Below are 57,671 nucleotides of genomic sequence, written 5' to 3'. Positions count from 1 at the left end.
AGCGGGCGTTGGCGGCATTGATGGCGAACCGCGCGTTGCTCACCGGGACCACCAGCTGCGGGCCGGCGGTGCTGCTGATCTCGTCGTCGACGCCGGTGGTGCCGATGCTGAAATCGGCGGGCTCGGGCTGCAGGTAGCCGATTTCGACCAGGAACTGCTTATAGGCCGACTTGTCGTAGTTGGCGCCCGGGTGTTCGCTGTGCCAGGCGTCCAGCTTGCCCTGGATCTCGTCGCGTTCGGCGAGCAGGGCCCGGTTGCGCGGAGCGAACTCGGTGATGATCCGCTCGGCGCCGGCCCAGAACGCGGCGGAATCGACGCCGGTACCGGGGAGCGCCTCGTTCTCTACGAAGTCGTGGAGAACGGTGGCAACCTCGAGCCCGCCGACCTTTTTCCGCTCTGTCATCTACGTGCCTCACTTCCGCGAAATACCGGGTGGAAAGTCGACGTTTATGTTACCGACCGGTAGCAGCGCTCCGATCGCCGGGTGATCACGTGGGCGGGGGAGCAGAGGTCCCGATCCCGGACTCTACTCCGGGCCGGTACGACCGCCCCGGCTCCGCCGCGCGACGTTCGCCGCAGGCGCGCCGGGCGATGTTCCGGCTCCGGCGCGCCGGGCGGTGACCTCGATCCGGTAGCGGAAAAATGGGCCGACAACCGCTACCACCCTGTGCCACCATGTATTCCATCCGGTCCGCCACCCCGGCAGGGCTACGACACAGAGAAGGGAGGAGTGGTCTTGTATCCAGTCGCACCGGCCGGTGACCCCCGGTCGAACGCCGATTCCGCAGCGCGCACCAGCGTGCCGAACCGGCCGATGGGCGTCCGCGGCGAACCGTCGCGACAGCCGGGATCCGCCGTCGGCGATCTCGCGATCGACCGTCTCCTCCCGCAGCGGCGCTGACCGCCCGCCCTCTCCCGCATCCGTTGTAGTCCCGGCTGTCCCGGGCCGTCGAAACCTGGTGATTCCCATGCCGACAACCGCTGTCGCCGAACCGGCGACCCTCACTCCGGACAACTGGATACGCACCCGGGTCCTGGTGCTCAATGCCAGCTACGAGGCACTGGCCCGGATTCCGGCCGACCGCGCGGTGGTACTGCTGACCAGCGGAATCGCCGAATCCATTGTGATCAGGCAGCCGCATTTCCCGATCCGGTCGCAGCACACCGAGATCATGCTGCCGGAGACGATCCGCCTGGTGCGCTACCGGTACCTGGCCCATCTCGCGGTCCGCCGACCCGATGGTCGCGCCACCCATGCCGCCATCCTGCGGCGGGACGGCAACCGGTGCGGATACTGCGGCGCCGGAGCGCACACCGTCGACCACATCCGGCCGCGCAGCCGGGGCGGGCCCAATACCTGGGAGAACCTCATCGCGTGCTGCGTGACCTGCAATACCGGCAAGGCCGACCGCACTCCGGAAGAAGCCGGGATGCGACTGCTCTGGCAGCCCCGGCCGCCCGACCCGCTCGCCCGGGCCCAGCGTCGGGTCTGGCGGCAACTCGCGACGACAGCCACCACCGAGGCGATCCACGAAAGGAGGGGATCGAGATGACCGTCGAGATTCTGGCAGACCTGCTGCCCGTCTCCGACAGCCGCGAATGGCATCGGGCCGCCTGCCGCGGCGACCCGAACCACGAGGCGTGGTTTCCCTACCCGTCCCAGGATTTCGCCTATGCGCGGGAAGTGTGCGGGCGCTGCCCGATCCGGCGGGAATGCCGGAGGTTCGCCGAGCGCACCGGACAATCCGGCGTGTGGGGCGGGCAGGAGTTCGACCGTGGCACGATGATCCGGGAATAGCCGGATCGAAGCCGGTCGGAAGCACTGTGGGGCCGTGCGGCGAGCACGGCCCCACAGTCGTGACCGTGATGCGTCACGAGGCGGTTCAGGACCATAGACTGACTGCCCGTGGGTACCCATCGCAGCACCGGTTCTTCCCGGAGATCGAGCAAGGGACCGGTGATCGCGGCGGTTATCGTGGTGGTCCTGGTCGCCGTCGTTTTCGGATGTTCTCGACTGGGCACGGATTCCGCGGACCGATCGGCGGCCGCGGGCACGTGCGTGGAAGGCGAGGCCGTCCTCGACGTGACGGCCGATCCCGAGGTCGCCGACCCGGTCCGCGCCATCGCGGCACGATACAACGAAACCCGGCCGGTGGTCCGCGACCACTGCGCGAAGGTCGTCGTCACCGAGCGGCCGTCCGCCGATATGGTGGCCGCCTTCACCTCCAACGCCACCTGGAATCCCGTGCTCGGGCCCCGGCCGGGGCTGTGGATACCCGTGTCCGGCCGCGATATCGAGTCCATGCGGGTACCCGGGCTCATCGAGGGCACCCCGCAATCGATCGCCTCCAGCCCCATCGTGCTCGCCGTACCGGAGATCCTGCGACACGCGCTGGCCGCCACCCAGACCTCGTGGGCGGATCTGCCCCGGCTGCAACAGGGTTCGCTCGATCAGATCGGTCTGCCCGGATGGGCGGGTCTGGAGCTCGCGCTCCCTCCGGGTGACAGCACCCTGGCCGTCGCCGCCGCCGTGGCGGGCGCGATCTCCGGCACCGAACCGCTCACCGAGGAGGCCGCGAAATCCGGCCAGGCGATCTCCGCAGTATCCGGTCTGGCGGCCGCCGCACCAGAGGCCACCGATGTCGCCGCCGCGCTGACCACCCTGTCGGCCGCCGCTCCGGCCGAGGCCGCGGTGCACGCCGTACCCGTGACCCAGCGGCAACTGACGGCCAATGGCAGCGCCACCGCCTATGTCCCGGTCGGGGCGGCACCGGTGGCCGATTACCCCGCCGCCATCATGTCCGGCCCCTGGGTGGACGAAACACAGAATCTCATCGCCGGTCTGTTCGCCGATTACCTGCGCCGGCCCGAACAGCAGCGCGATCTCATCGCCGCCGGCTTCGCCGCGCCGCCGGCCCAGCAGGTCACCGCCCCGCCGCGCGCCGCGCTGGACCGGCTCCGGAAGGCGATCAGCAACCCGGTACTCGGGGTGCATGCCACCGCGCTGCTGGACGTGTCGTCCTCCATGAGCACCACCGAGGGCGACCTGACCCGCCTGGCCAATACTGTCGGCGCGCTGGCCTCCACCCTGAATGTGATGCCGCCCGATTTCGGTCTGGGCATCTGGACCTTCGGCAAGAACGTCGACGGCGACAATCCGTACCGGGTCATCGCCGGTACCGCCCGCCTCGACGACGAGCACCGCGGCGCCCTGATGGGATCGCTCGGGAAGATCGAGGCGAGCGCCGACAGCGCCGACGAGTGCTATCCGGCCCTGCTGGCGGCCTACCGCGGCGCCGTCGAGACCTACGCCGCCGACCGCACCAACTCGATCCTGCTCGTCACCGACGGACCCGAGGACGAGTCCACGCTCAGCGGGGAAGACCTCCTGTCGGCCATCCAGGACGCGGGCGATCCCGCGACTCCGGTCCGGGTGGACGTCATCGTCGTCGGCGGCGGCCAGGGCACCGATACATTGCGCACGCTCACCCAGCGCACCGGCGGCAGCTACACCGTCCTGCCGAGCAGTAACGACCTCGAGTTCGGTACCGCGGTGGTCGGGGCGCTCACCACGCCCTGACCGGAAATCATCCGGACCGCCCGGCCCGGGATTCCCGCCAGCGATAGCGGGTCCGGGGCCGGCCGGTCCGGCCGTAGTCGGAGCGCCGGTCCAGCACCCCGTCCTCGGCCAGCCGCTCCAGATAACGCCAGGCGGTGATCCGGGAGACCCCGACCGAGGTCGCGGCATCGGCGGCGGTGAGCCCGTCCGGCGCCGCGCGGACCGCGCGGCTGATCTCCGCCAGCGTATTCGGCGCGACCCCCTTCGGGGTGTCGGCCTGGCGCGCGGGCGTGCGCAACACCGCCAAGGCCTGATCGATATCGTCCTGGGTCGCGGCGGCCGCACCGGTGGGCAACGCGCCGTGGAACTCGCGGTACCGTTCGAGTTTGTCCCGGAACGCCGCGAAGGTGAATGGTTTCAGCAGATAGAGCACCACGCCGTGGGAGACGGCGGCCCGGACCATGGCGAGATCCCGCGCCGAGGTGATCGCGATGACATCCGGTCGCGGCCGCTGCCCGACGAGCGTCGCCGCCACCTCCAGGCCGCTCATATCGGGCAGACCGATATCGAGCAGCACCAGATCGACGGGCGTGCCGGCGGCCGCCGCGGCCGCGACGGACCGCAGCGCGTCGCGGCCGGTGCGGGCGTGCCCCACCGCGCGGAACCCGGAGATCCGGCCCAGGTAGGCCGTGTGGGCGTCGGCGATCAACGGTTCGTCCTCGACGATGAGCACCCGGATCATGCGCGCACCTCCCGTGGAATACGGACCGTGACCGCGCTCTCCGGAGTGGTCTCGGTGCCGATGGTGCCCCCGTGACGGGTGACCAGCCCGAGCACCAGCGCCAGGCCCAGCCCGTGATGGCGGGCCTTGGTGGAGTACCCGCGTTCCGTGGCCCGGGTGAAACTCTCCGGTGGGATACCGGGGCCGCTGTCGGCCACCCGGACCGTCAGTGCCGTCGCTTCGGCGCGGGCGGTGACCTCGACCCAGGCGTCCGGGCTGCCGGCCGCGGCGTCGATCGCGTTGTCGATCAGATTCCCCATGAGAGTGACTGCCTCCCGGGTGGACAGCGGCGCCGCCGAATCCATGGCGGTCTCGGCGGTCACGGTCAATTCGACATCGCGTTCGGCCGCCTGGTTCACCTTGCCCAGCAGCAGAGCCGCCAGCACCGGGTCGCCTACTTCGGCCAGCAGTCGATCGATGAGCACCTGGGACAGCTCCAGTTCCGCGGTCGCGAACTGCACCGCCTCGGCGTAGCGGCCCAGCTCCACCATGGTGACGACGGTGTGCAGCCGATTGGCCGATTCGTGCGCCTGGGCCCGCAGGGATTCGGCGAAACCGCGGACGGTGTCGAGTTCGCCCATGACCGTCCGCAATTCGGTGTGGTCACGAATGGTGGTCACGGTGCCCTGGGCACGGCGGCCCAGATCGACGACGTCCTGGTTGACCAGCAGCACCCGATCGGCGGTCACATGTGTTTCGTCGCGTACGGTCCGCCCGTCCAGGTCACGCAGTGAAGCGGGCAGATCCGCGCGGGTCACCGGCCCCTCCGGCAGTTCGAGCAACCGGCGGGCCTCGTCGTTGACCACCTCCGCCCGATCACCGGTGGGCCCGAACACCAGCAGCCCCTCGTGGACCGCGTGCAGGACCGCGTCGTGGTGTTCGTACATCGCCCACAATTGCGCCGGTGCCAGCCCCCTGGTCTGCCTGCGCAAGCGGCGGTTCAGCAGCAGCGATCCGGCGGCGGCGACGAGCAGACCCGCAGCCGTCACACCCAGGATGACCGGCAGCTGCGCGGTGAAGCGTGCCCCGATCGCCGCCCGGGTCACCCCCGCGGAGACCAGCGCGATCACCCGCCCATCGGCGTAGACCGGGGTCACCGCGCGGATGGAGGGACCCAGGCTGCCGGTGTAGGTCTCGGTGAAGGTGGCACCGGCCAGTGCCCGGTCGATATTCCCGCTGAAGGGTTGACCGATCCGCGTCGTGTCCGTGTGGGTGAACCGGGTGCGGTCGGGAGCCATCACCACGATGAAATCCACCCCGGTCGCCTGCCGGATCTGTTCGGTCACCGGTTGCAGCAGCGCGGTGGGGTCCGGGGAACGCACCGCCGCCGCGGTGGACGGCGCCGCCGCGACACTCACCGCGACATCGGTGACCTCGCGGGTGACGGTCCGGTCGCCCTCGCGCCGGGCATCCAGTATCGCGTATCCCACCCAGAGGGCCGTGACCAGCGCCAACAGCACCAATTGCAGGACGAAGACCTGTCCCGCCAGGGACCATCGACCGCTTCGCACGAGTTCCTCCGCTGAACGAAATGCACAAAAGCGTGACCGTCGTCACGTACCAGTCCACCATTACACAGGGGCGTGGTGGCCGGGTTCACCCCGCCCGCGCACTACGACTCGGGAGGAGACCTGGTCATGGAGGACCGGACTCGAACACGGCGGGATCGCACCCACTGGCTGTATCTGGCGGTCATCGTCGCCGTCCTGGCGGGCATACTGGTCGGCTGGCTCGCCCCGGAGGCCGGCCGGGCGCTGGCGCCACTGGGCACGATGTTCGTCGACCTGATCAAGATGATGATCGCGCCGGTGATCTTCTGCACCATCGTCCTCGGTATCGGGTCGGTGCGCGCGGCGGCCACCGTCGGCAAGGTCGGTGGTCTGGCGATCGGTTACTTCCTGGTCATGTCCACCGTGGCACTGGGTATCGGGCTGGTGGTCGGCAATCTGCTCGACCCGGGCACCGGGCTGAACATCACCGAGTCGGCGGGCCAGGGCGCCAAGTACGCCGAGGAGGCGCACGGCGCCGGCGGCACCGTGGAATTCCTGCACAGCATCATTCCCACGACCCTGGTTTCCGCGCTGACCGCGGGCAGTGTGCTGCAGGCGCTGTTCGTGGCGCTGCTGGTCGGGTTCGCGGTACAGGCCATGGGTTCGGCCGGCGAGCCGGTCCTGCGCGGTGTCGCGCTGATCCAGAAGCTCGTCTTCCGGATCCTGTCGATGATCCTGTGGCTGGCTCCGATCGGCGCCTTCGGCGCGATCGCCAATGTCGTCGGCCGCACCGGGCTCGACGCCGTGGTCCAGCTGGCCACCCTGATGATCGCCTTCTACCTGACCTGCCTGCTCTTCGTCTTCGGGGTCCTCGGTGTGCTGCTGCGGCTCGTGGCGCGGGTGTCGATCTTCAAGCTGTGCCGCTATCTGGCGCGCGAGTACCTGCTCATCGTGGCCACCTCCTCCTCCGAATCGGCGCTGCCGCGACTGATCGCGAAGATGGAGCATATGGGGGTCCAGCGCACCACGGTGGGCGTGGTCGTGCCGACCGGTTATTCGTTCAACCTGGACGGCACCGCCATCTACCTGACCATGGCCTCCATCTTCATCGCCGACGCGATGGGACAACCGCTGAACCTCGGCGAACAGTTCGGCCTGCTGGTGTTCATGATCGTGGCCTCCAAGGGCGCGGCCGGTGTCACCGGTGCCGGCCTGGCCACGCTGGCCGGCGGGCTGCAGAGTCACCGGCCCGAACTGCTCGACGGTGTGGGGCTGATCGTCGGGATCGACCGCTTCATGTCGGAGGCCCGCGCACTCACCAATTTCTCCGGTAACGCGGTCGCCACACTGCTGGTCGGCACCTGGACCAGGACCGTGGACGCCGGGCAGGTGCGCGATGTCCTGGACCGGAAGCTGCCGTTCGACGAGGAGACGATGGTGGACGATCACGACTCGCTGCCCGCCGAGGCGGATACCGCGAAGGTGCCCGTCCCGGCCTGACGCCGGTCGCCCGGCGCGGCGCGCCCCGGTCGAGGTGCCGTTCTCCGGAACGGGACCCGGCCGGGGCGCGGCCCGTTCTCCGGCGAGAAGACCGCGCCATATCGCTGACCGTGCCGGGTCGGTCTACACCGGTCGGCGTGATTCTCGATACGCGACCGCTGTACGCCCGTCAGTCCGTGTAGGCCTCGAGCGGCGGGCAGGTGCAGACCAGATTGCGGTCGCCGAACGCCCCGTCGATCCGGCGCACGGCGGGCCACACCTTGGGCCGGTCGTGGCCGAGACCCAGCGGATACACCGCGACCTCCCGGCTGTAGGGATGATCCCAGTCGCGGACCAGGCTCGCCGCGGTGTGCGGGGCATTGCGCAGCGGGTTGTCCTCGACCGGCCACTCCCCCGCACCCACCCGATCGATCTCACCCCGGATGGCGATCATGGCCTCGGCGAACGCGTCGAGTTCGGCCAGATTCTCGCTCTCGGTCGGCTCCACCATCAGGGTGCCGGCCACCGGGAAGCTCATGGTCGGCGCATGGAACCCGTAGTCGGCGAGCCGTTTGGCCACATCGTCGACGGTGACCCCGGTGCGCTTGGTGATCTCGCGCAGATCCAGGATGCATTCGTGGGCGACCATCGCGTTGTCGCCGGTGTAGAGGACTGGGTAGTACTCGCCGAGGCGGCGCGCCAGATAGTTCGCCGACGCGATCGCGGTGAGGGTGGCCCGGCGCAACCCTTCGGCTCCCATCATCCGGATGTAGGCCCAGGTGATGGGCAGGATCGAAGCCGACCCGTACTCCGCCGCCGACACCGCGTGCGACCCGGCCACCAGGGGATCGCCGGGCAGGTAGGGCGTCAGATGGGAGCGGACCGCGACCGGGCCGACGCCCGGGCCGCCGCCACCGTGCGGGATACAGAATGTCTTGTGCAGGTTCAGGTGGCTGACGTCACCGCCGAACCGGCCCGGCCGGGCCAGGCCGACCAGTGCGTTCAGGTTGGCGCCGTCGACATAGACCTGGCCGCCGGCATCGTGCACCAGCGCGCACAGTTCCGCGACCTCGTTCTCGTACACGCCGTGCGTGGACGGGTAGGTGATCATGATGCAGGCCAGGCGTTCGGCATGGTCGGCGATCTTGGCCCGCAGATCGTCGAGGTCCACATCGCCGTTGGCCCGGCACTTCACCACCTCGACCCGCAGGCCCGCCATCGCGGCGGACGCGGCATTGGTGCCGTGCGCACTGGACGGGATGAGACAGGTGTCCCGCCGGGTATCGCCCCGGTCCAGGTGATAGCGGCGAATGGCCAGCAGCCCCGCGTATTCGCCCTGGCTCCCGGCGTTCGGCTGCAGGCTCACCGCGTCGTAGCCGGTGATCTCGGCCAGCCAGCGCTCCAGATCGTGGATCACCCGCCGCAGACCCGGCGTATCGGCGGCCGGCGCATAGGGATGCAGCCGGGCGAACCCGGGCCAGGTGATCGGCTCCATCTCCGCGGTGGCGTTGAGCTTCATGGTGCACGAACCGAGCGGGATCATGCTGCGGTCCAACGCGATGTCCTTGTCCGACAGCACGCGCAGATACCGCAGCATCGCCGTTTCGGTGTGGTACCGGGTGAAGGCGGGATGGGTCAGGAACTCCGAGGCCCGGTCCTCGAGCGTGGTGGCGGCCGGGTCGGCGGGAGCGATACCGAAGGCGTCGAGCACGATGGCGAGGTGGTCGGCGGTGGTGGCTTCGTCGCAGGCCACGGCCACATGGTCGTCGTCGACCCAGCGCAGGTTCACGCCGCGCGCGGCGGCCTTGGCGACCACTGTCTCGGCCTGGCCCGGCACCCGGGCCAGCACGGTGTCGAAATAGCGGTCGTGCACCAGGGCCGTACCGAGCGCCCCGGCCAGCCGCGCGGCGTGCCCGTGGACCCGCCGGGCGATGGCCCGCAACCCGTCCGCGCCGTGGTAGCAGGCGTACATCCCGGCCACGATGGCCAGCAGCACTTGGGCCGTACAGATATTGGAGGTGGCCTTCTCCCGGCGAATGTGCTGTTCGCGGGTCTGGAGGGCGAGCCGGTAGGCAAGGGCGCCGTCCGCGTCCTTGGACACCCCGACCAGCCGGCCCGGCAGCTGGCGCGCGTAGTCGGCGCGTACCGCCAGGTACCCGGCGTGCGGGCCGCCGAATCCCATCGGCACTCCGAAGCGCTGCGTCGTCCCGAAGCAGACATCCGCGCCTTGATCACCCGGTGGAGTGATCAGGGTGAGCGCGAGCAGATCCGCTCCGGCAGCCACCAGCGCGCCGCGCTCGTGGGCAGCGACGATGGTCGCCGACCAGTCCACGATCCGGCCCGAGGCGCCCGGTACCTGCACGATCACGCCGAAGAACTCCCCGTCGGGCAGGCCGTCGCCGGCGAGGTCGGCCTCCACGATCTCGATTCCCAGCGGTTCGGCCCGCGTGGCCAGCACGGTGCGGGTCTGCGGGAACAGGTCGCGGTCGACCACCAGCCGGGCGGGGGCCCGGCGATTGACCCGGCGCAACAACGTCATCGCCTCCGCGGCCGCGGTGGCCTCGTCGAGCATGGACGCATTGGCCACATCCGTACCGGTCAGATCGGTCACCATGGTCTGAAAGTTCAGCAGCGCCTCGAGCCGGCCCTGGCTGATCTCCGGCTGATAGGGCGTGTACGCGGTGTACCAGGCCGGATTCTCCAGCAGGTTACGCACCAGCACCGGCGGAGTCAGGGTGTCGTAGTAGCCCAGACCGATCATGGAGGTGGCGACATGATCGGATTCGGCGAGCGCCGCGAGCTCGGCGAGCACTTCGTGTTCGGTGCCCGGCGCGGGCAGGCCGGCCAGCGGATCATCATCGCGAATTCCGGCGGGCAGGGCGGCGGCCGCCAGCTCGTCGGCCGAACCGACGCCGATCGCGGCGAGAATCCGCGCGAACTCGTGGTCATCCGGTCCGATATGACGATCTGCGAAGGTCTGGGTCACCGCGGCTCCCTGGGTGGGACGGCCGACCGGCACGGTCGGCGGGGCCCTCCCCCTCTGTCGCGGCGCCTGAGAGCTTCGGCTGCCGGATATCGCACCGGCCACCTTTCACCTTGGGCGGGCGGCCCGCAGCCACCACTTTCCAGAGGCGCCGGTTCCCGCACGGTCCTGGTGCCTGAGAGATTGACGGGGAGGTGCTGCTCCTTCGGCGCCCGGATCCGGCGAGGATCCGGGACTCTCCCGCACGGCTACGGCGCCTGGCAATTCTAGCCCGGTGCGCGCCAACGGCCGGGACTCACCCGCCGGTATGTGTCGTTGCCCTCACTCCGGCCGGCCGTTCGCACCGGCGCGGACGATCAGCCGGTTTTACGGGTCAGCCGCGCCTTACGGCGGTAGGACAATTCGTCCTCGGGGCGTTCGCTGGTCGCCGAGGCGCGTTCGGCGGGGAATGCGGCGATGGCGCCGGTGAGTTCCCGCATCGCACTGTTCACCGCGATCCCGAATACCCCCTGGCCGCCCTGCAGTAAATCGACGACTTCTTCCGGCGAGGTGCACTCGTATACCGAGGTTCCGTCGGAGAACAGGGTGATATTCGCCAGATCCTCTACTCCGCGACTCCGGAGATGATCGACGGCGATACGGATGTTCTGCAGCGAGATACCGGCATCCAGGAGCCGCTTGACGATTTTCAGGACCAGGATGTCCTTGAAGGAATACAGCCGCTGGCTGCCCGATCCCGCCGCCCCGCGAATGGAGGGCACCACCAGGCCGGTCCGCGCCCAGTAATCCAGTTGCCGGTAACTGATACCGGCGACCTGACAGGCTGTCGGCACCCGGTATCCCACCAGGTCGTCGGGCACCGAATCGTCGGGGAACAATCCGGGTTGTATTTCGTAGCGCCGAGGCGGGCCCTCTTCCGATCGCATATCCCGCATATTCTCTGCCACTGAACTACTCCCTTGCTCCGCCGATCAGTGCCCACAGCCGACGGCCCGGCGTCGACTACGAGGCTACTCTTCCCATTCTCTCGGCCACAGCGGTGCCGAACCAAACGCGACGCGCGGTAACAGTCTCGACCTGTAGTTGAGGTCTAGAAAAAAATGCGAGTTCTCAACTATCGGTCGCTTTGAAATCGTCGGGCGATACCGACTCGAGGAACTCCTTGAATTTTTCGACCTCGTCCTCGCGCTCGTCGGGCATCACCAGACCGGCTTCCTCGAGCACCGATTCCGCCGCGTAGATCGGGCAGCCGACGCGCAGGGCGATCGCCACCGAATCCGACGGCCGCGCCGAGATCCGCACTTCGTTGTCGAAGACGAGATCGGCGTAGAACGTGCCTTCCTTCAGGTCCACGATATGAACCTCCTCGAGGGTGTGCCCGAGATCCGTGATCAAGATCTTGATCAGATCATGGGTGAGCGGCCGGATCGGTGTGACGCCCTCCTGTTCGAGCACAATGGCCGTGGCCTCCGCCTGTCCTATCCAGATCGGCAGATACCGCTCCCCCTCCGCCTCCCGCAGCAGCAGGACGGGCTGGTTCTGTGGCTGCTCGACCCGGATGCCGATCACGCGCATTTCGCTCATCGCACTGCCTCCCATACTCCCCGGCTGCCCGCCCTCGCCGATGCAGGGCTCGCCGTACCACGAGTCTAGGCGAATTCGGCGCGGCGCCGCGATCGCTGACGGGCACCGGAATCGGTGTGTTGCCACCGGTGTACCCACCGGCCGCTCGGCCCCAGGTCAGACCGGATTCCGCCGCTGACGGCGGGAATCGGACGCTCGGCTCATCCGCCGAGCGAGTTACGCACCGATGCCTTCACCAGGCTCGCGTGCAGCGTCAGCGACAGCGCGGCAAGCTCGCGGACCGTCTCCTCGGCCCGCGCCCGGGCACCGGCGTCGCGGCTCTTGGCGATCGGTGCCGCGATCTGCGCTACCAGTGCCGCCTCCCGGTCCGCGGCGAGTTTGAACGCGCGCAGATGCCGGGCTTCCAAACCGAATTCGGCCATCGCCTTGGCGGTCGCCGCCAGTGTGACCGCATCGGCGTCGAAGAACCCGGCCGGGCCGGGGGTGATCAGGTTCGCCCGGATCAGATCGTTGAGAAATGTCTCATCGATCCCGGCCCGGTCCAGCAGGTCCGCCCGGGTCACCCGGATCTGGTGATCGAATTCGAAATCGTCGGGCGTCACACGACCCGGTGGCACACCCAACCGACGCGGCGGACGCGGCGGCACATCGGTCCTGTCGTCCGGCTCGGGCTGCCCCGCCTCCGGACGGGCGGTGCGCGCTCGGGCGCGGGCTTCCCGCACCCCGAGCGTCGCGGCGCCGCTGTCGATCGCCTCGAGTTGTTCCTTGATCACCTTCAACGGCAGGTACTGATCGCGCTGCGCCGTCAGGACGAAACGCAACCGCTCACAGTCCGCGACCGAGAACCGGCGGTAGCCCGACGGCGTCCGCTCCGGCCGGATCAGGCCCTCCGCCTCCAGGAAGCGGATCTTGGAAATGGTGATATCCGGAAAATCCGGCCGCAGCAGTTCGAGCACGGAGCCGATCGACATCCCTCCGTGCGCCCACTGCTGCGCCGCGCCTGTCATGATCTCGAGTCTTTCATGCCGAGGCGCCGATCACCCGGACCGGCGCACCGATCGTCAGCTGCTCACAGACTTCCCGCACCGGCCGCCGAACCGGCCTCCTGGGTCCGCGGACCCGTGAGGAACACCAGCCGGAACTTGCCGATCTGTACCTCGTCACCGTTCTGCAGCTCCGACGAATCCACCGGCTCGCGATTGACGTAGGTGCCGTTCAGGCTGCCCACATCGACGACCTGGAAGGAATCCTCGTCCTGCCGGAACTCGGCATGGCGACGGCTGACGGTGACATCGTCGAGAAAGATATCGCTGTCGGGATGCCGGCCGGCCGAGGTGGTGGGCTGGTCCAGCAGAAAACGCGAACCCGCGTTCGGGCCGCGTTTGACGACGAGCAGCGCCGCCCCGACCGGAAGACCCTCGACACCCTGCACCGGCTGTTCACCGGTCGGCTCGCCGGAGCGCGACGCGTCGACCTCGTTCAGGAAATCCGCGCGGAAGACCGACGTCGTCTCGGCCGCGGTCTCCCCGTAACCCGGGTCTTTGTTCTCGCTCACCGTTTCTCTCCTCCTCGAACCTCATAAACCATGCAGGCAGATGCCGCGATAAGACGTGGCTGGGCGGCCCCGACTCCGGGCGGCACATCCGTTGGCATTGACCGTACCCTGCCGGGCCGTACCCGTGCAGGTAGAACCGGGAAGGCTGGATCAGCCCCCGATAACTCCTTGATAACCCGCGGCATCGAGTAGTTCGGCGACACTCGAGTCCAGTGCGGACGCATCGCCCACCTCGAGTTCGAACAACCACCCGGCACCGTAGGGATCGGTATTCAGCGTTTCCGGCTGGGCCTCCAATTCCTGGTTCACCGCAACGACTTTCGCGCTCAGTGGAGCGTAGATATCGGAAACGCTCTTGGTCGATTCGACCTCGGCGATGCTGTCGCCGGCGGCGACATCGGCGCCGGCCTCCGGCAACTGCACGAACACGACGTCACCGAGTTGCGACTGGGCGTAATCGGTGATCCCGACCCGGACCCGGGTGGGTTCGATCCGACGCACCCATTCATGTTCCGCGGTGTAACGCAGATCCTCCGGAGCCCGGTTCACGTGATGTCCTCTCCTCGTGTCGTCGTGCACGATGCCCGCAACTCTATGCGAGCCCGCCGCCCTCCGCCGCGCCGGTATCCCCGCCGTGTGTGGCACGGCCCCCGGCGGGCGCCGGCGGAATCCGGCGCGCCACGACGACGGCGCGGCCCAGGTAGAGCAGACCGGTCCACACGTAGACGGCCGTACCCCAGATCAGTAGTGCCCCACCGAAGGCGGCACCGAAACCGGCCCCGGCCCAGTCCATCTGCCCGGCCAGCAGCCACGGCAGCGCCGACATGAGCGCGAAGGTGGCCGCCTTGCCCAGATAGATGACCTCGGGCGGGTCCAGGTCACGGCGGCGGTAGATCGTGAGGGTCAGGGCCAGCACCGCGTCGCGTCCGATCAGCAGGACGGCCACCCACCAGGGGACCAGCCCGCGCACGACGAAGGCGACCAGCGTGGTCACCAGGTAGAGCCGGTCCACGAAGGGGTCGAGCAGGGCCCCCAGCCGCGAGGACTGGTCCAGTAGCCGGGCGAGCTTCCCGTCTAGGAAATCGGTGAGCCCGCTCAGGACGAGCAGGGCGAACGCCCAGCCGTCGGCGTGCTCCACCAGGAGCAACCACAGGAACAGCGGTACCCCGATCAACCGCAGCACACTGAGGACGTTGGGGACGGTGAGCAGCCGGTCGGACAGGATCGCCGCGAGCGCACCGCCGGGATCCCGGTCCGCGGTCTCTGATCCGCCGGTTCCCGAATCGCTCATCACATGGGTGTGCATACCGCATGGGGCCCACCCGCGCCAGCACACCCCGCCGCGTCATTCCATGAATGAATGAGTATGAAACCATCTCATCATCGATTCGGGTGAGAGGAAGATCATGCCAGAATTCGACTACGACGTCGTGGTCATCGGATCGGGGTTCGGCGGGAGCGTGAGCGCTCTGCGACTCACCGAGAAAGGCTATCGGGTCGGAGTCCTCGAGGCCGGGCGGCGCTGGGACGCCGAGACGCTGCCGCGCAGCAACTGGAACCTCCGCAAATCGCTCTGGGCGCCGAAAATCGGCTGGACCGGACCACAGCGGATCAGCCTGCTCGGCAAATGCGCGGTGTTCTCCGGGGTCGGCGTGGGCGGCGGTTCGCTCATCTACGGCAACACACTCTACGAACCGCTCACCGACTTCTTCACCGACCGGCAGTGGGCGCACATCACCGACTGGCAGGCCGAACTCGCCCCCTACTACGACCAGGCGCGCCGCATGCTCGGCGTGACCACCAATCCGCGGACGACCCCGGCCGACGAGGTGATCCGCGAGGTCGCGACGGATATGGGTGTGGGCGACACCTTCCACCCCACCGATGTCGGGGTGTTCTTCAACGAGGACGACCCCGGCACCGAGGTCGACGATCCCTATTTCGGCGGTGCGGGCCCGAGCCGCAGCGGCTGTGTGCACTGTGCCCGCTGCCTGACCGGCTGCCCGCACAACGCCAAGAACACGACCACCACCAACTACCTGTTCCTGGCCGAGCAGGCCGGCGCCGCGGTGCACCCGCTCACCGCCGCCACCGCGGTGCGGCCGCTGCCCGACGGCGGTTACGCCGTGGACACCGCCCGCCCCGACCGGTGGATCCGCAAGCGCAAGCGCACCTTCACCGCCGAGCAGGTGGTGTTCGCGGGCGCGGCGCTGGGCACCCAGCAACTACTGCACCGGATGCGGGATCGGGGCGTGCTACCGCGGCTGTCCCCGCGGCTCGGTGAGCTCACCCGGAGCAATTCCGAGGCCATCCTGGCGGTGGTGAGCCGGTCGCGCCGGGACTTCGCGGCCGGCGTCGCCATCACCTCCTCGATACATCCCGAGGCCGACACCCATATCGAGGTGTGCCACTACGGCAAAGGGCAGAACGCGCTGTTCCCGCTCTCGGCGCCGGTGGTCGACGGCGGGGCCTTCCGTTTCCTGCGCTTCCTGCTGGCCGCGGTCCGGCATCCGCTGGTGTTCCTGCGCAGTTTCAACGCCCGGCATGCCTCGGAGCGGTCGGTGATCCTGCTGGTCATGCAGTCACTGGACAATTCGCTGACCTCGTTCCTGCGGCGTGGCAAGCTGACGACCGAACAGGGCACGGGCGAGCCGAACCCGACCTGGATACCATTGGCGCACGAGGTCGGGCGGCGGTTCGCGACCAAGATCGACGGAGACACCCACGGGCTCTACACCGACGTCCTCGATGTTCCGGCCACCGCCCACTACATCGGCGGCTGCGTGATCGGTGACCGGCCCGAGACCGGCGTGGTGGATCCCTATCAGCGGGTCTACGGGCATCCGGGCCTGCACATCGCCGACGGGTCCGCGGTCACCGCCAACCTCGGGGTCAATCCGTCGCTGACCATCACCGCGCAGGCCGAACGCGCGATGGCGTTCTGGCCGAACAAGGACCAGGAGGACACCAGGCCGGGACTGGGCACCCCGTATCAGCGGATCGCTCCCGTCGCGCCGATGCGGCCGGTGGTTCCCGCCGCCGCGCCCGGGGCGCTGCGCCTGCCGCTCACGCCGCTGCGAGCGAGCTGAACGGCCCCCGGTCGCGCATCCGCGCGCACCTGGCACCCGGGTGAATCGCCCGGTCGGTACCGTTACCGCGTGTCGACCGGTCGTATCCCGCTGCGCTCCTACACTCCCGCCGAGGATGTACTCGCCCACGGCCGGGCCGTCCGCGACCGGGTGCCGCGCACGGCCCGCGACCGTGCCGTGCGCACCGATGGGCGGCCGTCGGCGGTGGAGTTCCTCGAGGCCTCCAACACCGGCCGGATCGAGGAGCTGATACCGCTGCGCATCGGCCGGATGACCGCCTCCCCGTTCGCGTTCTACCGGGGCGCCGCCGGGCTGATGGCCGCCGATCTGGCGGGCAGCCCCGACACCGGCTTCACCGCCCAGCTCTGCGGGGACGCCCATGCCGGCAACTTCGGCCTCTACGGCACCTCGCGGGGCGAAATCGTGATGGATATCAATGATTTCGACGACACCGTGCCGGGCCCGTGGGAATGGGACCTCGAGCGGCTGGCGGCCAGTCTGGTCCTGGCGGGACGGGTCGGCGGCGCCGGCGAGGAGGAATGCCGGACCGCCGCCGCGGACGCCGCGCGCAGCTATCGCCGCGTCGCGGCCGTCCTCGCCGAACGGCCGTTCCTCACCACCTGGTCCGCGCTCGCCGACGAATCCGTCCTCGACCGGGTCGAGGCCGAGGATCTGCTGGACAACTTCAAGAAGGCGGCCAAGAAGGCCCGGAAGAACAACAGCGACAAGGTCGTGCGGAAGTGGACCCATATCGACGATCACGAAACCGGCATCGACAGTCACCGTTTCGTCGCCGATCCCCCGCTCCTCACCACGGTCACCCAGGAGGTCGAGGACGCGGCCGTCGACGCCCTGGAGCGTTATGGGACAACGCTGCGGGAATCACGGCAGGAACTGCTGGCCCGGTTCGCGGTGGCCGATATCGCGTTCCGCATCGTCGGTACGGGCAGCGTCGGCCTGCACAGCTATGTCGCACTGCTGCACGGCAATTCGGGTGAGGTGCTGGTGCTGCAGCTCAAACAGGCGGCGCCCTCGTCGCTGGCGCCCGTACTCGGCATCGCCGCGCCGAAACACGAGGGCAAGCGAATCGTGCAGGGCGCCAGGCTGGTTCAGACCGAGACCGATATCCTCCTCGGCTGGACCACCATGTCGGTGCCCACCGCCGACGGAACCCGCGAGCTGCCGTTCATCGTCCGTCAATTCCGCAATCTCAAGGGCGGGATCGCCCCCGAGGAACTCGAACCGCACGACCTCGACGACTACGGCCGGCTGGCCGGAGCACTACTCGCCCGCGCCCACGCCCGCTCCCTGGATCCCCGCCTGATCAGCGGTTATCTCGGCGACGACGAGGATTTCGACGAGGCGGTCGCCGCCTTCGCGGTGCGCTACGCCGACCGCGCCGAGGCCGATCACGCCGAACTCGTCGCGGCGGTTCGCGCCGGTAAACTTCCCGCGCAGGAGCCGGACCGGTAGTTTCGAAGGGGTGCGCCGGGCAGTCGGCGCCGCCACAGCCTCGGCTCGGACACCATTGCCTCGGCTCGGACGCGAAGGGCGGTCACCATGCTCGTGCAGGTACAGAACAGCACCGACAGCGTTGCCGAACGGGCCCTGGTCGATTGGCTCGGCGGCTGGGACGGTGCGGGCAGCCCGCAGGGGGTCGCGACGGTGAACTGCGGCCTCGTCCACCAGGGTGAGGTCTACAATTTCGATGCCATCGTGTGGACACCCACCAGCTGCGTGGTCATCGACGTCGCCGGGCTGCGTTCGCCGCACGGGGGCACCCTGCAGGTCCCGCTGACCGGCGACTGGACCCTCAACGGTGTGCGCGCCGAACTCGAGACCAGCGACAATCGTTCTCCGCTGGACCGTTCCCGCGAGAACACCTTCGCCCTCCAGACCTGGCTGGCCGCACGGGGACTGGGGCAGCGCGCGGTCCACGGCGTCGCGCTGGTCGTCCCGCTGCAGAACGCGCCCGTCCAGATCGAGCAGAAGGTGCACGACCCGAGTTTCGATGTGATCCTCGGTGACGACGGCGACCGGCTGCGGCACTATTTCGGTGTTCTCGCCCAACGCGAATCCCACCGCTGGACCGCCAACGATGTGGCACAGTCGTTCCGCGGGATGGGGATGCTGCCCTACCTCCCGGCGCCGCAGCGCCTGCTCGAGGAGGGATTCCTCGGTCCGATCGATGTCACCCTGTGGCACGGCGGACCGGCGCAGGCGGAGGCCGAACAGTACGCCGAGGATCTCGCCGAGTACGAACGCGCGGCCGGGGCGCGACGGTTCCGCTCGCCCTGGTACAGCCCGTGGCGGCTGTACCCGCGCGAGGTCGGCGATATCGATTTCGGTCGCGCCGTCATGCGCGCGGGCTTCGCGCTCGGCATGTTCATCGCCATCGCCTGGATGCTGTGGTTCGTGATCACGGCCTTCCTCACCTACGGCCCGGGGTGAGCCGGTACACCCACCTCGCGGGCCCGGGGACGGCGCGTCGGTAGCCATCGCGCTCCGGCCTCCCCGCCCCTCCCGGGTTCCCGTCAGCCGCTCCCCGGGCGCATGGCGCCGGCGTACCGCTTCCCGGCCGCGGCCGTGTGTTCTCCGCCCGCCTCCGCTCTCGCCACCGCCGTACGTGGACTGCGCGGGGACATCTCCCGGCCGTGCCCGTTAGGGTCGGGTCGTGAGCACTGCATCCGGCGCGTCGGATCCGTTCGGGGCGGACCGTTCCACCGGCCGTATCCGCCGCCCGGAAGCGGACCGTCCGGAGATCCCGGAAACACCTGGCACGCCGCCGGCCGGGCACGCCGACGCATCACCGGAGCCGGCGGTAGACCGGCGACCGGGCGCACCGGGTCATACCGCCGGCCCCCGCGTCACCACGGCGACAGCGGTCGTGAGCGCCACCGTCGCCGCCACCCTCCCGCTGTCGTTTCCGCCGGGCGGCGGGCCCACGACCTTCGATCTCGCGGTGGACGAGCAGGTCGATCCACGGCTGGATCCGCGACCCTGGATCGCCGAGGTGCTCACGCTGGCGACGAACTCCGGGATCGTGCTGGCGATCCTGTGCGCCGGCGCGGCGTGGTTCGCCTGGCAGCGCAGATGGTGGGAGACCGCGACCATGGTGCTGGTGCCCGAGGCCGCCGTCGCGATCAACGCCTGGGTGTTGAAACCGTTCTGGTCGCGCCCCCTGCACGACTACCTCGCCTACCCCAGCGGCCATACCGTCCACCTGGTCGCCGTGGTCACCACCCTGGTGCTGCTACTGCGCTCGGTGCGCGCCCGGGTGGTGATCATCGCGCTCACCGCCGCGGCCTGGTTCGGGGCCGGGGTCGGCATGCTCGCCCTCGACTACCATCTCGCCACCGACGTCCTCGGCGGCGCGGCGGCCGGTATCGCGCTGGCCATCGGCCTCTACTGGGTGGGGGTGTACCTCGCCCGCGTGGCGTGGGCCCGTTCCGGATGACCGATCCGGGCCCGCCGTCCGCTACTGCCGCTCGTACACGCTCGCGTCGTCCAGCATCGCGGCGCCCAGCATGGATTCCGGCACCCCCAGCGCCTCGACGAGGGTAAGCGCGTCCGGGCGGAGCCGGTCGACGAGTTCGTTCACTCCGCGCCGGATCGCCTTGGCCCGTTCCACCGAGATGAACCGGTGCATGATGAACCAGGCCGAATTCTCCTCGAGGATCGAGTACACGTACAGATCGCAGACGGTCTCGGCCAGCCGGCGGGGCTCCTCCTCCTCGATATCGGCGATGCCCTCGATGAAGGCCTCGAGGACCAGCCGGTCGATATGGGCGGCGCCCGCGGCGAGGATATGGTCCTGGGCGTTGTTGAACGCCTCGAACGGTTCGGTCTCCTCCGCGCGCGCCCGCAACCGGTGCGCGGCCGTACGGGTCAGATAGTCCTCACGATCGGCGAACAGGGCCAGCTGGGTATCGCGGCGACCGAGATCTCCCTCGTCGACGGTTTCGCCACCGCGGTCGCGCAGGTTCTGGATGAGCTGACGCACCCCGGACCGTTTGCGCACCACATCGCCGGCCATGGTGGCGGCGAACCGGACCCAGCCCAGCGCGTCCAGATCACGGATCTCGTCGGCGTAGGCGGTGAGGATCTCCTTGGCGACGAGCTGGGTGAGCACCACATTGTCACCTTCGAAGGTGGTGAACACATCGGTATCGGCCTTCAGGGTCACCAGCCGGTTCTCCGTCAGGTAGCCGGCGCCGCCGCACGCTTCGCGGCACTCCTGGATGGCGCGGGTCGCGTGGCGGGTCTGCGCCACCTTCAGGCCGGCGGCCCGCTTCTCCAGCGCCCGCTGTGCCCCCGGTGCCAGATCCTGACCGGTCTGCACCAGATGCATCCGGCGTACCAGGTCGTTCTGCGCGAACGCCAGCGCGTAGGAATGCGCGAGCAGCGGCAGCAGCCGGCGCTGATGCATCCGGTAGTCCAGCAGCAGGGTCTCATTGCCGTTGTCCGGATCGCCGAACTGACGGCGCTTCAGCGCATACCGCAGCGCGATGCTCAGCGCGACCCGGGCACCGGCCGCCGCAGCGCCGCCGACACTGACCCGGCCGCGGACCAGGGTGCCGAGGGTGGTGAAGAAGCGGCGGCTGGGATTGTCGATCTCGGAGTGGTAGGTACCGTCCGGGTCCACATCGGCATAGCGGTTGAGCAGGTTCTCCCGCGGTATGCGCACCTGGTCGAAGACGATGCGGCCGTTGTCCACGCCGGGCAGCCCGCCCTTGCGCCCGCAATCGGAGGTGGTGACGCCGGGCAGATCGTTGCCCTGCTCGTCCCGGATCGGGACGAGCAGGCAGTGCACCCCGTGCTCACCCGACGGGGTGCGCAACTGCGCGAAAACAGCGGCCATCCGCGCGTGTTCGGCGGCGCCACCGATGTAATCCTTGCGCGCCGAGGGGGTCGGCGTGTGGATCACGAATTCCTCGGTGGCCGGATCGTAGGTCGCGGTGGTCTCCAGATTCGCGACATCGCTCCCGTGCCCGGATTCGGTCATCGCGAAACAGCCGAGCAGGTCCAGCGAGATCAACCGCCGGATGTGCTCGCGGTGCCGTTCGGTGCCCAGGTTCTCCACCGCGCCCCCGAACAGCCCCCACTGCACACCGGACTTCACCCACAGCGACAGATCGGCGTAGGCGAGCATCTCCAGGCCGACGACGGCCGCGCCGGGTTCCCCGGTGCCCCCGTTCTCCCGCCGGAAGCCCCGCTCGGCGTAATCGAGTTTCGCCAGCGCCCGCATCTGCTCGAGCACCCGGGCCCGCGCCTCGGGCAGATCCAGATCGGGATCACCGGTGAACTCCGGTCCCGCGAGCTGAGTGCGGGCCTGTTCGCGGACCTCGCCCCACGGCCCGTCCAGTGCCTCACGTAAACGTTGCGCTGTCGAAGTGCTGCCGGTGCTCATGGTTCCGACCCTAGCCGGGGTGCGGTGGGGGCGGGGTCGATGGACACGCGGCGGTGTAACGCAGAACACGCAGGGTGTAACGCCCCCGGAACCGGGTATGGCGCCCGTGGAGACGGCCCAGGTCAGCGGGGTGATCGGGACGTTTTCTCCATTCGTCGTGTCAAATAAACCGGTACGTAAGAAACGTCACATTTTCGAGACCCGGTTTGCGGTGGGCAAGAGGGGCCTGCGGCCACTACCTTCGCGGCTATGGCTGCGCAAGGAATTCTGGAAGGAGCGACCTCCCAACCACCGATCTCCCCGGACCCGTCCGGGTACGCCGACGCCCGGCGAAATCCCCTGCGCCTGCCCGTCCTCACCGGCGCCATCAGCAAGCTGGTCGCCGATCGCCCCGCCACCGCAGACACGATCGTCTCCGCGCCGGCGCCGCTGCAGCCCATCGATCTCTCCGATGACGCCGCGGTCGCCGAGGTGCTGGATCTCGCGGTGCGCATGGGTGAGGTCGTGCTGGCTTCGGGTTCGGCCGTCACCGATACCGAGACCACGGTGCGGTTCATCGCCGCCACCTACGGTCTGTCGGCCTGTGATGTCGAGGTCACCTACAACTCCATCCGCATCTACGCGCATCGCGGCGCGCGGTTGCCCTCGGCGAGTTCGATGCGCGTCGTGCAATACCGCTCACTCGACTTCACCCGGCTCGCCGCGGTGGACCGGCTCACCCGCCGCATCCGCCGCGATGTGGTGCCGCCCGACGAGGCGCGCCGGGCCCTGGACGCCATCACCACCGCGCCCCACCCGTACAAGCGGTGGACGGCCACCTTCGGCTGGTCACTGATGGCCGCCGCGATCTCGCTGCTGCTCGGCGGTGGATTCCTGGTCGCGGCACTCAGCTTCGTCACCACCGCGGTGATCGACCGGACCAACCGCATGCTCAACCGGCACGGCCTGCCGTTCTTCTTCCAGCATCTGGTGGGCGGTGCCATCGCCGCCGTCCCGGCGGTGGTGCTCGCCGCCTTCGCCGGACCGCTGGGGATCTCGGTCAGCCCGACGCTGATCATCGCGGCCGGGATCACCGTGCTCCTCAGTGGGCTGAGTCTGGTGGGCTCGGTCCAGGACGCGATCACCGGGGCGCCGATCACGGCGGCCGCGCGCATGCTCGAACTGCTGATGATGACCGGCGGGATCATCGCCGGTATCGCCCTGACCCTGCGTATCGGCGAGATGTTCGACGCCACCGTGCCTTTGGACCTCAGCCCCGGCCACGGGCTGACCAACCTGCCGGTGCAGGTGGTGGCGGGTGCCGCCGCGGCCACGGCATTCGCCCTGGCCTGCTACGCCGAGCGGCGCGCGCTGGCGGCCGCCGCGGGCAGCGGCGCGATGGGCACAATCTGCTACCTGCTGGTGATCACGGCCGGTTTCGGACCGGTGGTCGCCGCGGGTGCGGCCGCCATCGTGATCGGTCTCGTCGGTGGTCTGCTGGCCCGCCGCGCGCTCACCCCGCCGCTGGTCGTGGCGCTCGCCGGGATCACCCCGCTGCTGCCCGGCCTGAGCATCTACCGGGGCCTGTACGGCCTGCTCAACGATGAATTGGCGCGTGGCGCGAACCAGTTGCTTGCCGCCTTCGGTATCGGTTGCGCGCTGGCCGGCGGCGTCACGCTCGGTGAGTGGTTCGACCGCACGGTGAACCGCCCGACGGTCCTGCGCAAGTTCGGCACGCTGCGTCGCCCGGTCGTCAAGCGCATGCGGCGGCCCACGGTGAACCTGGGCAAACGCCGGCCGGCGGTGAACCTCGGCAAACGCCGCACCACCGTGAACCTCGGCAAGCGCAGCGGCACGGTGCCCGGACGCCATCCGGTGCGGGTGCCCGTGCAGCATTCGACTCCCACCACGGAGGCCTCGAGGGATCTGTCCCTCAGCCTGCCGGCGGCCGGGCAGTTGCCCCAGGTGCCCAAGCTCACCGAACGCGGTACCTCTCCGGTCCCCGATTTCGATCACGGGGTCTGGAGCCACGACCTGGATCCGGCGCCACTGGCCGCGGCCGTGGTACTGCCCGAGGCGACGCCCGCGGCCCTGCCCGCCGACATGCTCGAAATGCCGGCCCTGGCGGCCGATCCGGTGGGGTTGCCCGCCGAGCCCCTGGGTGCCGGCGAGGACATCGCGCCCACCTTGGCGATGCCGATCCTGGTTCCACCACACCCGGTGGGGGCCGTGGTGGGCGATCCGGTGGGAGTCGGCGCGGCGGAAGCACGACTCGCGCAAACCGAACCGCTACCGGCCGCGCTGCGCCCGGACCGCCGCTGACAGAGGAACCCTGACCGGGCTTCGGACCCGGTATCGTCGGGTTGTCCACCGCCCGGTCGCGTGGCGTGCACGCACCCCGCGCGACCGGCGCAATCGGCCGGGCGAGATGCCCGGACCGTATTCGCAGGAAGGTTCGCTCGATGCCGGACGCCCCCGAAACCGCCGACCCGGCCGTGTCCTCGTTCTCCACCCGGATCCGGGAGGCCACCGCCCGCGAGCACGAGGAGGCGGAGAACTCGACCTTCATCACCGAGATGCTGGACGGGTCGCTGGGGATCGAGTCGTATCGCCGCTACACCGGTCAGCTCTGGTTCATCTACCGGGCCCTGGAGGCATATGCCGAGGCGCTCGCCGGCGATCCGGTGGCCGGCCCGTTCATCAAGCCGGAACTGGCCCGCACGGCCGCACTGGAGCGGGATCTCGCCCACCTCGCCGGGCCGGACTGGCGCGCGGACCTCACGCCGCTGCCCGCCACGGCCGCCTACGCGGCACGGATCGAGGAATGCGCCCGGACCTGGCCGGGTGGCTATATCGCCCACCACTACACCCGCTACCTCGGTGACCTGTCCGGCGGTCAGGTGATCCGGGGCAATGCCGAGAAACTCTGGGACCTGCCCCACCGGGGCGACGGGGTGCGGTTCTACGTCTTCGAGGGGATCGGTAATCCCGCGGCGTTCAAACGCGAATACCGGGCGCTGCTCGACCGGATCGGCGTGGACGAGCTCGAGCAGCGCCGCATCCTCGACGAGGGCAAACGCGCCTTCGTGCTCAACCGCGCGGTGTTCACCGAATTGGCCGCCGAATTCCCGGCCCGGCGCCCTTCCTGATCGCCGACCGGCCGACCTGGTCGTCTGATACATTCCGGCCCGTAGCCACCGTGAGCGAAGGGTGAACCGTGTCCGAAACCTCTGCCGCCGACCCGGTACCGGCCGACGAGTACCCCGTGATCGTCGTCGGGGCCGGGCTGGCCGGTCTCGTCGCCACCTATGAGCTGACCAAGGCCGGACACCGGGTACTCGTACTCGATCAGGAGAACCGCAACAATCTGGGCGGCCAGGCCTTCTGGTCGCTGGGCGGCCTGTTCTTCGTGGACAGCCCCGAGCAGCGGCGGCTCGGTATCAAGGACTCCTACGAGCTCGCGCTCCAGGACTGGCTGGGTTCGGCCGGTTTCGACCGCGACGACGAGGATCATTGGGCCCGGCAGTGGGCCGAGGCCTACGTCCGGTTCGCCGCCACCGAGAAGCGCGACTATCTCTACGACCTCGGCCTGCGGGTGACCCCGCTGGTCGGCTGGGCCGAACGTGGCGGCGCCCTCGCCGACGGGCACGGGAACTCCGTACCGCGGTTCCACATCTCCTGGGGCACCGGGCCGGGTGTGCTCGAGGTGTTCCTGAATCCGGTACTGGAAGCCGAGCGCAAAGGACTGGTGCGTTTTGCGTTCCGCCACCGGGTGGACGAACTGATCGTGCACGACGGCGCGGTCACCGGGGTGCGCGGCAGCGTGCTCGAACCCACCGAACTCGCACGCGGTGTCGCGTCCTCGCGCACGGTGGTGGGCGATTTCGAATTCCATGCCCGGGCCGTGCTGGTCACCTCCGGCGGGATCGGCCACAATCACGATCTCATCCGGCAGAACTGGCCGACCGACCGGCTCGGCCCCGCACCGCGCACCATGATCTCGGGGGTGCCCGCCCATGTGGACGGGCGCATGCTCGGTATCTCCGAATCGGCCGGCGCCGCACTGGTGAACCGGGACCGGATGTGGCACTACACCGAGGGCATCAACAACTGGGATCCGATCTGGCCCGATCACGCCATCCGGATCATTCCCGGCCCGTCGTCGCTGTGGTTCGACGCGAACGGTAAACGGCTTCCGGCCCCGTGTTTCCCCGGTTTCGATACGAATTCGACTATGAAGGCGATCCTGGCGACCGGCTACGACTACTCGTGGTTCGTGCTGACCCAGTCGATCATCGAAAAGGAATTCGCGCTCTCCGGATCCGAGCAGAACCCGGATATCACCAGCAAGGACCGGCTCACCACGGTCCGCAGCCGCTTCACCAAGGGCGCCCCGCAGCCGGTGGAGGCGTTCAAGGAACACGGGGTCGATTTCGTGGTGGCCGATACGCTGCGCGAACTCGTCGACGGGATGAACGGGCTCGCACGCGGCCCGCAACTGGACTACGCCGCGATGGAGCGGCAGATCGTGGCCCGCGATCGCGAGATCACCAACAAGTTCAGCAAGGACGCCCAGGTGACGGCGATCCACAACGCGCGCACCTTCTTCGGCGATCGCACCGCCCGGGTCGCCAAACCACATCGGATACTCGATCCGGCCGCCGGCCCGCTCATCGCGGTCCGGCTCAATATTCTCACCCGTAAAACCCTCGGCGGATTGCAGACCGACCTCCATTCGCGGGTGATGCGCCCCGACGGCACCCCGCTGACGGGTCTCTACGCCGCCGGTGAGGTCGCCGGATTCGGCGGCGGCGGCGTGCACGGATACAACGCCCTGGAGGGAACGTTCCTGGGGGGCTGCATCTTCTCCGGCCGGACCGCCGGCCGCGCACTCGTCACCGCACTGGACCGCGCCTGACCGGTCGGTCCGGCCGGACGCGGCCGGACCGGGCTAGTCCTGCGAGAGCAGCCGTCCCGCCTCGGCGGCCAGCGCCGAGAGCTGCCGGGCCTGCCGGCCCGTATCGATCGCCGGGCGGCCGGAGCCGATCCGGGTGGCCAACGACAGTGCCGCCACCGTGACCCCGCGACGACGTACGGGCACGCCCACGCAGCCGATACCGGTGACCGCTTCCTCGTTGTCGACGGCGACACCCTGCCTGCTGCGGATCCGCGCCAGCTCCCGGTGCAGTTCCAGCCGATCACCGATGGTGCGCGGGGTCAGCCGGGGAAGTTGTTCGCGCAGCGAGGTTTCCACCACCCCGGGATCCAGGGCGGCCAGCAGCGCCTTGCCCAGCGCGGTACTGTGCGCCGGCAATCTGCCCCCGACCCGGGTCGGCACGGCCGCGCTCTGCCTGCCGCCGGTCTTGTCCAGATAGACGACGTCACGGCCGTCGAGCACCCCCAGATGCCCGACCGACAGGGTGCGCTGGCACAGCTCGTGCAGGAGCGGCCCGATCACGGCCCGGAGTTCGTTGTGCCCCGCGGCCAGGCCACCCAGTTCCAGGGTGCGCAGCCCCAGCCGGTAACCGCCCGGATAGTGCGCCAGCCACCGCAACCGGATCATCTGGTCCAGGATGCGATGGACCGTGGAACGCGGTAACCCGGTGCGTTCCACCAGATCCTGCAGCGTGAGCACGGGCGTCGCCGGCTCGAAAGCGTCCAGGATCAACGTCATCCGCTCGATCATCGAGACCGGGGGCGCGGGCCGGGCCGGGGATTGCGCACCCCGCCACGACCCTCCCGGCTCCGGGTCGGCCAGCACCTCGACCGTCATGACTTACCTCCATCGTGCAGCCCGGCCAGCATATGCGCAGCGAACCGCACGGTACCGACGATGCCCCTTCCGGTACCTGTGCGAACCATCACAGGACACTCAGCTCGGTAGGAAGGGTGCGTTGAAAACACTGCACAGCCACCGCCCGTCCACCAGTTCCATCACCGTGGACACCGAAAGCTCCCGCGTGGTTTCGGCCTCCCCCGGAATCTGATCGACCGTGGTGATCTGCACCTGCACATCGGCGCGGGTGTCTCCCTCGCCCATGGTCGCGGTACAGCGGGTGTCCCCCGCCCGGGAGCGCTCCGGGTCCGCGGAGATCAGTATGCGGGCCATCGGGAGCACGGTCGCGGCCTGGCTCTTCCACTGCCCTGTGGCGCCGGCCTGTACCTTCTGCTCCCAGCTCGCCGGATCGTCGTAGTCGTAACTGGCGACGAGCGCGGTGTACTCGCAGGCCGCCTGTTCCGCGGCGGTTTTCGCACCGGCGGGAGTCGGCGGCGCGGCGGCATCACCGTCCGCACCGCTCAGGAGGCCCGTGAGCCAGGCGGTCCCACCGAACACCGCGACCACGACGACGGCCCCGAGCACCGCGAGCAGGCGGCGCCACGGACGGGCCTGCCCACCCGGAGCGGGCGGCGGCGGAACCGGCGCGGCGAGCACGGCCGGCACGGTGACCGCGGGTTCGGTGAGCGCGCGACGGGCTGCCAGCGCCAATTCACCACAGCCGGCGAACCGTTCGGCCCGGTTCTTGGCCATGGCGCGGGCGATGACGCCGTCGAATCCCGACGGCAGCCGCGGGTCCACCGCCGAGGGCCGCGGCACCGGCGCGTTGAGATGGGCGTTGACCAGTGCCCCGGTGGTCGTGGCCGGATACGGCAATTGCCCGGTCAGCAGGTAGTAGAGGGTGCAGCCGAGTGAGTACACATCGGCGCGGCAGTCGATATCGGGCCGCATCTCGAACTGCTCGGGCGCGGCGTAGTGGAAACTCGCGTACAACTCTCCCGTGCGCGTCAGTCCGTCGGTGCGGTCCAGCGCTTTGGCGATACCGAAGTCGGAGAGGTACACCTGCTGCTGTTCGCCCCAGGCCAGCAGGATGTTCGCGGGTTTGACGTCCCGGTGCAGTACACCCGCCGCGTGGGCGTGATCGAGAGCGCGTGCGGTCTCCTCGATGATCCGCACGGCATGATCGGGCCGCACCGGCCCGCGCCGCAGCACGGCCGCCACATCGGTGCCCTCGATGTACTGGATCGCCATCCAGAGCCTGCCCTGTTCCTCACCCCGGGCGTACACGGCGACGATATTGGGATGAGACAGCCGCGCCGCGGTATCGGCCTCGCGCAGGAACCGGGCACGGACGTCGCGGTCGTCGCCCGCGATCGGGGTGAGTAACTTCAGCGCCACGGGCCGCGGCAGGTCGCGATCGCGGGCGAGGTAGACCTCGCCCATTCCGCCGACGCCCAGCAGCCGCTCTATCCGGTAACCGGCGAAGAGCTGTCCGGGTTCCAGGCCGCTCTTCACGCGCTGCGCAGACCGGGCCAGCCGTAGGCCTGCGGTCCGGACGCGGGGCCCGCCCGGCCGGCCGGGGCCGGGGTGGGCGCCGAGGGCGCGGCGGCCGTGGGCTGTGGGAGATTGTTATCGCGCCGGAACTCGTAGATATCCATCCAGCGCACCTGCTGGACGAGTTCCTCGAGTTGGTCACCGGGCAGGAATCCGGCCTTCGAGTACACCAGCGTGCCCTCGCGGAAGGCCATGAGCCACGGGTACCGATCCACCTGCCCGGCGGCGGCGAGCGCGGGTTCGGCCTCGGCCTCCACGGTCGCGTGCACGATATCGCGGTGTACTTCCGAGGACTCCTCGAACACCGGAGCGAATCGGGCGCACCAACCGCACCAGGTCGCCCAGAAGTCCACCAGCACTATGTGATTGCCGGCCACCACCGTCTGGAAGTTCTGCTGCGTCAGTGGCGTCGTCGGCATGGTCGTCCTCCCGCGGCCCGACCCGGACCGCCCCGCGTGCGTACTGGCCCCGTCCGGCATCGTGACACGAACAGGCGTCCGGCCGACGGGGAAAAGGCGCACTCCCCGACCGCCGATATCCGGCAGCCTACGCGGCCGGGTGGCGGCGAGCAGCCCGATCGCGCACCCGGCACGGCGGCCCCGGCCTCCGCTCGGCGATACCCGTGACGATAACGTGTTCTCATGAGCGAAAACGAGGCCGGGAAGGTCCTGCCCGATGCCGAGCATCACGAGGGTGGATTCCGGCCGATGTCGGAGTTGATGGACGCGGTCCGCACCGTCGACACCAGTCGCGGCGGCCCGCACTACGGCGACTTCGTGGAACAGGTGCGCACGCTCATGGACCGGGTCCGCCTGGCGGTGCCGCCGGACGATCTGGTGCAGGAAGCGGCCGGCATCCTGGAGAAGCTGAACGACCGGCTGGGCGCCTATGTCGGCGAGGAATGGGACGCGCCGGGCTGGACCCGGTTCGATCTGCCCTCGCGCGGTAACGTCACCCTGCCGCCATACCGGGTGGATCGGGTGGACCGCGACGGTGTGGACGCCCGCATCACCTATCGCACCTTCCATCTCGGCGGTAACGCCGCCGCCCATGGTGGCTACATTTCGCTGGGCTTCGACGATCTGATGGGGCTGGCCGGTTCGGCGCATTCCGGATCGGTGACCCGGACGGCATCGCTCACGGTGGACTACCGGTCGATCACGCCGTTGAACAAGGAGCTGGCACTGCGCGCCTGGGCCGAACGCCGAGAGGGCCGCAAGATCTGGATCAGGGCCACCCTGCACGACGGGGATCGGCTCTGCGCCGAGGCCCACGGCCTGTTCATCGTCTTGAAGCCCGGTCAGCCCTGATCTCGTACCGACCGGCCACCGCCGCGGAGAACCAGGGGTGGCCGGCCGGATGCCGGGCCGGGCACGGTGAGCGGGGCGGGCGGCGCCTTCGATTTCCGTTCCACCGCCCGCCGGGTACCGCTCAGGGACGATTACCACCCGGATAGTGCACCTCGAGGTAGGGCGCGAACGCGGCGTCCACCTCCTCCGGCGTCAGCCCGAAATCGTCCAGCGAGTACTTGTGGACGGGCCGCGCCGCACCCGAGGTCGATTCACCGTGCAGAGCAGCCATCTGTGCCCGGGCCGCGTCGGTGAAATCGAGGCCGAACTGCGTGTAGATCTTCTCGACGGTTCCGATCGGATCGGTCACGAAATCCTCGTAGTACACATCGCAGAACTGGGCCGCCGGATACTTCTTCCGTTCTTCGAGGAAGGTTTTCGCCCCCCGCGACCACAGTTCCAGCTGCGCGGCCCCCACCACGGGCCCGCGGAACTTCTCCGACCAGCCCGCCGTCGCCTGTTCGTTCAGGCTGCACACCGAGGCGACGATAGTGCGCGGAACCCGGTGCATCTGGATCACCAGCGCGTCCGGATAGACGGCGAGCAGCGCGTCGAGCGCGAACAGATGGCTCGGATTCTTCAGCACCCACCGCCGGTCCGGGTCGTGGAGACCGATCAGCTGCAGATTCCGGCGATGCCGCGCGTAGGCCGGTGTCCAGTCCTGTTCGCGCAGCCATTCCGAGTAGCGGGGCAGATAGCCCAGACATTCGTAGGAGACCGACATCGCCGACTGCCGTAGCAGCTGCCAGCACTCCTCCACCTGATCGGCGGAGATATGGTGCACGCCCATGAATTCGGGATGCTCCACATGATGCTTCTCGTAGCCGGCCTGCAGGCGCGCGAACACCGGGTTCTGCTCCCAGGTCTCCCGCGGCGGGCGGGGCTGCGGCATCTCGGTCAGCCACATCTCCAGGCCCTGGTGACCGGGGTCGGCGGTGAGCAGCCGGTGCACCGCCGTGGTGCCCGAGCGCGGTAATCCGGTGACGAAGATCGGTCGTTCGATCGCGATCTCGGCGTGCTGCGGATACTGCTTCCACCCGGCTTCGCTCAGTGCCCGGGCGATCAAGGCGCCGCGCAGCATCGCGCGGTTGACCTTGTTGCCGAAGGGGGTGAGTTCGGCGTCGTGCTCATAGGATTCCAGCAGCACCGACAGGCCGGTGCGGTAGTCGTCGTCGCCGAAATCGTCGAGTCCTACCACCTTGGTGGCGGAGGCGTGCAGATCGTCGATGGTCCCGACATCTTCTCGGCCGACACTGTCCCTGCTCAATGTTCTTTTCTCCTCAGTGGTGGAATTCGCCGCAGTTCACGTCGAGACAGGTGCCGGTGATCGCCCGCGACATCGCGGAGGCGAAGAAGACGACCGCGTCGGCGATCTCGTCGGGTTCGGGCAACCGGCGCAGGTCGATATCGGCGGCGGTCTCGGTGTAGATATCGTCCGCGCTCACCCCGCGTTGCTGGGCCAGATAGTCGAAATACCATTTCAGCGTGTCGGCCCAGATCCAGCCCGGGGCCACCGAATTGACCCGGATACCGCGCGGTCCCAGTTCGGTGGCCAGACTCTGCGCGAGGGCCAGCAGCGTGGTCTTGGCCATTTTGTAGGGGCCGTAGGGCTGGCGGGAGTGCCGCAGTACCGCCGAATTGATCATCACCACCGAGCCCTGGCTCTCGGCGAGAGCGGGGGCGAACAGGCGGGTCAACCGCAGTGCGGCGAAGACATTGGTCTCCAGGTTGTTCCGCAGATCGTCGAAGGCCACCTCGGCGAGGTCGACCATCGGCGGCATGGCGAAGGCATTGTTCACCAGCGCGTCGACCCGGCCGAACTCCGCCAGGGCGGTGGTCACCAGATGCTGGGCGGCGTCGTCGTCGGTGATATCGGTGGGCACCACCAGCGCGCGCCGGCCGAGTTCCTCGATCTGGGTCGCGACCTTGCGCAGCCGCTTCTCGGTGCGCGATACCAGCACCACATCGGCGCCGGCCTTCGCGCTCTGCACTGCGATCGCCTGCCCCAGCCCCGGGCCGATCCCGGAGACGACGACGACCTTGTCCCGCAACAGCATCAGCCGAGCATCCTCTCCGCCACCGCGGCCTGGCGTCCGGCGATCCGGGCCTTCCAGTCCTGCGGGGAGATGCGCGATTCCTTGTAATAGGGCAGCCGGTCGGGCAGTTCGTCGAAGGACACCAGTTCCACGGTCGGCCCGTCCGCCGGCGTCATCTCGCGCGACAGCCGCTGCCAGCGGAACTGCAGGTAGGCGCGATCGTGGCCGGTGCGTTCGATCCAGTTGATCAGACCCGGATCGCGTTCACTGATCACCAGCCGGATCATCCCGTCCGGGTCGACATCGGCCTGGTCGGCATTGAGGCTGGTCTGGTGGTTGATGTAGTCCAGCGACAGGTACCACATACTGCCGAGTTGGAAGCCCTGGTAGGGGGCGTCGGACTTCGGCACGGTCAGGATCATCACCTGGTCGTCGGTGAGGTCGTAGTGACCGACCGAGGAGAACTGGGTGGACAGCCCGCCCGGGGTGCGCCGCGGTTCGGTCATGGTGTTGACCGGCAGGTTCAGATAGAACCATTCGGGGAAGGCCAGGAAGGTCTTCAGCCGGGACACCAGCATCTTGCCGGCGACCTCGTAACGCTTCGCCATGAGGTCGGAGGTGATCGCGGGCGGGGCGGAGCCCACGGTGTCGACCCGGCTGATACGGACGGTACCGGCCTTCTCGTTCGCCCAGTCGCTGTAGACCTCCCGCACCGCGAGCATGGTGGAATCCGCGGCGAGCCGGATATGGTTGCGGCCGCCCGGGCCGGGGCCCAGGGTCAGTTCGTAGCTGCCGTCGGCGGCGATATCGATGGAGCGGTCGTCGAAGGCGGTCTCCCCGCCGGGGACCTCGGTCGGCGAGTAGTTGCCGTTGAGTACCTGGAAGCTCAGGTCCCGGGTGGTGCCGCGGGTGCCGGTGACCACGTATTCGGCGTCGGGCCGCAGGTTGGCGTGCCAGTAGAGGGTGTCGGGGTTGTCCAGGCCCATCTTGGTGTAGGGGCCGGTGGACTGGACGAAGAAGGGGAAGTCCCGTTCGAACGCCCACGACATCTGGATGGCGGCGCGGATACTCCCCGCGAGGTAGTCGTAACCCTCGGCGAGATCCTGTGCGGTGCGGATATGCGGGGCACTCTTGATGATTTCCTCGGCGGCGGCGATCGATTCCGCGAACGGCTGGGTCAGCACGATACTCCCGGTGTTCCATATATGTACCGCCCTGGTACATTGCGATACCGAGAAGATTAGAACCTGTTCTAGGAGTGGTCAATGACGGCAGAGGTTTCGGAGGTACGCGAAGTCGGGCGCCGGTCCGCTCCGACCCAGCGCGTGATCCAGGTGATCGACTATGTCGTCGCCCGGCGCGGCCGCCGCACCGGACTCTCCGAAATGGCCCGCGACCTGGGCCTGGCCAAACCCACCTGCCTGGGCATCCTCACCGAGCTCACCGCGGCCGGCTATCTCACCCGCGATCCGCGCACCCGCGAATACGGCCCGGGCCCGGCCCTGATCGCCGCGGGCCGGGTGGCCCAGGAGAGTTTCTCCATCGCCGCGCTCGCCCATCCCGAACTGGAACGACTGAGCGCGGCCTACGGCACCACCTGCACCGCCTCGGCGGTCGTGGGCGAGCGGATCAGCGTCCTGGACAGCGCAGGACCGGCAATGGTGCAGGTCGGGGCCACCTATCGGTTCGCCCCGCCGGTCGGGCTCATGTACGTGCTCTGGGACACCGAGGCCGCGTTCGACGCCTGGCGCGCCACCGCGCCGACCGTCCCGCTGCACCAGGACGAGACCCTGCTGCGCCATATCGTGGCCGAATGCCGCGAACGCGGTTATCTGGTGGAGAGCATGACCGGCGCGGGCCGCCGGTTGTATTCACTGCTCGCCGGAGTGGCCGGGCAGGATCTGCCCGAGGAGCTGCGCACCGCGGTCGCCGAGCTGGTCAGCACCCTCGGCGAACGGGTCTATCTCGGCTCCGACCTGCGGCCACGCAAAGAGCACCCGGTGAGCCTGCTCGCCGCGCCGACCTACGACGCGGACGGCCGCCAGCAACTGGTGCTCACCATGTACGTCGGGAAACCGATCACCGGCGCGGAGATCGCCCGCCGAGGGGCCGCGCTCGTGGCCGCCGCCGACGCGGTCACCGCCGCGGCGGGCGGACGGCATCCGGTGAACCGTTGACCGCGCATAGAAACGTGTTCTAGTTTTTAGGCGTGAGCCAGCACACGAAGTCGGCGGCGAGTACCTACGAGCTCTCGCATCAGGCCGCACTCGAGGCCGAATCGGTCCATATCCTCCGGGAGGTGGCCGCCACCTTCGAACGTCCCGTCCTGCTGTTCTCCGGCGGCAAGGATTCGGTGGTGATGCTGCATCTGGCCACCAAGGCGTTCTGGCCGGCCCCGGTCCCGTTCCCGATCCTGCACATCGATACCGGGCACAATTTCGACGAGGTGATCGACTATCGAGACGCCGTCGTCGCGAAGTACGGATTACGCCTGCTCGTCGGCCGGGTCCAGGACGATATCGACGCCGGGCGGGTCACCGAGGACACCGGACCCCGCGCCAGCCGCAACCGCTTACAGACCGCCACCCTGCTGCGCACCCTGCGCGAGGGCCGGTTCGACGCCGTCTTCGGCGGCGCCCGGCGCGACGAGGAGAAGGCGCGCGCCAAGGAACGGGTCTTCAGCTTCCGCGACGAGTACGGCCAGTGGGACCCCCGCCGGCAACGACCCGAACTGTGGAACCTCTACAACGGCAAACACCGCCCCGGTGAACATATCCGGGTGTTCCCGCTGTCCAACTGGACCGAACTCGATATCTGGACCTATATCGCGAGCGAAGGTATCGAACTGCCGTCGCTGTACTACGCGCACCGCCGCCCGGTCGTCCAGCGCGACGGCATGCTGCTGGCGCACACCAGGTTCCTGACCCTGCTCGACGGCGAGGAACCCCAGGAGGAGCTGGTGCGCTTTCGCACCGTGGGCGACGCCACCTGCACCGGCTGCGTGGAATCGACCGCCGCCACCCCCGCCGAGGTCGTCGAGGAAGTGGCGACCGCGCGGGTCACCGAACGTGGCGCGACCCGCGCCGACGACCGGATCTCCGAGGCCGGGATGGAAGACCGTAAACGAGAGGGCTACTTCTGATGAGCACCCTGCTGCGCCTGGCCACCGCGGGCAGCGTCGACGACGGTAAGTCCACGCTGATCGGACGGCTCCTTTTCGACTCCAAGACCCTGTTCACCGACCAGCTCGACGCGGTGGAACGCACCAGCCGGGAGCGTGGCCAGGACTACCCCGATCTCGCGCTGCTCACCGACGGACTGCGTGCCGAACGGGAACAGGGCATCACCATCGATGTCGCGCACCGGTATTTCGCCACCCCGCGGCGCAAATTCATCATCGCCGATACCCCGGGGCATGTGCAGTACACCCGCAATATGGTCACCGGCGCCTCCACCGCCGATCTTGCGCTCATCCTGGTCGACGCCCGGCACGGGGTGGTCGAGCAGACGCGGCGGCACGCCTTCCTGGCCTCGCTGCTGGGCGTCCCGCACCTGGTGCTGTGTGTGAACAAGATGGACCTGGTGGGTTATTCGGCGCAGCGGTTCGCCGAGATCCGGGAGGAATTCGCCGGTTTCGCCTCCCGGCTGCAGATCGCGGATCTCACCTTCATCCCGATGTCGGCCCTGCACGGCGACAATATCGTGCACCGCAGCGCCACCATGGACTGGTACGAGGGCACCCCGTTGCTGCATCACCTCGAAGAGGTGCATATCGCCTCGGACCGCAATCTCATCGACGCGCGACTGCCGGTGCAGTATGTGATCCGCAGTCACACACCGGATTTCCGCGGCTATGCGGGCACCGTCGCCAGCGGCGTCTGGTCGGCCGGTGACGAGATCACCGTGCTGCCCTCGGGTCTCACCACCACGGTCACCGGGATCTGGGGTCCCGGCGGGGTACCGCTCGAGCAGGCGTTCCCCCCGCAGGCGGTGACGGTCGCCCTCGCCGATCAACTCGATATCGGCCGCGGCGATATGCTCTGCCGGCCGGCCAACCGCCCGCAGGCCGGCCGTGATGTGGACACCATGGTGTGCTGGTTCAGCGACGAGGCCCAGTTGCGCCCCGGCGCGTCCTATACCGTCCGCCACACCACCCGCAGTGTGCCCGCGCAGATCCGCTCGCTGGACTACCGCCTCGATGTGAACACGCTGCACCGGGACGAGAACGCAAGCGCGCTGGCGCTCAACGAGATCGGCCGGGTGCAGTTGCGCACCCGGCAGCCGCTGCAATTCGACCCGTATCGCCGCAACCGCACCACGGGCAGTTTCCTGCTGGTCGACGACACCACCGGCGATACCGTGGGCGCCGGCATGATCACCGGGCCGAGCCTGCCCTCCTCCCGGGTGGTGTGGCACGCGAGCGCGGTGGAGCGGTCCGAGCGCGCGACCCGGGGACTGACCGTCTGGCTCACCGGACTGTCCGGGTCCGGGAAATCGTCGGTGGCGGTGGAGCTCGAGCGCCGCCTGGTGGCCGCGGGGCGGCCGGCGTTCCTGCTCGACGGCGACAATCTGCGCCACGGTCTCAACTCGGATCTGGGTTTCGGCGCGGCCGACCGCACCGAGAACATCCGCCGGGTGGGCGAAGTGGCCCGGCTGTTCGCCGAATCCGGGACCGTCGCCATCGTCTCGCTCATCAGTCCCTACCGGGCCGATCGCGAACGGGCGCGAGACACCCACGCCACGGCGGGAATTCCCTTCGTCGAGGTCTTCGTGGACACCCCGCTGGAGGTGTGCGAGGCGCGCGACCCCAAGGGTCTCTACGCGAAGGCCCGGGCCGGGGAGGTCCGTGGTTTCACCGGTATCGACGATCCCTACGAGGCCCCGACCGCACCGGCGCTGGTGCTGCGCCCCGAGGACGGCGATCCGGCCGCGATGGCCGCCGCGATCCTGGCGCTGCTCGCCCGGGAGGAGAGCGCCTGACCCGCACCGCATGAGAACCGGCGCGCCACCGACGGAGCCCTCCATCGGTGGCGCGCGCCGGTCGCTGCTCCGACGACGGGTCCCGCCACCCCGGGGGGCCGGTCATCCGACCGGCACGGCCACCGGCAGCGTCGGGGCGGCGATATCGGTTGCGCTCCCATCCCTGGGTTGGGCTGTCGCCTGCGGTGCAGACGCCGCCCGCGAATATCCACAGATGGGAAACCGGTCAGCTCACGGCTAAAGTGCTGACCTTGTGAGCAACGAGTCAGTGAGGGTAGCCTTGCCTTCGCTTGCGGAGCGGGGGTGCGCTTATGTCCCGGAGAGCCGATAGGGACGTGGAGCGGCCGCCGGGTACTCGCCCCTTACCGCTCATCGGCGACCTGGCAGCCTTCGCTCGAGATCAATTCGGGTTTCTGTCGTCACTGCATCGGCGGTTCGGAGACGTGGCCGAGTGGTCACTCGGCCCCACCCGGGTCGTCGTGTTGTTCCACCCGGACGACGTCGGGCCGGTATTCGCCGCTGCGGGCGCCAACGGGCCGCTTGGACGGGGACAAGACGGAACCTTCGCAAGGCATGCCGAGATCACTGGAAACAGAGGACTGATCCTGAGCGAAGGCTCTTACTGGAGGAGGCAGCGACGCACGCTTCAGCCAGGCATGCATTCGCGGTGGATCGAAGGCTACGCCGAAGTCATCGGCAGCTTCGCGGAGGAGTTCGTGCTGGGCTGGCGCCTCGACCAAACGCGGGATGTGCAGCAGGACATGGAACAACTCGTGGGTCGGATCGCCATGAAGACGCTGCTGGGGTCCGACCTGGGCGACGAGATGGCCGAACGACTCAAACGCGCAAGCGACCGGATGCTGACGGTGAACATGCTCGAATTCGCGCTTGGCTCGAAGCTCCCGGTATGGGTACCGACACCGTTGCGGCACTGGCTGAAAAGCGCCTCGACCCGCATGGATCGGCTCATCATGGCCGCTGTGGAGCAACGGCTGGCCGAACGTGAAACACAAGCGGTCAGAAGCGGGAAGGACATGCTCGACATGCTCTTGGACGCTCGTGACGAGGATGGGCAGCCTCTCACCGACCTACAGTTGCGCGATGAAATCTACACGCTGTATCTCGCAGGATACGAGACGACAGCCAACACGTTGGGGATTGCGTTGACGCTGTTGAGCCGACGCCCGGATTTGCAACAGCGGTTGGTCGACGAGGTTGAGCGAGCCACGGCGGGTGGCGCTCTCGGATACGAGCATGTGGGTGCACTCGAGCTTGCCGAAGCGGTGGTCAAGGAGACGTTGCGCGTGTACCCGGTAGTGCGCGCACTGAACCATCGAGTCAATTCCACATTCAGTGCCGGTGGTTATGAGTTCGGCCCAGGCCATTTGGTATGGGTGGCACCTTGTGTCACCCAGCGAGATCCACGGTGGTTCGACGCGCCCGATGAGTTCCGGCCCGACCGATGGCTCGACGGCTCGACCGATGCCATCCCCCGGTTCGCCTGGTTCCCGTTCGGCGGCGGACCCCGCGTGTGCCTGGGCCAGCGACTCGCCGTCGTGGAGATGGTACTGATCATGGCAACGGCACTCCGCCGGTTCGCCCTATCCCCGGCCGAAGGGGAGTCCGAGGAGTTGTCGTTGCGGATCAACGGCGGCGGTCACCTGGTGTGCACGAATGCCCGTGTGATCCTCAGCGGCCGACCGCCGAGGGGAAATCCGGAAAAGGAAGTCAGCCAATATGCATGAGAATCGAGTACCGGCGGCCGACACGATCGACTCCTTGCCTCGGGGCGGCCCAACTGCCTCCTGGCTGGACCGACAGTTCGAAACCGAGCGCTTGGAGTTCTTGGACCGAGATGACGTCGACGACCGGGTGAAACGGTCTGTGGTTCGGTCACTCGACCACATCAGCGCCAAGTTGCGGTACAACGAGAAGTTCGCCCAACTCGCGTTGCAACAAGTAGCGGATATCCCTCACCCGAAAATCCTCGAGCTCGGCGCAGGGCACGGCGGATTATCCCGCGCGCTGCTCGAACAGCACCCCGACGCAGAGTTGACCGTCACCGATATCAATGCCGCATCGGTAGACGATATGGTCGCCAGCGATCTCGGATCCCAACCTCGTGCGGTCGTGCGCGTCGAGGATGCGACCTCGATCAATGCACCAGATCAAGCTTACGACCTCGTCGTATTCGCCCAGTCGTTCCACCACCTACCGCCCGAGGCGGCTTCCGCCACGATCGCCGAAGCAACCCGAGTCGCCAAGAAATTCCTCGTCATCGACTTGCTCCGCCGTCCATCTATTGTGCAGCCTCTGCGCCTGCCGTTGTTCTTCGCGCTCATAGCCCTCGCACAGGGCTACCCGACGGCGCATGACTGGCTCATCAGCGAGTTGCGTGCCTACAGCCCATCCGCCCTATCGGCGCTGGCCTCACACGCTGGAGCGGATATCACCACACAGTTCAGCAAGGACCGAGTCCATCAAGTGGCCGTCATGTCCCGCGTAGCCCACGCCATCCAGTCGGGGAAGTAACAGACCGCGAGCCGATGGCAATCTCCTGGCACCGAAAACCAGAGAGCCTGCGCCGCTACACCGTCATCCCGCAGCAGGAGCGGGCCCGAACGCGGTACTCGCCGACGGTGGCCAGGTCTGCGCCCTCCGGTGGCCGGACGCAGCCTGACCGCCGACGCGGTCACGATCCGCGGCTTCCTCGAACGGATCGACCGACCGGCCGAGAGTTCGCCGAGGGCCACTTCCTCACCGGTGAGGGCATGAAGTGGTCGGGACCCGCGTACGTCCATCCGCTCGGGCCGGTCCAGCGTACGGGTGAGGAGCCCGGTCGGATCCACGCTTTCCGGACTGCTCGTCCGGTCCGGATGACTACTCTCGAATCCGTTCGGCGGCCCTGGTGAGGCGTGGATCCGCGGGCAGTGACCGCCGCCGGTATTTGATACTCTGACGAGAACTTGTACCGAAAGGGTGGTTATGCGGTCTACTCTGCTGTCCCGGCGCGACCTCGAGTTCCTGCTCTACGAATGGCTCGCGGTGCAGGACCTGACCCGGCGGCCGCGTTTCTCCGACCATTCACGAGAGACCTTCGATGCCGTCCTCGAACTGAGCGAACAGCTGGCCACCCGGTACTTCGCGACCCACAACAAGCTCAACGACGCTCACGAACCCACCTTCGACGGCGAGACGGTCACCATCATCCCGCAGGTGCGCACCGCGCTGACCGCGTTCGCCGACGCGGGCATGGTCGGGGCCACCATGGACACCGAACTGGGCGGCGCGCAGCTCCCGGCCGCGGTGGCCCAGGCGGCATTCGCGTGGTTCCACGCCGCCAACCCCGGGACCAGCGCCTACCCGCTGCTCACCATCGGCAATGCCAATCTGCTCATAGCGCACGCCGACGAAGAGCTGGTCCGCCGTTTCGTCCCGCCGATGCTCGAAGGCCGCTACTTCGGCACCATGTGCCTGTCCGAGCCCCAGGCCGGTTCCTCGCTGGCCGATATCGTCACCCGGGCCGAACCGCGCGACGACGGCACCTACCGGGTCTTCGGCACCAAGATGTGGATCTCCGGCGGCGATCACGAACTCGGCGACAACATCGTGCATCTGGTGCTCGCAAAGATCCCCGGCGGGCCGGCAGGCACCAAGGGCATCTCACTGTTCGTGGTACCCCGCTATCTGGTGAACGAGGACGGTACGCGCGGCGAGCGCAACGATGTGGCGCTGGCCGGGCTCAACCACAAGATGGGTTTCCGCGGCACCGTCAACACCGTGCTCAACTTCGGCGAGGGCCGCTGGACGCCCGAGGGCTCCCCCGGCGCGGTCGGTTACCTGGTCGGCACACCGCACCAGGGGCTGAAGTACATGTTCCACATGATGAACGAGGCCCGCTGCGGAGTCGGGCTGGTCGCCGCGGCCCTCGGTTGCACCGGCTACCTCGAATCGCTCGAGTACGCCCGGGACCGTCCCCAGGGCCGCACCAAGGGAGCCGCCGACCCGGCCTCCCCACAGCGTCCGATCATCGAACACGCCGATGTGAAACGCATGCTGCTGGCGCAGAAGAGTTACGCCGAGGGCGGTCTGGCCCTGGTGCTGTACTGCGCGCGGCTCATCGACGAACAGCGGACCACCGGATCCGACGACGAACGCCGCGCGCTCACCCTGCTGCTGGACATCCTCACCCCCATCGCCAAGAGCTGGCCCTCCCAGTGGTGCCTGACCGCCAACGATCTCGCCATCCAGGTCCTCGGCGGTTACGGCTACACCCGCGAGTACAACGTCGAACAGCACTACCGCGACAACCGCCTCAATCCCATCCACGAGGGCACCCACGGCATTCAGGGCCTGGACCTGCTGGGCCGTAAGGTGACCCAGCATGCGGGCGCGAGTCTGCGCGAACTCGACAGCAGGGTCCGGGAAACCCTCTCGACCGCCCGGGAACTCGGCGGCGAACCCGCGGACCTCGCCGACCGGCTCGACAAATCCTGGAGCCGGCTGGTCACGGTCACCGGCGGACTGTTCGCGGCCGGCGATATCGAGGTCGCACTGGCCAACAGCTCGGTCTACCTCGAGGCGTTCGGCCATCACGTGGTGGCCTGGATCTGGCTGGCGCAGACGGTCGCCGCGCATGGCCGCGGCGGCGACTTCTACGAGGGCAAACGACATGCCGCCCGCTACTTCTTCCGTCACGAGCTACCCCGGACGGGCCCGCAACTGGACCTCCTCGCCGACCTCGACACCACCACCCTCGATATGCGCGAGAACTGGTTCTGACGAGGTCTCGGCACAAGATCAGGGCGGGGGCGCAATTCGGATGAGACGGCGCCGCGGTAGCCGGCTCCGGATCCGAGTGCGGAACTTCTCGGTATCCATGGGTATCCGGTCCGCCCGAGCCGGGCGAGTTCGGCGTCGATGGAGATTTCTGTGGTGATCGCCGAAAGTCGGGCGGATATAGAAATAACCGCAGCTGAGAGCGCTATCGGTGGTGGTGTCCGCGCTGCCGCGGACAGGATCGCCTAGTTTCCGGTGACGTCCACCTCCGCGCGAAGGCGGTGAAGCGCCGTTCGGACGCGGCTTTTGAATGTAGGCAATGTAACTTTCAGACAGGCGGCGGCTTCGCCATAGGTGTAGCCGTCGTAGAAGGCCAGGGTCAGCGCTCGGCGCTGTCGTGAGGTCAGGGTCGCCAAAGACGCGTTCACCGCGCGCTCGTCGTAGCGCTGCATCACCGCCTCGGCGACGCTGTCGTGGTCACGGCACAGCGTTTTCATGCCATAAATCCTCTCTCGGTCCCCGGCGGCCTGCTCTGCCCGCACGCGGTCGACCGATCGGCGGTGGGCCAACATCAAAAGCCAACTGTGCGGACTCGCCACGCGCGGGTCGTACCTGTCTGCGGACATCCACGCATGCAGGTACACCTCTTGGATGACTTCTTCGGCAAGAGTATGGCTGCGCAGGATCCGGGTTGCCGAGGCCAGCACAGCGCTGTGGGTAGCGCGGTAGAAAGCGGTAAACGCTGCGCGGTCACCGGCGCCGGCCGCAGCCAGTAATTCGATCAGCCGGCCGGTTGTCGCCGCGGAGGGGCTGTCTGCGCCCGTACTGGATCGGCCCGACAGGCGGCTTGTGGCTGCGTCCGGCGTTGTCTCGGTGATCATGGTCGGAGTGCTACCCCGCCACAGGCCGACCACACTGACATTCGCACGGACGGGCCGCAACCGGGAGCGGCCAGGACGCGGCAGTGAGCGGCAGTGGGGAGTCGACAGGCACCCCCGGGACGCCCGTTCCGTGTAGCGGCGGGATGTTCGCCTACGGACAACGCCGGGGAGGTGCACCCGGTCGGCAGCCGGGTCGAGGTCGGTGGATTCGGGTTCGTGGTCACCGGTATCGATGGACCGATCAGCGCGGTCTGTACCGGTGGCCCGAAGAAGACGGCGGAAGGGCAGTATCTCGTCATCCATGTCGAGGTCACCGATGTCGGCGCCGAACCACCGGCCTTTTTCGGTGCTGCGCCGCGGCTCATCGGTGACGACGGGCGAGCCTTCGGACCGGGCCGCGGCGCCGAACTCCTCCTCGAGTCGGACCCGGTGGGCGAGATGATCGACCCGCAGGTCGTGCACACGATGACCATGGTCTTCGATATACCGGTGTCGGTCCGGGCCGCCGCTATGGAATTTCGGCACATCGTCTCGAAGACCGACCTGGATTCGGTCCGGGTCGCAGTGGCGTGAGGACGTCGCCCGTCGGGCGCGCATCCGGCAGGTTGTCGGCCCTTGCGGCTATCGTGCCGGAATGTCCGGTTACACTTGTCATCGGCGAATCAGCGTCGACGGGATCGATACATTCTATCGGGAGGCCGGTCCCCCCGATGCTCCAGTGCTCCTCCTTCCGCACGGCTATCCGGCTTCCTCGTTCGCCTATCGGCGACTTCTGCCGGCGCTGGCCGATCGCTGGCGCCTGATTGCGCCCGATTTTCCCGGCTGTGGCTACACCGCCGATCCCGAGGACTTCTCCTACGATTTCGATGGATACGCCCACTGGCTTTCGGCCTTCGCGGAGACGTTGGGTGTGGATCGGCACGCGCTGTGGTTACACGACTTCGGCTCGCAGATCGGGCTGCGCTACGCGATCGCGCATCCGGAGCGAATCGCTGCGCTTGTCATCAGCAACGGCGATATCTATCGCGACGTGCTCGGCCCCGGATACGACCTACTCCGGCGGTATTGGGATGATCCGTCCCTCGAGAACCTCGCTGCCATCCAAGCCGGGGTGAGCAGTGACGGCTTTCGCGAAGAAATCCTCAACGATGTCGGTGAAGGGCTGGCCGAGAGGATCCCGCCGGACATGTGGGAACTGCATTGGCGCCTGATGACCGATCGGCGGCGCGATATCGCGGTGCGTATCATCGCCGGCCTCCGCGACAACCTGGCCTGGTTCCCCCGATACCAGGCATATCTGCGCGATCACCGGCCCCCCACGCTCCTGCTGTGGGGCCCGCAAGACAGATACATGCCCGAGGAGTCCGCCCGCGCGTACCTCCGTGATCTACCCGAGGCGGAGCTTCACCTACTCGAGGCGGGGCACTGGGTCCTCGAGACCGCATTCGAGGAATGTGTCGCAGTAATCCGCCCCTTCCTCGACCGAGTCCTATTCGGCAGGGCAGCCTGAGCAGTCCGGTCGGCCTCCAACATCCGCCGAGCGAATCGGTGGCACGCGGCCCGATCGTTGTACGCAGTACCGTCGCCGCAGCGGGGTGGATCCTCGCGTTGACCGGAAACGCGCTGTGTCCCAGCGATCTATTGCAGCAACTGCATCGCAGCGTTGTTGTGCTGGTCGACGGCGTGCCGGGATGCTGCCGGTCCTCATGGCCGCCGCCTTCCTCTGGACGTCTCGGCCGCCGGGGGATCTTCGTGTCGCCTCTCAGCGAGGTTCAGGCGTCACTGGGACCGGGGATCCATCCGGTGCGCTGAGCCCAGGCGTCAGCGCGGCGGATGATGTCCCATACGAAGGCATCCTTCGCTTGGACGTAGCCGGGCCGGTCGTTACGGAACTGGGCTGCGCAGCGCCGTTTGACTGCTGCGTACTCGGTCGCGGCAGACGTATGACAGCGGAGGTAGTCGCGAAACAAGAGTGGGAACTGTTGGGAGAAGCTGCCCAGCTGTCGCACGTGCACGTGCATGCGGTGCTGACCTTGCGGCTCGCGGAAGTACCGCTTGGTCCGTTCGGGGTTGTCCACTCGGTACACGAAGCCCATGCCGGTGAGCGGGCCCAGAAACTCGTCCGTCGACTCCAGCGAGGCCACCGAGATCTGGATGTCGATCACCGGTTTGGCTGCCAGTCCTGGCACCGAGGTGGATCCGATGTGGTCGATACGAGCCGCGGCACCACCGAGGGCCGAACGTAGGCCCACGCCCCACCTGGCGAACATGTCCGGCCAAACAGGGTCGTAAGGCATGATCTCGACTGGCTCTCCCACACCGAGGAGTGTTCCACGACTCGCCACGGCGGCGGCTTGGACCGTCGGACGCAGACATCGAGCCCGCGCGCTGTCCTTGCTCGGCCTGGTGCGGCATCTGGCCGAGGTGGAATGCGGTTGGCTGCGGATGGCCGCCGCCGGTGAACAGCTGGACTACCTCTACTGTTCGGCCCCCGACCCCGACGGCGATATCGACAGTGCCGGATCCACGGACCCGGCCTCCGATTTCGCCGTGTACCGGCGCGAGATACGGCTGGCGGACGCGGCGGTGGCCGAGCTCGGGCTCGACCACCGCTGTCGCCATCCCAACGGCACCGAATACAGCCTGCGCTGGGTGTATCTGCATCTCATCGAGGAATACGCCCGTCACAACGGGCACGCCGACCTACTGCGCGAGCGGATCGACGGGCGGACCGGGGACTGAGGTATCGGTATCAGGCGGCACCTCCGGCCGCGCGCAGCGCCGCGGCCACCCCGGCCGATTCCACCGAATCGCCGTGCGCGCAGGACCATCCGGTCCGTCCGCCGCGCCGGTACTCGAGGTAGGCGATCGTATGACCGGCGACGGGGTGCCCGGTCAGGCTCAGCACCTCGATCTCCCGCCCGGCCGCCGCGAGGGCCGCGACCACCGCGGCCAATCGGTCGGCGCCCGCGTGCTCGGTGTGGTGGGCCCGTCCACCGATCACCAGATCGACGGCGATGGCCGGCGCACTGCCGGTATCCGCCACGCGCAGATCCTTCAGTTGCACATCCGGCGGCTCGGCGGCATCGATATAGGCCTCGTCGAACAGGGCGCGCAGTTCGGCGGCACTCACCTCGCCCCCGGTCCCGTCGGCGTGGCCCTGCACCCGGCCGGCGAAATCGATCTGCAGACGGCGCGGCAGGTCCAGTCCGTGTTCGGTGGCGAGCAGATAGGCGATACCACCTTTACCGGACTGCGAGTTGACCCGGACCACGGCGTCGTAACTGCGGCCGATATCGGCGGGATCGATGGGCAGATACGGTACCCGCCATTCGATCTCGTGTTCGGGACGCCCGGTGGCGGCCGCCCGGGCCCGGTGCTCGGCGAACCCCTTCTTGATCGCGTCCTGGTGGGTGCCGGAGAACGCGGTGTGCACCAGATCGCCCACATAGGGGTGGCGCGGGTGGACCGGCAGCCGGGTGCAGTACTCGACCGTGCGGCGGACCGCGTCGATATCGGAGAAATCGATCATCGGATCCACGCCCTGGGCGTGCAGATTCAGCGCGAGCGTGGCGATATCGACGTTGCCCGTGCGTTCGCCGTTGCCGAACACGCACCCTTCCACCCGCTGGGCGCCGGCCAGTACCGCCAGTTCGGCACAGGCCACGCCGGTGCCGCGATCGTTGTGCGGGTGCACCGACAGGATCACGCTGTCGCGGCGGGCGAGCGAGCGGTGCATGAACTCGATCTGATCTGCGTACACATTGGGCGTCGCGATCTCCACGGTGGCCGGCAGGTTCAGGGTCACCGGCCGCCGCGGGGTGGCGTCCCACAGTTCGGTGACGCTGTCGCAGAGCTCCAGCACATAACCGGGCTCGGTCTGGTTGAACACCTCGGGTGAGAACTGGAACCGGACCCGGGGCAGGTCGGCGGCGAATTCGAGCACGTCGCGCGCACCGGCCAGGACCAGCTCGCGGACCGCACCGGCGTCTTTGCCGAGTACGGTATCGCGCCACATCGGCGCGGTGGCGGTGTACAGGTGTATCACCACCTCGTTGTCCATCCCGCGGACCGAATCGACGGTGCGCTCGATGAGATCGCGCCGGGCGGGGGTGAACACCACCGGGGTCACGTCCGCGGGGACCGCGCCGGTATCGGCGAGCATCCGCACGAAATCGAAATCGGCCTTGGAGGCCGACGGGTAGCCGACCTCGATCTCCTTGTAACCCATGGCGACGAGCAGGGTGAAGAACCGCATCTTGCGGTCCGGATCCATCGGCTCGGCCAGGGCCTGATTACCGTCGCGCAGGTCCACCGGGACCCACAGCGGCGCACGCTCGATCCGGGCCTGCGGCCAGTGGCGTTCGGTGAGGGGTACGTCCACCCGGTCGTAGATATCGCGGTACCGATGCGAGGGCAGCCGGGAGCGCCGCTGCCGGTACCACTGCGGCGCATCGCCGGGAACCGCGCCGGCGGGGGTGTCGATGGTGGGATGGGTCTGTGTGGTCATGGGTCGTTGCCCGATCTTCCTGTGCGTACGGCCGTTCCGTGACGGGTGACCGGCCGACGACAACCCCACGGCGGGGTGGCCGATCGTTCAGGCCCCGCCGTGGCGGTCGAGGAGAAGCTCCGGGTGCGACATGTGGCAGACTGTACACGACTCCTCAGACAAGTAGCGAGGTTCGATATGGTTTCCCAGGTGCGACGGCACCCGCTGGCCGAACAGACGGCCGATCTGCTGCTGGCACGCATCCGGGCCGGGGAGTGGCCGCTCGGCCATCGGCTCCCCGGCGAGACCACGCTCGCCGCCCAGCTCGGGGTGGGACGTTCGACACTGCGCGAGGCGATTCGCGAACTCGCGGGACGCGGGGTGCTCAGCAGCCGGCAGGGCGCCGGCGTTTTCGTCACCGCCCTGGATATCGCCGAGGACTGGGATATCGTCGTGCGGCGCGCGACCATCGCCGCGGTGGTGGAGGCCCGGATGGCCATCGAGACCGAGGCCGCCGCGCTGGCCGCGCACCGGCGTACCCCCGCCGATCTGCGGACGATCCGCCGCACCCTGGCCGGCCGCGCGGCGCCGGGTCTCTCGGTCCCCGAGCATGTCGATGCCGATACGGCCTTCCATCGCGCCGTGATCGTGGCCGCGCACAACGACATACTGATCCAGCTGTTCGACACCTTCCTGCCCCGGCTCCGGATCGCGATGATCGATATGCTGCACATCCGCCCGGTGCCCTCCCCACCGGCCGACCACGCGGCACACGAGCGGCTCGCCGCCGCCATCGCCGCCCGCGACCCTGACGCCGCGGCCGCACTCAGCCGAGATCATCTGCGCGCCATCAAGGAGGCCTTCTCGTGACAACCCCCGTTCTGGAGCTGACCGATGTCACCTTCCGGCGCGACGGCAACCAGATCATCGACGGGATCTCGCTGACCGTCCACGCCGGTGAACACTGGGCCCTGCTCGGGCCCAACGGCGCGGGAAAGAGCACGCTGCTGGGTTTCTGCGGGGCCCTCACCCATCCGACCACCGGCACCGTGCGCGTGCTCGGCGAGCAACTCGGCCGCGTCGAACTCCAGCGGTTGCGGCGCTCGATCGGTCACGTCGACCCGCGGCATCCACTGCGCTCACCGCTTCCGGTGCGCGATGTGGTGCTGACCGGAGTCACCGGGACGGTGGACACTCCGTTGCGCTGGGTACCGACCGCCGGCCAGATCGCGGCGGCGATGGACGCGCTCGACGCGGTGGGGATGGCCGGGAAGGCCGAACGTTCGTGGTTCACCCTCTCCCAGGGGGAACGCGGGCGGACCCTCATCGCTCGCGCACTGATCACCGCGCCGCGCCTGCTACTGCTCGACGAACCGACCACCGGGCTGGATGTGGCCGCTCGCGAACAGTTGCTGCACACCATCGACGCGTTGGATCGCACCCACCCCGAACTCGCCTCGGTCCTGGTGACCCACCACCTCGAGGAGTTGCCGACGACGACCGGCCATGCGCTGCTGATCGCGAACGGACGGACGGTCGCCGCGGGCCCGGCAGCCGAAACCATCACCACCGCACATATTTCGGCGGCGTTCGATCATCCGGTGCGGGTCACCCGGGAGAGCGGCCGATGGTCGGCGCGTTCCCCGCTGGCCCAGCCGGCCTGAACCGCTCTACACTCGATACCTCACCTCAGCACGTCACCGGTTTTTAGATACACGAATCAATGTGTGTACCATAACGTGGTGACCACCGTGAGCCGCACTTCCCGACCGCCCGGCCGCCCCGCCTCGGCCACCCGCGAAGAAGTAGTAGCGCTGGCCCGGCAGGCCTTCCTGGCCGGGGAACGGGTCGATATCCAGGCGATCGCCGCCCAGCTCAAGCTGAGCCGCGCCTCCATCTACCGCTGGTTCGGTTCCCGCGACGGTGTCCTCGGCGCCGTACTGGCCGGGGAATTCGAATCCCTCATCGAACGCGCGGACGCCCGCCGGCGCGAATCGGGCGCCCGGCGCATCCTCAGCGTGCTCGACCGGGTCAACCGCTGGATGGCGGGCAACGAACCCTTTCGCCAGTACTTCGAGAACGAGCCGCTGGCCGGCCTGCGCATTCTCACCGCGAGCGACGGCCCGGTCCAGCCGCGCATCCTCGTCGCGGTGGAACAGCTCATCACCCGGGCCGAGGAGCAGGACGGATACACGCCCCAGCTGGAACGGTCGCTGCTCGCCTACTCCCTGGTGCGACTCGGCGAAGCCTTCCTCTACCAGGACAATGTCACCGGGCTGCGCGGTGATGTGGACCGGCTACACCGGGTGCAGACGGCCCTGCTGGGTATCGATCCCCCCGGCAACTGAACATCGGCGATGATCTCGGCATGGATCGCGTAGCCACACCGATCGACGCCGCGGGACTGGTACTCGCCGCGGGCGCCGGCCGGCGTTTCGGAAAGCCCAAGGCCGAGGTGGTGTTCGAGGGCGAACGACTCGTCGACCGGGCCGTACGCCTGCTGCGCGACGGGGGATGCGGCCGGGTGGTCGTGGTCTCCGGCGCGGTGCGGCTGCGGGTTCGTGGGGCCACGGTGGTGCACAATCCGCGGTGGGCGACCGGGATGGGTTCCTCGCTGACCACCGGCCTGGCGGCCGTGCACGAGACCGCGGCCGTGGTGGTCCCTGTCGATATGCCGTGGCTCGGCGCCGAAGCCGTCCGCCGGGTGCTCACCTGCGGCGCGCGCCTGGCGACCGCCACCTACGCCGGCCGGCCCGGACATCCGGTGCTGCTCGGCGCCGAATACTTCGCGGCGGTGGCGGCCGAAGCGGTCGGCGATATCGGCGCGCGGAAATTCCTGGCCGCCAATACCGAACTGGTTCAGCAGGTGCCGTGTGACGGAACCGGCTCGCCCGACGACGTCGACACGCCTCAGGACCTGACCCGGTGATCGGCGGCACGCACCGCGTCGGATTCCCGCACCTCCGGCGTACCGGGGTGGATCGGCCGCCGGGTACCCGACAGCGAGCGCGCCGACCCACCGTGGCGCAACGCGACGATCTCGGCGCCGACGGCAAGGGCGGTCTCCTCCGGAGTCCGGCCGCCCAGTTGCAGTCCGATCGGGGACCGCAGGCGTGCGAGCCGATCCTCGGTGACACCGGCCTCGCGCAGCCGGGCCCGCCGCTCGGCGTCCGCGCGGCGCGAACCCATGGCGCCGATATAGGCGACCGGTCGCGCAAGCGCCTCCACCAGCACCGGAATATCGAACTTCGGATCATGGGTGAGCACGCACAGGACGGTCCGGGAATCCACCGCGGTGGCCCGGAGATAGCGGTGCGGCCAATCGGCGACCACCTCGTCGGCCTCCGGTAGCCGGGCCCGGTCTGCGAAGGCCGCACGCCCCTCGCAGACCGTGACGTGATAGCCCAGCAGTTTCCCGACCCGGCAGAGCGCGGCGGCGAAGACATTCGCGCCGAAGACGATCATCCGCGGCGGAGCGGCGTGCGCGGTGACGAGAATTTCCCGGACCGCCGGGCCACAACCGATCGTCCGCAGACCACTCGCTCCCTGATGGAGGAGCGCACGCGCCTGCTCCACCACCGGATCGGGCCAGTCCCCGCCGTCGGTGATCACCGATTCGGCGGTCACTGCCGCCACTGCCGCGGTGCTCAGGTCGCGGACCAGTGCCACCGGCCGGGACGGGTCGAGGGCGGCCTCGACCACCCGATACTGCGACGGCGAGATCCGCTGCACGAAGACATCCAGTTCACCCCCGCAGGTCAGCCCGACCGCGAACGCGTCGGAGTCGCTGTAGCCGAAGGTCTGCCGCGCCGGCTCACCCGTCGCCAGGACGTGTGCGCACAACTCGTACACCGCGCCCTCCACACAGCCGCCCGACAGACTCCCGCGGACCGCACCCGACCCGTCGACGGCCATCGCCGCCCCCAGCGGCAGCGGCGCGCTCCCCTGGGCCGCCACCACAGTCGCCACGGCGTAGGCGGCACCCTCGGCATGCCATCGAACCAGGTGCGCAGCCAGGTCGCGCATAGCTCCACCTCCGCGCCGCAGCGTTGCCGTAAAACCAGGTCAACAAGCGAGAATAGCACTTTCACAAATCGACATTGCAATTCTTGAAGACGACATATCCTGTATTGACACTGCTGGAACGGCGATGCTAAACAAGTGCTCAGCATCGGCGTGCCGGCACCCGGCCGCCCCGTGGCCGGTGCCCGTGACATCCCGTGAACGGAGGAACGGCCGGATGGGTCGAATCAGGCTGTCTCGCAGCGCCCCCCACCACATTCCGACGCAACGGAGCCGACGATGAGCACCACCGAGAAGCCGACGGCCGTCGGCGCCCGGGTACCCCGGGTCGAAGATCTGCGGCTGCTGACCGGCGCCGGAACCTTCGTCGACGACATCACCCGGCCCGGTATGGTGCACGCCTGCTTCGTCCGCAGTCCACTGCCCCGGGCCCGGATCATCGCCATCGATACCGGCGCGGCCGCCGAGCTCGAGGGTGTGGTGGCCGTCTACACCGCGGCCGACCTCAACCCGCGGGTCTGCCAGATCTCCTACGCGCTGGACACGCCCGGTTTCCCGGAGGTGCCCCGCCCGCCGCTGGCCGAGGACGAGGTGCGCTTCGTCGGTGATCCGGTGGTGCTGGTCCTGGCGACCGACCGGTACATCGCCGAGGACGCCGCCGAGCTGGTGATCGTCGACTACGACCCGCTCGAACCCGTGGTCGACTACGAGACCGCCGCCACCGCCGGTGAACTCGTGCACGCCGAACACGCCGGCAATTCGGCCGGCGGGCTGGCCGGGCGGGCCCCCGCCGACCTGGCCGCTGCGTTCGACGCCGCCCCGCACATGGTCCGCCAGACCATCCACCAGCAGGCCTACGCACCGGTACCGCTGGAAACCCGCGGCATAGTGGCGGAATGGACCGCCCCCACAGGGGAGATGACGATCTGGACCTCCACCCAGTCACCGCACGAGGTCCGCGGCTTCTGCTCCCGGCTGCTCGGGATCGACGAGCACCGGGTCCGGGTCATCGTGCGCGATACCGGTGGCGGTTTCGGCCAGAAGGTGGCGCCACAGCGCGAGGAAACCTGTGTGATGCTGGCCGCGCTCACCGTCCGGCACGCGGTGAAATGGATCGAAGACCGGCAGGAGAGCCTGATGGCGGCCGGTATGGCCCGCCACGAACACGGCGAGGTGGCCATGGCCTTCGACGAGGAGGGCCGTATCCTCGCCGCCACCATCGAACACGTACAGAATGTCGGGGCCTACCCGATCCCCTCGCCGCTCACCTCCTCGATCGCGGTCGGCATGCTCTTTCCCGGGCCCTACCGGGTACCGGAATCCGGTTCCAGCACCGCCTCCTACTACTCGAACACGGTGGGCCGGGTGGCCTATCGAGGCCCCTGGCAGTTCGAATCGGTCTCCCGGGAACTGCTGCTGGACACCGCCGCCCGCCGCCTCGGCCTGGACCCGGTCGAGTTGCGCCGCCGGAATATGCTCGGCCACAGCGAGATGCCGGTGGCCAACCCGAACGGGATGCCCTACTCCGACGCCTCACCGCGCGAGACCTTCGAGCAGGCGCTGCAGATCCTCGACTACGACGCCTTCCGGGCCGAGCAGGCCGCCGCCCGTGCCGAAGGCCGCTACCTCGGCGTCGGCACCTGCACCTACGTGGAGCCCACCACCGGCGCCACCCCGTTCCTGAGCACCGAGGGCGCCACCATCCGGATCGCGCCGACCGGCAAGGTGAACGTCTACCTGTCGGGCGGGTCGGCCGGCAACAGCCTGGAGACCACCGCGATCCAGCTCACCGCGGACGCGCTCGGTATCGATATCGCCGATGTGCAGACAATCCAGGGGGATACCGCGGTCGCGCCGCAGGGCGGCGGAACCAACGGCAGCCGATCGGGTTCGATGGCGGCGGGCGCCATCCGCCAGACCGCGCAGGTGCTGCGCGAACGGATCGTGGCGATCGCGGCCGAACAGCTCGGCGTCGCCGTCGAAGAGGTGGAGTTCGCCGACGGCCGGGCCGGCGTACCCGATACCGAGAAATCCCTGTCGCTGGCCGAGATCGCGCAGATCGCCTACTACCAGACCGAATTGCTTCCACCCGGCATACCACCGGGACTGGAGGCCACCGGCCGCCATCGCGCCGACCAGCTGATGATCTGGGCCAACGCCACCCATGTGTGCACCTGCGAGGTCGATATCGAGACCGGGCACGTGACCCTGCTGCGCTTCGTCGTCAGCGAGGACGTCGGGCCGATGATCAACCCGAATGTCGTGGAGGGACAGATCTACGGCGGTACCGTCCAGGGCATCGGCGGCGCACTCTACGAACATCTCGCCTACGACGACGACGGCAACCCGGTGGCCACCACGTTCCTCGACTACCTGCTGCCGACCGCCACCGAAGTGCCCGAGATCGAACTCGGCCATATCCAGACCCCGAGCACCGGGCCGGGCGGATTCAAGGGGGTCGGCGAGGGCGGCGCCATCGGCTCGACGCCCGCGGTACTCAACGCCGTCGCCGACGCGCTGGCACCGTTCGGTGTCGAGATCGACCGGCTGCCCCTGTCCCCCGCCCGCATCGTCTCGATGATCGAGGCGAGCGGCACACCGGAGGTCACCGCATGAAACCCGCGGCATTCGAATATCACGCGCCCGCCACCGCGGCCGAGGCCGTGGCCCTGCTCGCCGATCTCGGCGACGAAGCCAAGATCCTCGCGGGCGGCCAGAGTCTGGTGCCGATGCTGGCGCTGCGACTCGCCGTCTTCGACCATCTGGTCGACCTGCGGAAACTGGACGAGTTACGGGGTATCGAACCCCGCGGTGACACGGTGTGGATCGGGGCGGGCACCACGCACGCCACGGTCGGCCGCGACCCCGGGATCCGCCGCGACGTGCCACTGCTGAACCGGGCGACCCCCCTGATCGGACATTTCCAGATCCGCAATCGCGGCACCCTCGGCGGTGCGATCGCCCACGCCGACGCCGCCGGCGAGTACCCGGCCGTGGCGCTCACTCTCGACGCGCAGATGCACACCCTGTCCCCCCGCGGGCAGCGCACGATGGCGGCCGCGGAGTACTTCACCGGAATGTGGAGTACGGCCATGGAGCCCGATGAACTGCTCACCGGGGTGAGCTTCCCGGTGTGGCGGGGACGGACCGGCTTCGCGATCGAGGAGTTCGCCCGCCGTGCGGGCGATTTCGCCATGGCCGGGGCGGTGGTCGCGGTACGCCTGGATGCGGATTCCCGGGTCGAACGGGCCGCGCTGGGACTCATCGGCCTGGCGGCCACCCCGCTACGGGCCACCGCGGCCGAAGCCGAGGTGATCGGCCGCCCGGCCGCCGCCGTCGACGCCGCCGAACTCGGGCACGCGGTGACCGCGGGCCTGACTTCGGTGCCGGCCGATATCCACGGCTCCGCCGACTATCGGCGCCGGATCGGGGCGGTCATGGTCGCGCGGGCCTGGAAACGCGCGATAGAGGAGGCGAGCAATGACTGATATCGAGATCTCGGTGGTCGTGAACGGGGTGAAACGCCGCGACCGGATACCGCCGCGGCGCACGCTGGCCGACTATCTCCGCGAGACGTGCGGCCTCACCGGCACTCATCTGGGCTGTGAACACGGGGTCTGTGGCGCGTGTTCGGTACTGCTCGACGGCGCGGCGGTGCGCGCGTGCCTGGTCTTCGCGGTACAGGCCGACGGGGCCGAGGTGACCACCGTGGAGGGTCTGGCCGATGCCGACGGCACCCTCTCCCCCGTTCAGCAGGCCTTCCGGGACCATCACGGCCTCCAATGCGGTTTCTGCACACCGGGTTTCGTCGTCTCCGCGACCGCCTTCCTCCGGGAAACCCCCGATCCCGGCGACGCCGAGATCCGGGAAGCGCTGTCCGGCAATATCTGCCGCTGCACCGGCTACCAGGGCATCATCCGCGCGGTACGGGACGCCGCCACCACCCTCCGCACCGAGGCCTCCGCGACCCCGCAGGCCGGCACCGACGCCAAGGACCGCGTATGAAACTCGAGAACACCTTCCGGATCCCCGTTCCCGCCGCGGACGCCTGGCCTGTCCTGCTGGATCTGGAGCGGATCGCGCCGTGTGTGCCCGGCGCCGTGCTCACCTCCCGGGACGGCGACGATTTCCACGGCAAGATCAAGGTCAAACTGGGTCCGGTGGGACTCACCTACAACGGCATCATCAAGGTCGTCTCCCAGGACGAGACCGCGAGGGTGGCGGTGCTCGAGGGCGGCGGCCGGGAAGCCCGCGGCAATGGCACCGCCAAGGCCGTGATCACCTGCCGGCTGGTGGAGTCCGCGGGCGTCACCGACGTATTCGTCGACACCGATCTGGCGATCACCGGAAAACCGGCCCAGTTCGGCCGCGGCGCCCTCGCCGATGTGGCGGGTAGCCTCATCGGCACCTTCGCCGACAATCTCGCCGCCGAGATCACCGCCGCGGCGCCGGGCACCGCGCCACCCACGGCGCCGGAAGCCGCCCCGGATCCCGGGCCCGCGTCGGTCACCCGCATCACGCCCCGCCCGGCGGCCGAACCCATCGATCTGATGGCGGCCGCCGGGGTCACCGCGGAGCGGCAGCTGCTGCTGGGTCTCGGCGCGGCGGCCGTGGTGCTCCTGCTGCTGCTCGTCCGGCGCCGCCGCCCCGGCGCCTGAGACCCCGGGCCAATAGGCGCCCCGGCCACGTCGATGAGATGAAGTCCGGCCCGGCGAGGTCCGGCAGCGTGGCGCCGGGTGGCCGACACCCACTGCCCGGTCCGCGGTCCCCACATTTGTGTACCTTTGTCCATGTACAAACGTACACAATTGGAGGGATCGGTTATGTCGCTGGCACTGCTCGGGGCGGCCATCGTCGCGGAACTCGTGGGCACCAGCCTGCTCAAAGCGACCGAGGGTTTCACGCGGCTGTGGCCCACACTCGCCTCGTTGTCGGCCTACGCGCTCGCCTTCGTCCTGCTCGCCCAGGCCATCGCGCGCGGGATGAACGTCGGCTTCGCCTACGCGGTGTGGTCCGGGCTGGGCACCACGCTGATCGTCCTCATCGGCGTGCTGTTCCTCGGCGAATCGCTCGGTGCCGCCAAGATCGCCGGAGTCGCCCTGGTGGTCGCCGGGGTGGTCACCCTGAATCTCGCGGGCGCCCATTGACCCCCCGCGACCCCCATCGCCGCCAGCGCATCCTCGACGCCGCCCGTGCGCTGATACCGGTCCACGGGATCGCCGGCCTCACGCATCGCCTGGTCGCCGCGGAGGCCGGCGTACCGGTCGGCTCGACGACCTACTATTTCGCCGATCTGGCCGATCTCACCGCGGCCGCGCTGGCCGATACCGCGGCGGCCACCCGCGAGACGCTGCGAGGATGGTCGGCGGCGCTCGACGCCGCCCCGGACCTGCCCGCGACCCTGGCCGCGCTCACCGCCGACTATCTGGCCCGGCCCGAACAGTTGCTCACCGTGAACGAGCTCTACCTCGCCGCGGCCCGGCTTCCCGAACTACGCGCGCCGGCGCGGGTCTGGTTCGACGGTCTCGTCGAAATCCTCACCCCGCACATCGGGCCCGTCGCGGCCCGCGCGGTCGCGATCTACCTCGACGGCGCCCTGCTGCACGCGCTGACCACCGAGTCGGCTCCGGATGCCGGCGCACTCATCGCGCCGATCGCCGCACTCACCGGACTCGCCCCACAGACCGCCTACTGACTCCCACCACGGCGCACCCGCCGATGGCGGCCCTACGCACCGATCGCCGCCGCAGCGCCGACAACTGCCGCATTCACCGATATGCCGTACTGCCCGCCGCACCCACCGATATGCCGTACTGCCCGCCGCACCCATCGTGGGTCATCCGGGACGGAAAGTCCGGCGGGCGCGTGGACGCGCCCGCCGGACCACCCGGTCTC

At 68.8% G+C, this 57,671-nt stretch carries 52 protein-coding genes and 2 riboswitches (1 of these 54 running past the window's edge); of the genes, 31 read left to right on the top strand and 21 right to left on the bottom strand.

The window, feature by feature from the left end; translation table 11 throughout:
• Positions 1 to 403, bottom strand: the 5' portion of a protein-coding gene (locus ON38_RS09910; protein WP_039824199.1) for a malate synthase G. It extends 1,775 nt beyond the left edge of the window; 403 of the gene's 2,178 nt are visible here — the first part of the coding sequence; it begins with the start codon at positions 401 to 403; its stop codon lies off the left edge, out of view.
• Between the two features lie 565 nt (positions 404 to 968).
• On the opposite strand from ON38_RS09910, the gene ON38_RS09905 reads away from it, so the two are divergent.
• The 3 genes from ON38_RS09905 (at position 969) to ON38_RS09895 (ending at position 3,580) form a co-directional block, all read left to right on the top strand.
• Complete coding sequence (locus ON38_RS09905; RefSeq protein WP_039824197.1) at positions 969 to 1,553, top strand: HNH endonuclease; 585 nt, start codon at positions 969 to 971, stop codon at positions 1,551 to 1,553.
• Positions 1,550 to 1,798 carry a WhiB family transcriptional regulator gene (locus ON38_RS09900; protein ID WP_039824195.1) on the top strand — a complete coding sequence of 83 codons (249 nt, stop codon included), beginning with the start codon at positions 1,550 to 1,552 and terminating at the stop codon, positions 1,796 to 1,798. Before ON38_RS09905 ends, ON38_RS09900 begins: the two co-directional genes overlap by 4 nt.
• 159 nt (positions 1,799 to 1,957) lie before the next feature.
• A complete protein-coding gene (locus ON38_RS09895; protein WP_245563987.1) occupies positions 1,958 to 3,580 on the top strand; it encodes a substrate-binding domain-containing protein in 1,623 nt (540 codons plus the stop codon).
• Positions 3,581 to 3,587: 7 nt separating this feature from the next.
• Here the strand turns inward: ON38_RS09895 and ON38_RS09890 are convergent, their stop codons facing one another.
• Positions 3,588 to 4,301 (bottom strand): response regulator, encoded by a 714-nt coding sequence (locus ON38_RS09890; RefSeq protein ID WP_039824192.1) that lies wholly within the window; start codon positions 4,299 to 4,301, stop codon positions 3,588 to 3,590.
• Positions 4,298 to 5,851 (bottom strand): sensor histidine kinase, encoded by a 1,554-nt coding sequence (locus tag ON38_RS09885; RefSeq protein ID WP_039824191.1) that lies wholly within the window; start codon positions 5,849 to 5,851, stop codon positions 4,298 to 4,300. The genes ON38_RS09890 and ON38_RS09885 overlap by 4 nt, the downstream gene beginning before the upstream one ends.
• A 126-nt stretch (positions 5,852 to 5,977) precedes the next feature.
• Between ON38_RS09885 and ON38_RS09880 the strand changes: the two genes are divergently transcribed.
• Positions 5,978 to 7,330 (top strand): cation:dicarboxylate symporter family transporter, encoded by a 1,353-nt coding sequence (locus ON38_RS09880; RefSeq protein WP_039824230.1) that lies wholly within the window; start codon positions 5,978 to 5,980, stop codon positions 7,328 to 7,330.
• 169 nt (positions 7,331 to 7,499) lie between these two features.
• Here ON38_RS09880 and gcvP read toward each other — a convergent pair whose 3' ends face one another.
• The 7 genes from gcvP to ON38_RS09845 all read right to left on the bottom strand — a co-directional run bounded on the left by gcvP (position 7,500) and on the right by ON38_RS09845 (position 14,725).
• Positions 7,500 to 10,295 carry an aminomethyl-transferring glycine dehydrogenase gene (gene gcvP / locus ON38_RS09875; protein ID WP_039824229.1) on the bottom strand — a complete coding sequence of 932 codons (2,796 nt, stop codon included), beginning with the start codon at positions 10,293 to 10,295 and terminating at the stop codon, positions 7,500 to 7,502.
• Positions 10,296 to 10,339: 44 nt separating this feature from the next.
• Positions 10,340 to 10,444, bottom strand: a riboswitch (glycine riboswitch).
• 1 nt (position 10,445) lies between these two features.
• Positions 10,446 to 10,545, bottom strand: a riboswitch (glycine riboswitch).
• Between the two features lie 103 nt (positions 10,546 to 10,648).
• Positions 10,649 to 11,227, bottom strand: a complete 579-nt coding sequence (locus tag ON38_RS09870; protein ID WP_051164555.1) for a MerR family transcriptional regulator — start codon at positions 11,225 to 11,227, stop codon at positions 10,649 to 10,651.
• Between the two features lie 175 nt (positions 11,228 to 11,402).
• A complete protein-coding gene (locus ON38_RS09865) occupies positions 11,403 to 11,876 on the bottom strand; it encodes a bifunctional nuclease family protein (protein ID WP_039824226.1) in 474 nt (157 codons plus the stop codon).
• 200 nt (positions 11,877 to 12,076) lie between these two features.
• Positions 12,077 to 12,883, bottom strand: a complete 807-nt coding sequence (gene ftsR / locus ON38_RS09860; RefSeq protein WP_039824190.1) for a transcriptional regulator FtsR — start codon at positions 12,881 to 12,883, stop codon at positions 12,077 to 12,079.
• Positions 12,884 to 12,945: 62 nt separating this feature from the next.
• Positions 12,946 to 13,431, bottom strand: coding sequence for an oxoglutarate dehydrogenase inhibitor Odhl (odhI, locus tag ON38_RS09855; RefSeq protein ID WP_030520553.1), 486 nt, complete (start codon positions 13,429 to 13,431; stop codon positions 12,946 to 12,948).
• A gap of 150 nt (positions 13,432 to 13,581) precedes the next feature.
• Complete coding sequence (gene gcvH, locus ON38_RS09850; RefSeq protein WP_039824187.1) at positions 13,582 to 13,980, bottom strand: glycine cleavage system protein GcvH; 399 nt, start codon at positions 13,978 to 13,980, stop codon at positions 13,582 to 13,584.
• A 43-nt stretch (positions 13,981 to 14,023) separates the two neighbouring features.
• On the bottom strand, positions 14,024 to 14,725 hold the full coding sequence (locus ON38_RS09845; RefSeq protein ID WP_245563986.1) for a CDP-alcohol phosphatidyltransferase family protein: 702 nt from the start codon (positions 14,723 to 14,725) through the stop codon (positions 14,024 to 14,026).
• A gap of 112 nt (positions 14,726 to 14,837) precedes the next feature.
• Between ON38_RS09845 and ON38_RS09840 the strand changes: the two genes are divergently transcribed.
• From ON38_RS09840 to ON38_RS09825, 4 genes are all read left to right on the top strand, one after another.
• On the top strand, positions 14,838 to 16,520 hold the full coding sequence (locus ON38_RS09840; protein ID WP_039824185.1) for a GMC oxidoreductase: 1,683 nt from the start codon (positions 14,838 to 14,840) through the stop codon (positions 16,518 to 16,520).
• Between the two features lie 69 nt (positions 16,521 to 16,589).
• On the top strand, positions 16,590 to 17,993 hold the full coding sequence (locus ON38_RS09835) for a DUF2252 domain-containing protein (protein ID WP_039824183.1): 1,404 nt from the start codon (positions 16,590 to 16,592) through the stop codon (positions 17,991 to 17,993).
• Between the two features lie 87 nt (positions 17,994 to 18,080).
• Positions 18,081 to 18,971, top strand: a complete 891-nt coding sequence (locus ON38_RS09830) for a hypothetical protein (RefSeq protein ID WP_039824182.1) — start codon at positions 18,081 to 18,083, stop codon at positions 18,969 to 18,971.
• Positions 18,972 to 19,194: 223 nt separating this feature from the next.
• Positions 19,195 to 19,977 carry a phosphatase PAP2 family protein gene (locus ON38_RS09825; protein WP_051164554.1) on the top strand — a complete coding sequence of 261 codons (783 nt, stop codon included), beginning with the start codon at positions 19,195 to 19,197 and terminating at the stop codon, positions 19,975 to 19,977.
• A 21-nt stretch (positions 19,978 to 19,998) separates the two neighbouring features.
• Here ON38_RS09825 and ON38_RS09820 read toward each other — a convergent pair whose 3' ends face one another.
• The gene (locus tag ON38_RS09820; RefSeq protein ID WP_039824181.1) at positions 19,999 to 21,930 is read right to left on the bottom strand and encodes an acyl-CoA dehydrogenase family protein; all 1,932 of its coding nucleotides are present in this window, start codon (positions 21,928 to 21,930) and stop codon (positions 19,999 to 20,001) included.
• A 249-nt stretch (positions 21,931 to 22,179) separates the two neighbouring features.
• Here ON38_RS09820 and ON38_RS09815 point away from each other — a divergent pair, with 249 nt between their 5' ends.
• From ON38_RS09815 to ON38_RS09805, 3 genes are all read left to right on the top strand, one after another.
• Entirely contained in the window at positions 22,180 to 24,231 is a 2,052-nt protein-coding gene (locus ON38_RS09815) for a threonine/serine exporter family protein (RefSeq protein WP_174372407.1), read from the top strand.
• A 140-nt stretch (positions 24,232 to 24,371) separates the two neighbouring features.
• Complete coding sequence (locus tag ON38_RS09810) at positions 24,372 to 25,058, top strand: biliverdin-producing heme oxygenase (RefSeq protein ID WP_039824179.1); 687 nt, start codon at positions 24,372 to 24,374, stop codon at positions 25,056 to 25,058.
• 68 nt (positions 25,059 to 25,126) lie between these two features.
• On the top strand, positions 25,127 to 26,827 hold the full coding sequence (locus ON38_RS09805; protein WP_245563985.1) for an FAD-binding dehydrogenase: 1,701 nt from the start codon (positions 25,127 to 25,129) through the stop codon (positions 26,825 to 26,827).
• A 33-nt stretch (positions 26,828 to 26,860) separates the two neighbouring features.
• Here ON38_RS09805 and ON38_RS09800 read toward each other — a convergent pair whose 3' ends face one another.
• The 3 genes from ON38_RS09800 to ON38_RS09790 form a co-directional block, all read right to left on the bottom strand.
• Positions 26,861 to 27,682, bottom strand: coding sequence for an IclR family transcriptional regulator (locus ON38_RS09800; RefSeq protein WP_039824177.1), 822 nt, complete (start codon positions 27,680 to 27,682; stop codon positions 26,861 to 26,863).
• Positions 27,683 to 27,781: 99 nt separating this feature from the next.
• Positions 27,782 to 29,200, bottom strand: coding sequence for a serine/threonine-protein kinase (locus ON38_RS09795; protein ID WP_051164553.1), 1,419 nt, complete (start codon positions 29,198 to 29,200; stop codon positions 27,782 to 27,784).
• A complete protein-coding gene (locus ON38_RS09790) occupies positions 29,197 to 29,658 on the bottom strand; it encodes a thioredoxin family protein (protein WP_039824175.1) in 462 nt (153 codons plus the stop codon). The genes ON38_RS09795 and ON38_RS09790 overlap by 4 nt, the downstream gene beginning before the upstream one ends.
• Positions 29,659 to 29,880: 222 nt before the next feature.
• On the opposite strand from ON38_RS09790, the gene ON38_RS09785 reads away from it, so the two are divergent.
• Positions 29,881 to 30,549 (top strand): PaaI family thioesterase, encoded by a 669-nt coding sequence (locus tag ON38_RS09785; protein WP_039824174.1) that lies wholly within the window; start codon positions 29,881 to 29,883, stop codon positions 30,547 to 30,549.
• A 121-nt stretch (positions 30,550 to 30,670) separates the two neighbouring features.
• Here ON38_RS09785 and ON38_RS09780 read toward each other — a convergent pair whose 3' ends face one another.
• The 3 genes from ON38_RS09780 to ON38_RS09770 are packed head-to-tail and all read right to left on the bottom strand — an operon-like array spanning position 30,671 to position 33,808.
• Positions 30,671 to 31,855, bottom strand: a complete 1,185-nt coding sequence (locus tag ON38_RS09780) for a sulfotransferase family protein (RefSeq protein WP_039824173.1) — start codon at positions 31,853 to 31,855, stop codon at positions 30,671 to 30,673.
• Between the two features lie 13 nt (positions 31,856 to 31,868).
• Positions 31,869 to 32,645: an SDR family oxidoreductase gene (locus ON38_RS09775; protein WP_039824171.1), complete on the bottom strand. Its 777-nt coding sequence runs from the start codon at positions 32,643 to 32,645 to the stop codon at positions 31,869 to 31,871.
• On the bottom strand, positions 32,645 to 33,808 hold the full coding sequence (locus ON38_RS09770) for a hypothetical protein (RefSeq protein ID WP_039824170.1): 1,164 nt from the start codon (positions 33,806 to 33,808) through the stop codon (positions 32,645 to 32,647). Before ON38_RS09770 ends, ON38_RS09775 begins: the two co-directional genes overlap by 1 nt.
• 81 nt (positions 33,809 to 33,889) lie before the next feature.
• Between ON38_RS09770 and ON38_RS09765 the strand changes: the two genes are divergently transcribed.
• The 6 genes from ON38_RS09765 to ON38_RS09740 all read left to right on the top strand — a co-directional run bounded on the left by ON38_RS09765 (position 33,890) and on the right by ON38_RS09740 (position 42,386).
• Positions 33,890 to 34,801, top strand: coding sequence for a helix-turn-helix domain-containing protein (locus tag ON38_RS09765; RefSeq protein ID WP_039824168.1), 912 nt, complete (start codon positions 33,890 to 33,892; stop codon positions 34,799 to 34,801).
• Between the two features lie 32 nt (positions 34,802 to 34,833).
• Positions 34,834 to 35,766: a sulfate adenylyltransferase subunit CysD gene (gene cysD / locus ON38_RS09760; protein WP_039824166.1), complete on the top strand. Its 933-nt coding sequence runs from the start codon at positions 34,834 to 34,836 to the stop codon at positions 35,764 to 35,766.
• Entirely contained in the window at positions 35,766 to 37,604 is a 1,839-nt protein-coding gene (cysC, locus tag ON38_RS09755) for an adenylyl-sulfate kinase (RefSeq protein ID WP_039824165.1), read from the top strand. The genes cysD and cysC overlap by 1 nt, the downstream gene beginning before the upstream one ends.
• 311 nt (positions 37,605 to 37,915) lie before the next feature.
• A complete protein-coding gene (locus ON38_RS09750) occupies positions 37,916 to 39,349 on the top strand; it encodes a cytochrome P450 (protein WP_083872482.1) in 1,434 nt (477 codons plus the stop codon).
• Positions 39,342 to 40,136: a class I SAM-dependent methyltransferase gene (locus ON38_RS09745; RefSeq protein ID WP_039824164.1), complete on the top strand. Its 795-nt coding sequence runs from the start codon at positions 39,342 to 39,344 to the stop codon at positions 40,134 to 40,136. Before ON38_RS09750 ends, ON38_RS09745 begins: the two co-directional genes overlap by 8 nt.
• Positions 40,137 to 40,589: 453 nt before the next feature.
• On the top strand, positions 40,590 to 42,386 hold the full coding sequence (locus ON38_RS09740; protein WP_039824162.1) for an acyl-CoA dehydrogenase: 1,797 nt from the start codon (positions 40,590 to 40,592) through the stop codon (positions 42,384 to 42,386).
• A gap of 242 nt (positions 42,387 to 42,628) precedes the next feature.
• Here the strand turns inward: ON38_RS09740 and ON38_RS35925 are convergent, their stop codons facing one another.
• Entirely contained in the window at positions 42,629 to 43,264 is a 636-nt protein-coding gene (locus ON38_RS35925) for a sigma-70 family RNA polymerase sigma factor (RefSeq protein WP_083872481.1), read from the bottom strand.
• Between the two features lie 171 nt (positions 43,265 to 43,435).
• Here ON38_RS35925 and ON38_RS35920 point away from each other — a divergent pair, with 171 nt between their 5' ends.
• Complete coding sequence (locus tag ON38_RS35920; protein ID WP_039824160.1) at positions 43,436 to 43,837, top strand: DUF4352 domain-containing protein; 402 nt, start codon at positions 43,436 to 43,438, stop codon at positions 43,835 to 43,837.
• 145 nt (positions 43,838 to 43,982) lie between these two features.
• Positions 43,983 to 44,774: an alpha/beta fold hydrolase gene (locus ON38_RS09725; protein ID WP_245563984.1), complete on the top strand. Its 792-nt coding sequence runs from the start codon at positions 43,983 to 43,985 to the stop codon at positions 44,772 to 44,774.
• A gap of 262 nt (positions 44,775 to 45,036) precedes the next feature.
• Here ON38_RS09725 and ON38_RS09720 read toward each other — a convergent pair whose 3' ends face one another.
• Complete coding sequence (locus tag ON38_RS09720; RefSeq protein WP_218000756.1) at positions 45,037 to 45,582, bottom strand: GrpB family protein; 546 nt, start codon at positions 45,580 to 45,582, stop codon at positions 45,037 to 45,039.
• On the opposite strand from ON38_RS09720, the gene ON38_RS09715 reads away from it, so the two are divergent.
• A complete protein-coding gene (locus tag ON38_RS09715) occupies positions 45,560 to 46,006 on the top strand; it encodes a DinB family protein (RefSeq protein WP_083872480.1) in 447 nt (148 codons plus the stop codon). The two genes, ON38_RS09720 and ON38_RS09715, sit on opposite strands and share 23 nt — an antisense overlap.
• A gap of 10 nt (positions 46,007 to 46,016) precedes the next feature.
• Here ON38_RS09715 and ON38_RS09710 read toward each other — a convergent pair whose 3' ends face one another.
• Positions 46,017 to 47,774 carry a 2-isopropylmalate synthase gene (locus ON38_RS09710; protein ID WP_051164551.1) on the bottom strand — a complete coding sequence of 586 codons (1,758 nt, stop codon included), beginning with the start codon at positions 47,772 to 47,774 and terminating at the stop codon, positions 46,017 to 46,019.
• 177 nt (positions 47,775 to 47,951) lie between these two features.
• Between ON38_RS09710 and ON38_RS09705 the strand changes: the two genes are divergently transcribed.
• The 4 genes from ON38_RS09705 (at position 47,952) to ON38_RS09690 (ending at position 50,682) form a co-directional block, all read left to right on the top strand.
• Positions 47,952 to 48,623: a FadR/GntR family transcriptional regulator gene (locus ON38_RS09705; protein ID WP_039824154.1), complete on the top strand. Its 672-nt coding sequence runs from the start codon at positions 47,952 to 47,954 to the stop codon at positions 48,621 to 48,623.
• Positions 48,620 to 49,417: an ABC transporter ATP-binding protein gene (locus tag ON38_RS09700; RefSeq protein WP_039824152.1), complete on the top strand. Its 798-nt coding sequence runs from the start codon at positions 48,620 to 48,622 to the stop codon at positions 49,415 to 49,417. The genes ON38_RS09705 and ON38_RS09700 overlap by 4 nt, the downstream gene beginning before the upstream one ends.
• A gap of 78 nt (positions 49,418 to 49,495) precedes the next feature.
• Complete coding sequence (locus tag ON38_RS09695; RefSeq protein ID WP_245563982.1) at positions 49,496 to 50,101, top strand: QsdR family transcriptional regulator; 606 nt, start codon at positions 49,496 to 49,498, stop codon at positions 50,099 to 50,101.
• Positions 50,102 to 50,121: 20 nt separating this feature from the next.
• Positions 50,122 to 50,682: a nucleotidyltransferase family protein gene (locus ON38_RS09690; RefSeq protein WP_039824148.1), complete on the top strand. Its 561-nt coding sequence runs from the start codon at positions 50,122 to 50,124 to the stop codon at positions 50,680 to 50,682.
• Here ON38_RS09690 and ON38_RS09685 read toward each other — a convergent pair.
• Positions 50,664 to 51,779, bottom strand: a complete 1,116-nt coding sequence (locus tag ON38_RS09685) for an XdhC family protein (RefSeq protein ID WP_051164550.1) — start codon at positions 51,777 to 51,779, stop codon at positions 50,664 to 50,666. The two genes, ON38_RS09690 and ON38_RS09685, sit on opposite strands and share 19 nt — an antisense overlap.
• Before the next feature lie 276 nt (positions 51,780 to 52,055).
• Between ON38_RS09685 and ON38_RS09680 the strand changes: the two genes are divergently transcribed.
• From ON38_RS09680 to ON38_RS09655, 6 genes are all read left to right on the top strand, one after another.
• Complete coding sequence (locus ON38_RS09680) at positions 52,056 to 54,392, top strand: xanthine dehydrogenase family protein molybdopterin-binding subunit (RefSeq protein ID WP_039824147.1); 2,337 nt, start codon at positions 52,056 to 52,058, stop codon at positions 54,390 to 54,392.
• Positions 54,389 to 55,264, top strand: a complete 876-nt coding sequence (locus ON38_RS09675; protein WP_039824146.1) for an FAD binding domain-containing protein — start codon at positions 54,389 to 54,391, stop codon at positions 55,262 to 55,264. Before ON38_RS09680 ends, ON38_RS09675 begins: the two co-directional genes overlap by 4 nt.
• A complete protein-coding gene (locus tag ON38_RS09670) occupies positions 55,257 to 55,781 on the top strand; it encodes a (2Fe-2S)-binding protein (RefSeq protein WP_051164549.1) in 525 nt (174 codons plus the stop codon). The genes ON38_RS09675 and ON38_RS09670 overlap by 8 nt, the downstream gene beginning before the upstream one ends.
• Positions 55,778 to 56,434: an SRPBCC family protein gene (locus tag ON38_RS09665; RefSeq protein ID WP_039824144.1), complete on the top strand. Its 657-nt coding sequence runs from the start codon at positions 55,778 to 55,780 to the stop codon at positions 56,432 to 56,434. The genes ON38_RS09670 and ON38_RS09665 overlap by 4 nt, the downstream gene beginning before the upstream one ends.
• Positions 56,435 to 56,599: 165 nt before the next feature.
• A complete protein-coding gene (locus tag ON38_RS09660; RefSeq protein ID WP_039824143.1) occupies positions 56,600 to 56,923 on the top strand; it encodes a DMT family transporter in 324 nt (107 codons plus the stop codon).
• Positions 56,920 to 57,471 carry a TetR/AcrR family transcriptional regulator gene (locus ON38_RS09655; protein ID WP_039824141.1) on the top strand — a complete coding sequence of 184 codons (552 nt, stop codon included), beginning with the start codon at positions 56,920 to 56,922 and terminating at the stop codon, positions 57,469 to 57,471. The genes ON38_RS09660 and ON38_RS09655 overlap by 4 nt, the downstream gene beginning before the upstream one ends.
• Positions 57,472 to 57,671: the final 200 nt, after the last annotated feature.

The organism is Nocardia testacea NBRC 100365, assembly GCF_000308775.1.
Lineage (GTDB): Bacteria > Actinomycetota > Actinomycetes > Mycobacteriales > Mycobacteriaceae > Nocardia > Nocardia testacea.
This window is presented reverse-complemented; position numbering and strand designations above follow the sequence as displayed.

Excerpts from the sequence above, each read along its gene's own strand:
- ON38_RS09810 (WP_039824179.1), top strand. The coding sequence starts at position 24,372 with ATGCCGGACGCCCCCGAAACCGCCGACCCGGCCGTGTCCTCGTTCTCC.
- ON38_RS09765 (WP_039824168.1), top strand. The coding sequence starts at position 33,890 with ATGACGGCAGAGGTTTCGGAGGTACGCGAAGTCGGGCGCCGGTCCGCT.
- ON38_RS09680 (WP_039824147.1), top strand. The coding sequence starts at position 52,056 with ATGAGCACCACCGAGAAGCCGACGGCCGTCGGCGCCCGGGTACCCCGG.
- cysC (WP_039824165.1), top strand. The coding sequence starts at position 35,766 with ATGAGCACCCTGCTGCGCCTGGCCACCGCGGGCAGCGTCGACGACGGT.
- ON38_RS09900 (WP_039824195.1), top strand. The coding sequence starts at position 1,550 with ATGACCGTCGAGATTCTGGCAGACCTGCTGCCCGTCTCCGACAGCCGC.
- ON38_RS09690 (WP_039824148.1), top strand. The coding sequence starts at position 50,122 with ATGGATCGCGTAGCCACACCGATCGACGCCGCGGGACTGGTACTCGCC.
- ON38_RS09775 (WP_039824171.1), bottom strand. The coding sequence starts at position 32,645 with ATGCTGTTGCGGGACAAGGTCGTCGTCGTCTCCGGGATCGGCCCGGGG.
- ON38_RS09905 (WP_039824197.1), top strand. The coding sequence starts at position 969 with ATGCCGACAACCGCTGTCGCCGAACCGGCGACCCTCACTCCGGACAAC.
- ON38_RS09820 (WP_039824181.1), bottom strand. The coding sequence starts at position 21,930 with ATGAGCACCGGCAGCACTTCGACAGCGCAACGTTTACGTGAGGCACTG.
- ON38_RS09840 (WP_039824185.1), top strand. The coding sequence starts at position 14,838 with ATGCCAGAATTCGACTACGACGTCGTGGTCATCGGATCGGGGTTCGGC.
- ON38_RS09705 (WP_039824154.1), top strand. The coding sequence starts at position 47,952 with ATGGTTTCCCAGGTGCGACGGCACCCGCTGGCCGAACAGACGGCCGAT.
- ON38_RS09830 (WP_039824182.1), top strand. The coding sequence starts at position 18,081 with ATGCTCGTGCAGGTACAGAACAGCACCGACAGCGTTGCCGAACGGGCC.
- ftsR (WP_039824190.1), bottom strand. The coding sequence starts at position 12,883 with ATGACAGGCGCGGCGCAGCAGTGGGCGCACGGAGGGATGTCGATCGGC.
- ON38_RS09685 (WP_051164550.1), bottom strand. The coding sequence starts at position 51,779 with ATGCGCGACCTGGCTGCGCACCTGGTTCGATGGCATGCCGAGGGTGCC.
- ON38_RS09890 (WP_039824192.1), bottom strand. The coding sequence starts at position 4,301 with ATGATCCGGGTGCTCATCGTCGAGGACGAACCGTTGATCGCCGACGCC.
- ON38_RS35925 (WP_083872481.1), bottom strand. The coding sequence starts at position 43,264 with ATGATCACCGAGACAACGCCGGACGCAGCCACAAGCCGCCTGTCGGGC.
- ON38_RS09670 (WP_051164549.1), top strand. The coding sequence starts at position 55,257 with ATGACTGATATCGAGATCTCGGTGGTCGTGAACGGGGTGAAACGCCGC.
- ON38_RS09790 (WP_039824175.1), bottom strand. The coding sequence starts at position 29,658 with ATGCCGACGACGCCACTGACGCAGCAGAACTTCCAGACGGTGGTGGCC.
- ON38_RS09750 (WP_083872482.1), top strand. The coding sequence starts at position 37,916 with ATGTCCCGGAGAGCCGATAGGGACGTGGAGCGGCCGCCGGGTACTCGC.
- ON38_RS09800 (WP_039824177.1), bottom strand. The coding sequence starts at position 27,682 with ATGACGGTCGAGGTGCTGGCCGACCCGGAGCCGGGAGGGTCGTGGCGG.
- ON38_RS09815 (WP_174372407.1), top strand. The coding sequence starts at position 22,180 with ATGGCTGCGCAAGGAATTCTGGAAGGAGCGACCTCCCAACCACCGATC.
- ON38_RS09865 (WP_039824226.1), bottom strand. The coding sequence starts at position 11,876 with ATGAGCGAAATGCGCGTGATCGGCATCCGGGTCGAGCAGCCACAGAAC.
- ON38_RS09745 (WP_039824164.1), top strand. The coding sequence starts at position 39,342 with ATGCATGAGAATCGAGTACCGGCGGCCGACACGATCGACTCCTTGCCT.
- ON38_RS09675 (WP_039824146.1), top strand. The coding sequence starts at position 54,389 with ATGAAACCCGCGGCATTCGAATATCACGCGCCCGCCACCGCGGCCGAG.
- ON38_RS09880 (WP_039824230.1), top strand. The coding sequence starts at position 5,978 with ATGGAGGACCGGACTCGAACACGGCGGGATCGCACCCACTGGCTGTAT.
- ON38_RS09660 (WP_039824143.1), top strand. The coding sequence starts at position 56,600 with ATGTCGCTGGCACTGCTCGGGGCGGCCATCGTCGCGGAACTCGTGGGC.
- ON38_RS09715 (WP_083872480.1), top strand. The coding sequence starts at position 45,560 with ATGATCTCGACTGGCTCTCCCACACCGAGGAGTGTTCCACGACTCGCC.
- ON38_RS09870 (WP_051164555.1), bottom strand. The coding sequence starts at position 11,227 with ATGCGGGATATGCGATCGGAAGAGGGCCCGCCTCGGCGCTACGAAATA.
- ON38_RS09665 (WP_039824144.1), top strand. The coding sequence starts at position 55,778 with ATGAAACTCGAGAACACCTTCCGGATCCCCGTTCCCGCCGCGGACGCC.
- ON38_RS09740 (WP_039824162.1), top strand. The coding sequence starts at position 40,590 with ATGCGGTCTACTCTGCTGTCCCGGCGCGACCTCGAGTTCCTGCTCTAC.
- ON38_RS09785 (WP_039824174.1), top strand. The coding sequence starts at position 29,881 with ATGAGCGAAAACGAGGCCGGGAAGGTCCTGCCCGATGCCGAGCATCAC.
- ON38_RS09710 (WP_051164551.1), bottom strand. The coding sequence starts at position 47,774 with ATGACCACACAGACCCATCCCACCATCGACACCCCCGCCGGCGCGGTT.